This window comes from Actinomyces sp. 2119, from assembly GCF_003591215.1.
GTDB lineage: Bacteria > Actinomycetota > Actinomycetes > Actinomycetales > Actinomycetaceae > Actinomyces > Actinomyces lilanjuaniae.
In genome coordinates this window covers 228,122-284,337 of record NZ_QYRR01000004.1, presented here as the reverse complement: position 1 = coordinate 284,337, position 56,216 = coordinate 228,122, and the positions used below count along the sequence as shown (strand labels likewise).

Below are 56,216 nucleotides of genomic sequence, written 5' to 3'. Positions count from 1 at the left end.
GAGGACGCCCGGTGTCGAGGAGGCTCGCAGGCTTCGTGACAGCCTGGTCGGCCAGGTCCGTGACCAGGTCCTGCCTCGCCTGCAGGACGCTGACATCCCGTCGGTCGTCGTCGTGGGAGGCTCTACCGGGGCAGGCAAGTCCACGCTGGTCAACTCCGTCCTCGGCCGGGAGGTCTCTGACGCCGGCGTCCTGCGTCCCACCACCCGTGTCCCTGTCCTCGTGGTCAACCCGGAGGACCGTGAGCCGCTTGCGGACCATCCTCTGAGGGAAGCGTGCGAGGAGGTGGTCTCCGACGCCATACCTCCTGGGCTGGCCCTCATCGACGCCTCGGACCTGGACTCCGTGCACGAGGCCAACCGGGTGCTGGCAGGCCGTCTACTGGACGCCGCCGACTTGTGGCTCTTCGTCACGACTGCGGCGCGCTACGGCGATCAGACCCCCTGGGCCACCCTGGAGGAGGCCGCGTCCCGGGACACGCCCATTGCCGTCGTCCTCAACCGTGCCCCGGCGAAGATCCTGTCTGAGGTGCGTCGTGACCTCACAACACGTCTTGAGGACCTGGGCCTGTCTGAGGCGCCGTTCTTCGTGGTGCCTGACGCCGGGCCGCACGAGGGGATGCTGGAGGACTCTGCGGTGGCAGAGGTGCGCGACTGGCTGCGGCTGCTGGCTGGACGGCACCGTGCGGCCGGGCTGGTGCGTCGTACGGGCCGGGGCCTGTGGGCCGCTCTGCGCAACGACCTGTCCGACCTGGCTGAGGCCGTTGACGCCCAGGAGGCCGCTGCCCAGGAGCTGGAGGCGGTGGACACCTCGCTGCGGGAGGAGGCGATCGGTCGGATCCGCGCTGATATCGACCGGGGGGCGGCAGGGGAGGGTGCTACCGCTACCCGGTGGCTCACGCTGGCGTCCTCAGGGGCTCCACTGGCTTCACTGGCGCAGGGCAGGCGTCTGCGCCGGGGCTTTCTGGGCAGGGCAGAGAAGGCGCGGACGCGAGGGCTGGCGGTCCTGGCTGAGGACGCCAGGCAGGCGCTTGCCGCACAGCTGGAGGCTGCCGTGATCTCTTTGAGGAGCCAGGCGGAGCAGGCGTGGCGGGAGGCAGGTGCCGGGGACCGTGCCGCTCGTGCCCTGGGCCATGGGGATCCCGCTGAGGTGACGATCGAGTCGTGGAGCGGCTACCTGAGGGCGAATCTCACCGAGTCGCCTCGGGGGCTGGCTCCTCACGCCTTTGTCGACCTCCTGGTCGCGGCGGCCAGCGGTGTCGAGGGCGCTGCCCAGTCGGTTCGTCACCTCGGGGCTGGCGAGCAGGTGCAGACGACCAGGAGCCTCCTGGTCGAGGCGGTCGTCGAGGCGCTGACCGCTACACTTCCCCGAGGAGCTGCTGCCTCCCTGGCCCCGCCCTCCGGCTTCGCGGCCGCGCTGCGGCTGAGGTCCGGCGAGCTCAAGCCCTTTACCCGTCCCGGAGCCGCGACATGAGTCACCCAGTTCGTCACGCCGAGCCCGCTCCCGCCAAGCCGGTTCCTGCCCTGGACGCCGCCTACCTGGAGGACCGGCTCACCAGGATTCGTCAAGGGCTGGAAGCCTGCCCGACGGAGGTCCCCGCTGCTCTCGCCCTGTCGGCGCACGAGGGTCTGGACGCCGTGGCCGAGCGGCTCGACCTGGGTGTGGACCACACGGTCGTGGCTCTTTTCGGAGGTACCGGCTCTGGGAAGTCCTCCTTGTTCAACGCGCTGACCGAGCTGGACTTCGCCGACGTCGGTGCCCGCCGTCCCACGACCTCGCGTGCCGCGGCCTGCTCCTGGGGAGATGAGGCAGCCGCCCTCCTGGACTTTCTGGGTGTCTCCCCCGAGAGGCGTATCCGCCGTGACTCCATCCTGGACGCGGCTGACCAGGACAGGATGAGCGGGCTGGTGCTCCTTGATGTTCCTGACTACGACTCGGTGACCATTGAGCACTCTCTCCAGGTTGACCGTCTGGTGCCGCTCGCCGACATCCTGGTGTGGGTCGTGGATCCCCAGAAGTACGCTGATGCCGCCCTGCACGAGGGGTACCTGCGCGGGCTAGGTGCCCGTCAGGAGGACATGCTGGTCCTGGTCAACCAGGTGGACACTCTTCCGGAGGGCGGGCTGGAGACACTTCTGAAGGACGTCCGCTCCCTGCTGAGGCAGGACGGGCTGACCCAGGTGCAGGTCCTGCCCGTCTCTGCGGTGAGGGGGGACAACCTGGAGGCAGTTCGTGACCTGCTGCGTCACCGGGTTGCCCGGGAGTCCAACGCGGCCAGGACCGCCTCGGCCGAGCTTGACGCCATTGCTCAGAGGCTGCGGCCTACGGTGGCTGAGCACCGGATCGAGCTTGACCCGCAGGCCACGCGTGCTGTTGAGGCGGCTCTGCTACAGGCCTCCGGAGCACGTGCTGTCGAGGACTCGATACGTAGCGGCCTGGGCCGGGTGTTTCCGCGGGCGCTGGCCCGCCCGGAGCCGCCGGCCCTGAGCGCGGTGAGGGCAGCGCGGGCTACGTGGGTGCACCGTGCTTGCGAAGGGCTGCCCGGGGTCTGGGGACGTAGCCTGGACCGGGCTGTCGTTGCCCCTGAGACCCTGGCGGGGCGAGCGGCTGAGGCAGTCAGCTCGGTGTCCCTGCCAGGACACCGCAAGCCTGTGGTCGACCTGCTCTGGTGGGCGGGGGTGATTCTGGTGCTGGGTGCCGTGGTCTGGGCGGCCGCAGCGGTCTTGCGGGGCCGGGAGGACCTTCTTCCTGCGGCTGTGCTGCTGGTGGCGGGCCTCGTCGCAGCGCTGGTCGCTATGGTTTGTCGGCGCCGTCGTGCCCGCCAGGAGGCAGATCGCTACACCCGGCAGGTGCGCTCGCGCATCGGTGCTGTCGTGGAGCGTGACCTGACTCTGCCCGCCTCCAAGGTCCTGGACCTCCACGGGATGCTCCAGTCCGCGCTGGGGCTGTGAGACTGCTGGGGTTGTCAGCCCAGGAGCCCGAGACGGGGCGATGCGTCGGTCGGCGGTACGACCGGGGGAGGGCACCACAGGCGCCTGGCTACGGGGCTGGTCCACAGGCAGGGCACTCTACCCTGCCGCAGGTACCGCACATCGTTGCAGGGTAGGGGCACGGAAGGCGGCACGGGGCCGCCTGGCAGCCAAGGAGCACGCTATGACTCGTCAGCCTGACCTCACTGTCCAGGGTGTTCTCGGAACAAATCCTGTGCTGTCCCGCACTGAAGGGGGACGTGCCTATTGTCGCTTCCGGGTCGCGGTCACCCCGTCCTACCGGACGGAGCAGGGGTGGCAGGACGCCGGGACCATATGGTTCACAGCCAAGGCCTGGGGCCGTCTCGCGGAGAACCTCAGCCTCTCCCTGCGCAAGGGCGACCCGGTGCTGCTGACGGGCCGCCTGTCCGAGGAGACCTGGAGCACGTCGGAGGGTACTCACAGCTCCAACGTGATTATGCTCTGGTCGGTGGGGCACGACCTGACGCGTGGTGAGAGCCGGTTCGCCCGTGTCCGGGCTGCGGACGTGCCCTCGGCGCCAGGCATCCGCGGGGAGGGGCGCTCGCCAGGTGGCGGGACTGCTGGAGCCTCTGAGAGCTCTCCTGGGCACCTTGAGGAGGAGGCGGGCGAGGCGGACTGCTCCAGCCGCTCCACTTTCCCCGATAGCCGAGGTGTCGTCGCCACAGAGGTGGCTGGCCCTGTCCGCTCTGGCCACACCGTGCTGTCCTCCCCCGACTACGTGGTGGCCGACACCGCAGCGTCCTGGGATGCTGAGACAGCCCTGGGACTCTGAGGGAGAGACCTCTGCCGAGGTAGAGCCCGGGCGGCTCTGCTCAGGGCGCGCTGAGCACCTCTAGGTGGCAGCTGAGGTCTGCCGGGTGCGCGACGTGCAGGATCTCGATCAGGATGCGCGCGGTCATCTCCGCGGCCGCCGCACTGTCAGGCAGGAGCCGTGACGCTGCGGCTGAGTCCACGCGCCAGCCAAGAGCCCCCAGGCTCCGGCGCTCCTGGTGGCCCATCAGCGTACGACCTGAGGCGTCGAGAAGCAGCACGGTTACCTCGGTCCCCTCCCGGCAGGGTGTCAGCACTACTGTTGGCGGCTCTGGCGACGGTGATCGACGCCGCCGGTGGGGCAGCACCCGAGATACCCGCGACAAAGGACGGGAAAGCTGCTCCTCGGTGTCGTGCTGTGGTGGTGGGGCTGTCAGCACCAGCGCCTCCGGTGGCGGTGGCGCGGCTCGGCCCTGTGACGTGCTGCGGGACTCGTGGCTGCCGAGCGGGTGGCTGCTTGCTCGTGGGCTGTCCGGGCAGGCGCGCGGCAAGGTGTCCAGGAAGGCAGGGAGGGAGGAGATGAACCGGGCCCAGCTGCCTACGTCCACCTGGGTGGTAGGGATGCTGTCCCCTTGGCCCCTGACGCCGCGATCCTCCATGGGGCCAGGATAGCCCGGGCTAGGCCCGCCGGGGCCCGCGGGCCTGGCCCTGCTGCCGCCACAGCCCACATCTGCTGCTGGCGTGTCACAACAGTGAAAGACGACTCCGACGCATACGGTGGCTACGAGCCTGGGCGCAGTGCCCGAGTCGCAGCCACGGGAGCAGCCAACTGATGATCCGCTTTGACCACGTCTCCAAGGTCTACAAACGAGGTGCGCGTCCTGCGCTTGACGAGGTCGACATCGAGGTTGGGCGCGATGAGTTCGTGTTCCTTGTCGGCGCCTCGGGGTCGGGCAAGTCCACCTTCCTGCGCCTGGTGCTTCGTGAGGAGAGGCCGACCTCCGGCAGGATCCATGTTCTGGGGCGGGACCTCTCCCAGGTCTCTACCTGGAAGGTGCCCCAGCTGCGCCGGGAGATGGGGTTCGTCTTCCAGGACTTCCGGCTCCTGGAGAACAAGACCGTCCTGGAGAACGTCGCCCTGGCCTCCCAGGTCATCGGCAAGCCACGCCACTACATCCTGTCCGCAGTCCCTGAGGCCCTGGAGCTCGTCGGCCTGTCGGGCAAGGAGAAGAGGCTTCCTCACGAGCTCAGCGGCGGTGAGCAGCAGCGGGTGGCGGTGGCCCGTGCCATGGTCAACCGCCCCAAGCTGCTTCTTGCCGACGAGCCTACCGGTAACCTCGACCCGTCCACCTCGGTCGGTATCATGCGGCTCTTCGACCGGATCAACCGCCAGGGAACCACTGTCGTCATGGCGACCCACGACGACGAGATCGTGGACCAGATGCGTAAACGTGTTATTGAGCTCAAGGGTGGCCAGGTCGTGCGTGACCAGGCTCGTGGCGTCTACGGCTCGGACCGCTGAAGGAGACAGCGCATGCGACTTCGTTTCATCCTCTCTGAGACCGTCAAGGGACTGGCGCGTCACCTGGCCATGACTGTCTCGGTCATCCTGGTGGCCTTTGTGTCGCTGCTATTTGTCGGTGCCTCCGGGCTGCTCCAGGCCCAGATCTCCACCATGAGGGGGGAGTGGTACGACGAGGTCGAGGTCTCGGTCTACATGTGCCCCCAGGCCTCGGCCTTCCCCGGGTGCGTCAACGGTGAGGCCACCCAGGACCAGATTGACGCTGTCGAGGAACGTATCAACGGGACCCTGGACTCCTACGTGGACAACTACCACATCGAGAGCAAGGCTGAGGCCTACGAGAACTTCATGGACGCCTACGGGGACTCCGCGGTGGGGCGTAACGCTACCGAGGAGATGATGCCGGTCTCCTTCCGCATCAAGCTGGTGGACCCGGAGAACTACGAGGTCGTCGCCGAGCAGTTCACCGGCCAGGACGGCGTCGAGCGTGTTATCGACCAGGGTGCCACCCTGGAGCCCCTGTTCCTGGTCATGAACCGGGCCTCCTGGATCACCGGGGGACTGGCGGCCATTATGGCGGTGGCGGCTGTCCTGCTGATCTCCACCACGATTCGGCTGTCCGCCATGTCTCGCTCCCGTGAGACCGGCATCATGCGGCTGGTTGGCGCCTCCAACCTCTTTATCCAACTGCCCTTCATCCTTGAGGGAGTCATTGCCGCCCTGGTCGGCGCTCTGCTGGCAGTGGGTGCCTTGTGGGCGGGTGTGCACTACGTCGTCGAGGGATGGCTCGCTAGTTCGATGACCTTCACTAGCGCCTTTATCGGGACAGGTGCCGTCCTGACACTGGCGCCGTGGCTGGTCCTGGCGGCTGTCGTCCTAGCGGCGTTGTCCTCCGCATACTCCCTGTCCAAGTACACGAGGATCTGATCTGTCATGCTGTCCTTCCCTGTTCTGGCGACTGGTACGGGCGCACTGCCCCTGAGGAGACTGCTTGTCGCGGCCTGCGTGGCAGTCACCCTGGCTCTGGCCATGGTGGTGAGCGTCCCGGTCCTGGCGGACGAGCGTGATGACGCGGTCGCCAGCCAGGAGGAGGCCCAGCGCAAGCAGGACGAGCTCGTCGCCTCGCTGGAGGGAGTCAGCACTGAGCTCGGTCAGGCCTACCTGGACCTGCAGAACGCGCAGGCTGCCCTGAGCACGGCCGAGACCGAGCTGAGCGACGCGCAGACCACCCTGACGGAGAAGGAGCGCGAGCAGCAGATCGCGGCCGACCGCCTGGACACGGCGCAGACGAGCCTGGCCTCCATCCAGGAGGAGGCGGAGGCCTCCCAGGAGGTCGCCTCCGAAGCCTCGACCTCCGTGGCAGAGATCGTCGCTGCCACGTATGAGGGCGACAACTCCGTAACCGCGTGGACCTACGTGCTGGCCTCCCAGGACGTGGACCAGCTGTCCAGGCGTGCCGCGGCGATGGAGATCGGCTCCGGGGTGCAGGAGGCGGTGCTCGCGGCCGCCGAGGCCGAGCGTGCCCAGGACGCCAACCGGGAGACCCGCCAGAACGCGGCGACCGAGCGTGTCGCCACTCTCAAGGCCGATGCCGACGCCGCTGAGGCGGCTGCGCAGACAGCCAGGGACGCAGCCCAGACCAAGCGGGACGAGGTGGCCTCCCTGGAGGCCAGCGCCCGGGAGGCGACGACCACTCTTGAGGACCAGAAGGCTGACCTGGAGGACCAGCAGGCCCAGGCCCGGGCCGACGAGGAGGAGGCTGCCGCGACCATCGCCAGGATTGACGAGGAGAACCGAGGTACCTCCGCACCGGCACCGAGCTCGTCCAGCAGCACGGACCTCGGTAGCGGCACCATAGCCCATCCGATTTCCGGAAGTCTGGTGGTCGCCTCGCCCTACGGCTACCGGGTGCACCCGATCACGGGGACGAGCCGTCTCCACGCGGGCGTGGACCTGGTCGCCTCTCAAGGTACTCCACAGTACGCGGCGGTGTCAGGAACCGTGACCTACAACCAGAACAGCTCGTGCGGCAACGGGATGTTCGTCAACGGTGGCATGGTGGATGGTCAGTCAGTAGTGGTGGCCTACTGCCACCTGTCTGCCTACTCCGTCGGTAACGGGGCCACTGTCTCCAAGGGGGACACCATCGGTCTGACAGGGATGACCGGAGGGGCCACGGGCCCCCACGTGCACTTTGAGGTCTACCTCAATGGAGCCTCTGTAGACCCGATGACCCTGGCCGGCTTCTGAGAGACTCGCTGGCCGCCGACAGCGGTCTGTCCCTGTGCGGTCTCGCGGAGGCAGCGCGGAGCAGGCAGGCAGCGGGCGCTGCCGGGGCAGCTCCACGGAAGGCTCCGTGGGTTGACTCGGTGCGTAGAATCCTGCCTGCGTCTGCCGTAGCGGCCTGTCACGTCGTCCGGCCGGAGTCTGTCAGAGGAGGTCCCCATGACGCCCAGGACTGCTCGGTCCGCGCGGCCCGCCGTCGGACAGAAGGGGCGCAAGCCCACTGTGGCGCAGAAGGCCAAGGCTGCTGCTGACGCCCACCAGACCGTTGCCCGTAATAGGAGGGCAGCCCACGACTACTTCATTGAGGACCGCTATGAGGCGGGACTGGTGCTGACTGGGACCGAGGTCAAGGCTCTGCGCATGGGGCGGGCCTCCCTGGCGGAGGCCTGGATCGAGATCGACCGCCGTGGGGAGGCCTGGCTGCAGGGCGCGCACATCCCGGAGTACCTCCAGGGGACGTGGAACAACCACTCCCCGCGGCGTAAGCGCAAGCTCCTGCTGCACCGTGGCGAGCTGGAGCGCCTTGCCTCCAGGGTCCAGGCCAAGGGGTACACCGTGGTTCCGCTGGAGCTGTACTTTGTCCGTGGCCGGGCCAAGATCGAGATCGCTCTGGCCCGGGGCAAGCAGGACTGGGACAAGCGCCATGCCCTGCGTGAGGCCCAGGACCGACGTGAGGCTGCCCGGGCGGTGGCTGAGGTCCGGCGGCGCGGGGGCGGGTAGGCACAGGGTAGAAGGCAGCGGAGCGGCAGAAGCATTGGGTAGCAAGCATGGGTAGGAAGAGATGGTCCTGCTGCGCATGGACAAGCAGGACCAAGCCTTGGTATCCTTCCACTACCTGCCATGCTACGTCCAAGGGGTCTTGCTCATGGGTGCATGGCTTTGAGCAGGCACAACTACACAGGGGATGATCGGTTTCGACGACGGTCGTGGGTTCAGGGGAAGCGGGTCGAGGATGCACAGTCATCTCGTCAACGCTCTGTGCGAACCAATAGGTGCCGATAACACTCGCACCGACTTCACCCTCGCCGCCTGAGCGAGTCCTGAGGTCCGTCAGTCCGGGGAGCGCTCCCGCCCCGGTGCCTGGCGTCATTGTGGGAGCCACTGCTAGGAAGCCGTGCCGGTAGGCTTCCTGGGACTCTTGACCGGCTGAGCCCGTCGGCGTCCTTGTCCGTGTGAGACGCCGGGGCTGAGAAAGTCAGAAACGGACTGCACCCGGAGAAGTCCTGTTGCACGCCCGTCGGACCGGGGTTCGATTCCCCGCATCTCCACCCAGGGTAGGCCCTGGCCGAGTACCGCGGCCAGGGCCTACCTGTTGTCCTGTCCTCCCTGTGGTCCTGGCTGGTCTCGACAGGCCTCACGACTGGTGCCGACGGCTTACCGGCACCTGCTCCCTGTTGCTCTCCCTCCCGAGCTCCTTCCCGCCTTCTTCGGAGTGCCCTTGTGTCCTCTACCGGGGCGCTCACTCAGGGCGTGCAAGGCTGAGGGACTCTAGCAGCGGGGCGTAGTGCCGAGCTGTCGCCTCACGGTAGGCTGTCACGTCGCCGGTGCGGGCGGCTTCCAGCATCTGCGTGTGCGCCTGGGCCACGCTGACCACGTCGCTGGGGGAGGGGGCTCCCAGGAGGGAGGCGCTCAAGGTGTGTGCCGCCCACAGCGCCTCGCCCAGGTGGCGGAACAGCTGGTTAGCCAGTGGCTCCAGCAGCCTGACGTGGAAGTGACGGTCCTGCTCGGTGAAGGGCTGTCCCTGCTGTGCCAGGCTGCTGATCTGCCTGGCAGTCTCGTCAAGGTCCTCGTCCTCCCTGCCTCGCCAGGCCTCCACCACCAGCCCGGCAGCAGCCTGGTCTAGCGTCGAGCGCACCTGGACCAGGTCCAGCAGGGTCCTGTAGTCACCCTGCGAGATGAGTCGGCTGCGAAAGACCAGGGACTCGACCACAGGACGGGCGGAAGCACGTCCTACGAACATCCCGTGGCCGTGCCGCACCTCCACGATGTCCAGGGCGACCAGGGTGCGTACCGCCTCACGGACTGAGGACCGGGATACTCCTAGGTCTGCGCACAGGCGGGACTCGGTGGGCAGGGGGTCCCCCGGCCGAAGGCTCTCCCGCAGGATATACTCCTTGATTTCCGTCATGGCGGCTGAGGACTGGGTTGTCGGGCTCAGCGTCAGGTCGGTCGGTACTCCCAGTGGTGTCTGCATGGCATCCACGTCCTTTGCTGTCCTTCGCCTCGTGCGTCCCGAGCCTGTGACAGAGGTGTTACCAGAGCCCCGGGGCAAGCGCAACGCCAGGCGCTGTAGTACCGGGTTCGACAGGCGGGCGGGTCGGCAGAGAGGTGGTGGGCGCCTGGTGGAGGTGGCCAGCAGGGGCCTCAGAAGGACCTGGCAGTGCTGTCCTGGGTGCTGTCCTGGGCGCTGTCCAGGGTGCTGTCCCGGTGATGCTTGGTGTGCCCGTTCCGTGGTGTTCTCGTGGCCGGGTACTGAGTGGGCCACCCAGGTGGAGCTAAGAAGAAAACGGCGTTATTGCAAGGATTGGTCCATGTGGGGCGCGTGTGACAGTTGTGGTTGAAAGCGGTGAATTGTTACTCAGCGCCCGGTGCGACACTCGCTCTGTACCTGACAAAACTGAGGTTCTATGCGTAGCGTAGCCAGCAGCGGCACCACACACGGGTGCCCACCCACGATCGAGAGGGAAGACATGTCCGTAAACCGCACTGAGCTCATTGCCGCCATCGCTGAGAAGGCTGGTCTGACCAAGACTGACGCAGACGCGTTCCTGGCAGCGTTCCAGGACGTCCTGGTTGAGAACGTCGCCAGGGGCGAGTCCGTCAAGATCACGGGTCTCATGGGCGTGGAGCGTGTCGAGCGTGCTGCACGCACCGGTCGTAACCCCCGCACCGGCGAGGAGATCCAGATCCCCGCTGGCTATGGCGTCAAGGTTACTGTCGGCTCCTCCCTGAAGAAGGCAGTCTCCCAGTGACCTGCGGGGCACAGGCCCCGTGAGGATCCGTGAGGGCCCCGGGCAGGACTGCGGACCAGCATCCTGCCCGGGGCCTGCTGCTGCAGGGGTCGTCCTTGGGACGGAGGCGCATCGTCTTGACGGCGGAGGCGCAACCTGCCGCTGCGCCATAGCCTGACGGCATGACATCGCATACACGCCCACCGACGAGGTCCCGGTCCTCCTCGGACCCCCTCCCAGAGGCTGGGCCTGTCGGTCCTACGGGCTCCCTTGCCCTCTCTGCCCCCTCGCCAGCCGTCTCATCACTGCCGGAAGGGGACGGTCGTGAGCAGGGCACCGCCCAGGAGGACCAGGCGGCCGTAGCGACTACCGCTCGCAGCGGGCAAAGGAGCCAGCCCCAGGCCGCGCTGCAGACTGAGGGGCTGGTCAAGACCTTTGGCTCCAAGGTCGCGGTAGACCACCTTGACCTGGAGGTCCCGGTCGGCAGCTTCTACGGCATTGTCGGTCCCAACGGGGCGGGAAAGACCACCATGCTGTCCATGGCCACGGGGCTGCTGCGGCCTGACGCCGGGCGCGTACGCGTCCACGGCGTGGACGTGTGGGCGGACCTGCCCGCTGCCAAGGCCCGTCTTGGCGTCCTGCCAGACGGGCTGCGCACCTTCGACCGGCTCAACGGGCTGGAGTTGGTGACCTACTCAGGGCTGCTGCGCGGCCTGGACCGCGACATTGTCGTACCCCGCGCGACTGAGCTCATCCAGGTGCTGGGACTGTGGGAGGCAGGAACCACCATGGTGGCGGACTACTCCGCCGGCATGCGCAAGAAGGTCCACCTCGCCTGTGCCATGGTCCACTCGCCCTCGATCCTGGTTCTCGACGAGCCCTTCGAAGCGGTTGACCCGATCTCCGCCCAGACGATCCAGACCATCCTGCGCAACTTTGCCGAGGCAGGCGGGACCGTGGTGGTCTCCAGCCACGTCATGGCCACCGTCGAGCGCTTGTGTGACCACGTGGCCATCATCAACGCGGGGCGCGTGGCTGTGGCTGGTACCACCGAGGAGGTCGCGGCCGGGGGCACCTTGGAGGAGCGTTTCACCCAGCTTGTCGGTGGCGAGGTGCGCACGCAGGGACTGTCATGGTTGCAACCCTCGTCAAGATGAGGTGGGTCCTGACCCTGAACGCCCTGCGCGGAAGCACCTGGGCACTAGTCGGAACCGTGCTCGGGGGAGCCGCTGCCCTGGGCGGGCTGGGTGCCCTCACGGTCGGAGCGCTCGCTCTGGGGAGGCTCGGTGACCCCCAGACCGTGTCCGTCGTTCTCGGGTCTCTGGGAGCGCTCCTGGTCCTGTGCTGGATACTCTTGCCTCTCCTGGCCACAGGTCTTGACTCTTCACTCGACCCGCGTGCCGTCGCCGCGTGGACCGCACCGTCCCGAAGGCTGGCGCAGGGGTTGCTTGTCGCTGGCGCCTGCGGGGCCTCCGGTGCTGCCACGGCTGTGGTGTGCCTGCTGCCGACCCTGACCTGGCTGGTGTCCGGTCAGTTCTTGGCAGCGTTGCTGGCCCTGGCCTGCGCGCCAGCAGCCCTGGCCACCTGCGTGGTCGTCTCGCGGGTGGTGGTCGTGTGGACAGGGATCTCCGGCTCGCGGCGCGGTCAGGAGCGGGTAGCCCTGGTCGCTACGGTGGCGTACCTCGTGGCCTGTCTTGTCCCCACTGTCCTGGGCAGGTTCCTCAGCACCTCAGACGGAGTCCTGGTCGGCCTGCGCACGGCCGGGCAGGTTGTCTCCCTGTCACCGCTGGGCTGGGCCTTTGCCGCGCCGGGGCTCGCCGCCACGGGAGCACCGTTGGCTGGCGCGGCCCTGGCGCTGGGGGCGTGGCTGGTCCCGGTGCTGCTGCTGCGTCCCTGGGAGCGGGTCGTTACTCGAGTCATGACCACGCCCAGCCGTGGGTCGGGCAGGTCGCGTACCTACGCGGTGCCTACGCCAGAGGACCCCGGGTCGGCCGGGGCGAGCACTCCCGTGGTCCTGCCGTGGTCGCGCAGGCTGAGCCGCTTCCTGCCCGGGCCGGCCTGCGCTGTTGCTGCCCGCAGCATGCGCTACTGGAGGACAGACCCCCGCTACCTGGTCATGGCCGTCTCAGCCGTGATGCTGCCGGTGTTCTTTGTGGTCGGTGCGGCCATGGGGTGGGCTCAGGCCATCTCCGAGGCCGAAGGCCTCAGCGTCAGTCTTGCTGCTGGCCAGGCCCCCGGTCTGTTCCTCATGGCGGCTCCCGCGCTGGCGCTGATGATGGGGTGGACGGTCCACAACGACCTAGGTGGGGACTCCACGGCACTGTGGAGCCACCTCAGTGCGGGTCTGCCCGGTCGGCAGGACCTTCTGGGCAGGGCCGTCGGTGCCCTGTCCTGGCAGGCGCCGGTCGTCCTTGTCGCTGCGGTCGGGCTGTGCTGGTGGACCGGCCGCTGGGACGCGGCCGCCTCCCTGGTGGGAGCCTGCCTGGCGCTGCACGGGTGCTCCCTGGGCTGGTCCTGCCTGGCCAGCGTCCTCATGCCCTACGAGACGAACGCCCCGGGTGAGAGCCCTCTGGTGTCACGTACCTCGGGAACTATCGTCATCACAGCGCTAGCCCAGACGCTCGGGGTGCTTGTCATCCTCCTCGCTGCGGCCCCTGTGCTCGGGGTGGCCCTGGGGGCGGTCCTGTCCGGTGCCTCCCCGTGGTGGGGCTGGCTGGTCCTGGTGGTGGGGGCGCTGTGGGGCGCAGGCTCTGTCGCGGCAGGGACGACCCTGGGCGGGCGCCGACTCGACCGGCGCGGGTCTGAGATCCTGACGACGATCCGCTCCTGGCCCCGGCACTCCCAGGAGACGTGAGCGGTACGCCGACATCTGCCGGGGCTGCCTGACCTGAGGACCCTGCGGAGTACAGTGACGTGTCATGGACTGTCATGGCTGCCGTGAGTGTGCTGTCGTGGCTGTCGCGCCCGCAGGCGGGCGCGCCCGTCCCGGCCAGGTACCGTCGACAACCAGATGTCCCAGACCCTCAGAACAGACGCCCCAGATCAGAACAGAAGACACCTCAGAGAGGACACCACCGTGGAGCTTGTCATCCTGGACACCGCCGAGGCCATCGCCGAGCGAGCCGCGGACAAGATTGAGGCCCTGCTGACCACCAAGCCGGACGCCGTCCTGGGGACCGCGACGGGCTCCAGCCCGCTGCCGCTCTACGACGAGCTGACCCGCCGCTGCGCCGCAGGCCGCCTCAGCTTTGCGCAGGTCACCGGCTTCATGCTGGACGAGTACGTCGGGCTGCCAGCAGGCCACCCGGAGCGCTACGCCACCTTTATGGAGGTCAACCTGCGCTCCCGCGTGGACATGCGTCCGGGCTCGCTCCACGGCCCTGACGCCCTGGCTGAGGACCTCCAGGCGGCCTGTGCGCAGTACGAGGAGGATATGGCGGCGGCCGGCTACTGCGACCTGCAGATCCTGGGGATCGGTTCCGACGGCCACATCGGCTTCAACGAGCCGGGTGGTCCTCTGGACTCGCGCACCCACGTGGACGTGCTGACCGAGCAGACCCGCCGTGACAACGCCCGCTTCTTCGGCGGGGACATCGACGCCGTGCCTACCCACTGCATCACCCAGGGCCTGGCCACCATCATGGAGGCGCGCTCGCTGGTACTCATCGCCACCGGCGAGGGCAAAGCCAAGGCTGTCGCCCAGCTCGTGGAGGGGGAGGTCAGCACCGACTGGCCTGCCACGGTGATGCAGCGTCACGACGACGCCCTGGTCCTGGTGGACCCTGCTGCCGCTAGTCTCCTCACCAGCCGCTAGGATCCAGCCCTGTGCTACCGGGGCAGGAGGGCCAGGTGGGTACGGGGCAGGTGGGGCAGCGTGAGAGCCTGGGGAGAGTTGCAACACAACGGCGTCGTGCCCGGGGCGGTGCTGGGCCGGCCTAGACTGTGGCCCATGAGTGAGCTCCTGGTCAGCCCTTCTGCTGCTGCCCGCGCCAGTGCGGACCCTGCAGGTCCTGGTTCGCCGTCCGACCCTGCCGGTGAGCCCGTGCAGGGCGCAGGGACGGCGGTGCTGGAACGTGAGGAGCTCCAGTCCACTGATGACGGCGACGCGGACCGCTTTGCCCACTACGTCCGTAAGGACAAGGTCACTGCGGCTGCGGTCACGGGACGGCCGGTCGTGGCCCTGTGCGGCAAGGTGTGGACGCCTGGCCGTGACCCGTCAAACTATCCCGTGTGCCCGACGTGCAAGGCCATCTACGAGCAGATGCGTGATGGCGGTGACGCTGGTGGGGGCAAGGGGCCACGGCGGCCGAGGTTCCCCTTCGGGCGAGGTGGTCAGTGACCCCCGCCCCGCGCGGTCACGGCTCCCACCACGTCCCTGCACGGGCATCGACGTCTGCTGCCCAGAACCTGTCCCCGGCCTACCCTCGCCGTGCTGCGTGGGGGACCGCTGGCTCGCTGCGCGCGTGGCAGGCTGCGGCGCTGGACCGCTATATGAGCGCCATGCCTCAGGACTTCCTGGCTGTGGCCACTCCCGGCGCTGGCAAGACAACCTTCGCCCTGCGCGTCGCCACGGAGCTCCTCAGCACCGGGGACGTCCACAAGATCACGGTGGTCTGCCCCACCGAGCACCTCAAGTTCCAGTGGGCTGAGGCCGCTGCCCGGGTCGGGATTCGCATCGACCCCTCCTACTCCAACTCGCAGGCCGCGCTGGGTGCGCACTTTGACGGTGTCGCCCTGACCTACGCCCAGGTCGCGGCTAACTCCAACCTGCACCGTGCCCGGACCGACCGCTCCCGGACCCTGGTCGTTCTCGACGAGATCCACCACGGCGGTGACGCGCTGAGCTGGGGGGACGCGATTCGGGAGGCCTTCAGCCCGGCCAGACGCCGCCTGGCCCTGACGGGGACCCCGTTTCGCTCCGACACGGCCCCCATCCCCTTCGTGCGCTACGCGCAAGACGCTGAGGGCGCCATGCGCTCTGAGGCGGACTACTCCTACGGGTACGCCGAGGCACTGCGTGACGGGGTGGTACGCCCTGTGATGTTCATGTCCTACTCCGGGGAGATGAGGTGGCGGACCAAGGCCGGGGACGAGGTCGCGGCCCGCCTGGGGGAGCCGCTGACCAAGGACATGGAGGCCCAGGCCTGGCGTACTGCCCTGGACCCGACCGGTGAGTGGGTTCCCGCTGTCCTTGCTGCTGCCGACCAGCGGCTGAGCGAGGTGCGTCGCCAGGTGCCTGACGCGGGCGGGCTGGTCATTGCCTCGGACCAGGCCAGCGCGCGTGCCTACGCCAAGCAGTTGCGGGCTGTCACCGGGGAGGCACCCACCGTCGTGCTGTCTGACGACGACGGGGCGTCTAGCCGTATCGAGGCCTTCTCCGACTCCACCGACCGCTGGATGGTGGCAGTACGTATGGTCTCCGAGGGCGTGGACGTGCCGCGCCTGGCTGTGGGTGTCTACGCGACCTCCACCTCGACGCCCCTGTTCTTCGCCCAGGCGGTCGGGCGCTTTGTCCGCTCCCGGGCACGGGGGGAGACCGCCTCGGTGTTCCTCCCCTCGGTGACGCCCCTGCTGGCACTGGCAGCCGAGGTGGAGGTAGCCCGTGACCACGTCCTGAGCCGGCCGGAGGCGGACGCCGGGTCGCAGGACCCTGCCTTCAGTCCGGAGGACAGGCTCCTGGCCGAGGCCAACCGGGTGGAGAACGCCTCCGCCGACCTTCTGCCAGGTTTCGAGGCTATGGGGTCCCAGGCGGAGTTTGACAGGGTCCTTTTTGATGGCGGCGAGTTCGGGACCGGTGCCATGGTGGGCTCGGCTGAGGAGCAGGAGTACCTGGGGCTGCCCGGGCTGCTGGATCCTGAGCAGGTGACTGTGCTGCTGCGCCAGCGCCAGGACAGGCAGATTGCCGCGCAGAAACGCAAGGCTGCCGCAGACCGCGGCAGGGCGGGGGGCTCCGGGGTAGAGGACGCGCGTCGCCGGGCCGCAGCCCGCAAGGAGCTGTCACAGCTAGTCTCAGCCTGGGCGCGCCGCTCCGGACAGCCGCACGGCGTCGTCCACACCGAGCTCAGGCGGGTGTGCGGCGGCCCCGAGGTGGCTGCAGCCTCGACCGAGCAGGTCGAGCAGCGGGTGGAGACCTTGCGCCGGTGGTTCGTCGGACGGCGCTGACGTCCCCCGGCGGCCGACAGAGTGACGGTACCGGCCGCAGGACCGACCCGGCAGGGTCTCGGCGGGCACCCTGAGAGGACGGCTGCGGACTGCGTCCCGCGAGGCCGCCCCCACTCAGGGGCGTACGGGTGGCTCGCCCAGCGCGGCTGAGGCCGGTTGTGCGGGCAGGTCCTCCAGGCTGACCAGGCGTGTTGGCAGGGCCGGCTCTCCCTCGCTCAGGCGCCACGCGTCGTAGGGCAGCTCGGCACGCGAGGCCTGGTGCCTCTGGGCAGCGGCCTCCAGGGCGGCGGTGCCGCGGTGCTCCTCCACGATCATGCCGTCGCGCACCAGCGTGACCTGTAGCGGACGTGCCCCTGCCTGCCTCAGCGCGGCCTCGCCCTGCTCATGCGCGGTGCAGGAGACCACCAGCTCTTCCACCGCCGTACCGCTGTCGTCCAGCACCCGGCCGGCCCACTTACGTCCTCCCACGGTTGCCTTGCCTCCGGAGGAGCGCTTGGCGACCTCCTGCCTCCTGCCGTGGCGCCCCTCACGTTCGACGAGTTTGTAGACCAGGGCGGCAGTGGGGTGCCCTGACCCGGTGACCAGCTGTGTGCCCACACCGTAGAAGTCCACGGGGGCGGCTCCCAGACCCGCGATGGCGTACTCGTCCAGGTCGCTGGTCACAGTGATCCTGGTGCTGGTCGCACCTAGGGCGTCCAGCTGGGAGCGGACCTGGAAGGCGCCCGCCACCAGGTCGCCGGAGTCCAGTCGTACCGCTCCGAGCTCGCCGCCTGCGGCACGTGCTGCTGCCACGGCCCGCTCCACCCCCGCGGCCACGTCATAGGTGTCGACCAGGACGGTCGTCCCTGTGCCCAGGGAGGCGACCTGGGCGGCGAAGGCCTCCTGCTCGGTGTCGTGGACCAGCGTGAAGGAGTGCGCTGACGTCCCGAAGGTGGGGATGCCGTGGACCAGGCCGGCCTCCAGGTTTGACGTTCCCGCGAAGCCACCCACGACAGCCGCCCTGGCTGCGGCGACAGCCGCGTGCTCGTGGGTGCGTCGTGCCCCGAAGTCGATGCAGGGACGTCCGTGCGCCGCCATAGTCATGCGGGAGGCTGCCGAGGCGACTGCGCAGTCGTAGTTGTAGATCGACAGGGCCAGTGTCTCAATGATACAGGCCTCGGCGAAGCTGCCCTCCACGGTCAGCAGCGGTGAGCCCGCGAAGTAGCACTCGCCCTCGGCGTAGCCCCGGATCGTGCCTGAGAAGCGGTAGCCGCGGAGGTAGTCAAGGGTGTCATCGTCGACGATCCCAGTGCGGTGGAGGAAGCTGATCTGGTCGTCGGTGAAGGTAAACGCCTCAATAGCGTCGAGCAGACGGCCCGTACCTGCGACGACGCCGAAGCGACGGGACCCTGGCAGGCGTCGTCCGAAGAGCTCAAAGACGCTGGGACGGTCTGCCACACCTGAGCGCAGCGCGCCCTGGAGCATGGTCAGCTCGTACATGTCGGTCAGCAAGGAGGTGCTGTGAGCAGTGCTGGGAGCACTGCCGTGGGTGGTCCGCGATGCTGTCACGGCAGCAACCTATCCTGCTTTCGCGTTTCACGGCATCGACATCCTGGCGTGAGGAGGCTGGGGGGCGGTCGTCCTTCAGGGTGCGCACCCGCTGCGGGCGGTTGGTCTGGGGTGCGGGGTCGCAGGACCTGTCCGCCGAGCGGGCTCGTTGCGTGTCGGGCGCCCGGTAGCATGACGCCATGACCGCCTCGATGACCGCCTCGCTGCCGGTAGCCGAGCCGGAGACAGTGGGAGAGCCTCGTACCCGCTCACAGCGCCTGTGGTGCACCGTGGTCCATGACGACCCGGTCAACACCATGAGCTATGTCACCTGGGTCTTTCACTCCTACTTCGGCTTCCCCGTGTCGCTGGCGCACGCGAGGATGCTCGAGGTCCACACCGCCGGACGGGCGGTGGTCTCGCGTGGTGCGCGTGAGCGTATGGAGGTGGATGTCACTGCCATGCACGGTTACGGCCTGCGCGCCACCATCGAGCCCCTGGGCGGGGACGACGCGCTTGGCGAGGCGTCGGAGGAGGTGTGATGCGGGTCTTCAGAGCTGTTGAGGGCGGTTACGCCAGCAGGATGGCGGACTGGGAGCGTGAGTTGCTGGCCCGTCTCGCCCTGGAGACCGAGGCGCTTCTGGAGGCTGAGGACGGGGCGGGTGGGTCCGGCCAGGAGCCGACGACCGAGGTCGGGACCCGTCCCCGGGAGAGCGAGCGTGACCACGAGCTGCTGGCGGCGCTAGATCGTGAGCTTGGCGGGCCCGGTGTACCTGGGGGAGGCGCCGTGCCCGCCACCTCTGAACCCGCCACGACCTCACCGCAGCGCACGGGTGTCTCTCCTGAGGTCGTCGAGCTGCTGGAGGTCCTCCTGCCTGAGGCCTCTGAGGACCCCGGCACCGCGGTGGAGGTCCGGGCGCTGACCCGGGGCCGGCTTCGTCAGGACAAGGCTGGGCGTCTGGCCCGTGTGGCCCGGGAGCTTCGTGCCCCCTCCCGGCAAGGTGAGGTCGTCGTCGCGCTCGGGCAGGAGGCCGACTGGCTGGGTGCGATGAATGACATCCGCCTGGTCCTGTCGCACCGCCTGGGCATCGCCTCGGCGCAGGACGCCGAGGAGGTCCGTGCGAGGGCCTACGAGGAGCCTCCCCGGGAGGAGACCTTCCACCAGCGGTGGTACCGAGGCACCGCCCTCGTCTACGACATGCTGACCTGGTGGCAGGAATCACTGGTATCCGTGCTGCTTGAGGGGACGGTGCCCGAATAGTCTCACCACGTGAATGATGCTCCCATCGGCATGTTTGACTCAGGGGTTGGTGGTCTGACTGTCGCGCGAGCCGTCCTCGACCAGCTGCCCGGAGAACAGGTCCTCTACATCGGAGACACCGCGAACGGTCCTTACGGTCCCCGTGACATTGAGGAGGTCCGGGGCCTGGCGCTGCGGGTCATGGATGAGCTGGTGGACTCAGGGGTCAAGCTCCTTGTCATCGCCTGTAACACGGCATCTGCCGCCGTCCTGCACACGGCTCGCAAGCGCTACACCAAGGGCCGGGGGGTGCCTGTCATCGAGGTGATCCACCCCGCTGCCCGGGCTGCGGCGCACGTGACACGCAACGGCCGGGTCGGGCTGGTCGCCACGCAGGGCACTGTCGACTCCGGTGTCTACGGGGACGCCATGGGGGTGGTCCCGGGTGTCACCCTGACCAGTCAGGCGTGTCCACGGTTCGTGGAGCTTGTTGAGCGCGGCGTGACCGCGGGCTCGGAGGTCCTGGAGGTGGCTGAGGAGTACCTGTCGCCGGTTAAGGCTGCGGGCGTGGACACCCTTGTCCTGGGGTGTACCCACTATCCTTTGCTTATGGGGCCGATCTCCTACATCATGGGAGATGATGTGACCCTGGTTACCTCCTCGGACGAGACCGCCAAGGACGTCTACCGCGCCCTGGCCTCCCGTGACCTTCTGCGCAGCCCCCAGGCTGGTCCTGCCCGGCACACCTTCAGGGCTACAGGGGACCCGGAACGCTTTGCTGTCCTGGCACGGCGGTTCCTGGGACCTGAGGTCGGACACGTCCAGCAGGCCGGGGACGCGGCGACAGCCCTGTCGGCCGACCTGCCTGCTGTCGAGGCAGGTCGTGGTGATTCTGCTGCGGAGGACTGCGCATGCGCCTGACGGTCATCGGCTGCACGGGCTCCATGTCAGGGCCTGACTCGGCGGCCTCCTCCTACCTGGTTCAGGCACAGGGTCCTGGTCGTGACGGAGCCGTGCGCACCTTCTCCGTGGTCATGGACCTGGGCCCCGGCGCCATGGGACAGATGCTGCACCACGTTGACCCTGCCGACCTGGACGCGGTGGTCATCTCCCACTGCCACGCCGACCACATGGTGGACCTGGTAGGGATGCACGTCTACCGGCGCTGGAACCCCTCCGGCCCTCTCGGCCCTGTCCTGTGCCTGGGACCCTCCGACCTGCTGCCCCGCCTGCGAGGCGTTGACGGGACCGGGGAGGGGGAGGCCTACGGCACCGAGTTCGTCTTCCAGACGGCAGTGCCCGGCCTCCCGGTTCAGGTGGGCCCTCTCACGATCACTCCTTTCCCCGCCCTCCACCCGGTGGAGGCCTTCGGCTTCCGTGTGGAGGGACCCAGCGAGGCCTCCATGCAGCAGCGGGTGACCCTGGCCTACACCGGTGACACCGACCGGTGCCCCTCCGTGGACGCCATGGCTGAGGGCGTGGACCTCCTCCTGGCGGAGGCGGCGTTCGTGGAGCACCGGGACACGGCAACCGGGATGCACATGACCGGACGGCGGGCTGGTGAGCTGGCGGCGCACGCAGGGGCGGGGCGGCTTGTGCTCACCCACATCCAGCCCTGGACCGACCCCGCAGTGACGTTGCAGGAGGCGGCGGCCGTGTTCACGGGCCCCCTGGAGGCAGCCACCGCAGGGGCCTGGTGGCAGCTGTGAGCAACCAGGAGGTCGCTGGGGAGGCTGACGCGAGTGCGCGACGGCTGTCCTACACACCGGTCCTGCCTGACGGGGTGGACTGTCCGTGGATCCGGGGGCGGTCTACCCGCTGGTGGCTGGTTGTCCCGGCAGACCTCCTGGCGGTGTCGCTGGTGGCCCTGCTCGGTGCGGCATCGACCGACGCGCTCGGCTCCGTCCTCTCCCTTGCCGCGCCCCTGTGGCAGGCAGCCTGCGGGGCGGCGGTCGGCTGGGCCGTGTCCTGGCTCGCCTGTCACCGTCGTGGCGACCACCTGGAGATGGCTGCTCCCGAGGGGCTTGTCGTCGCAGGTGCGACCTGGGTCGTCTGGACGGTGCTGCACGTGGCTGGGCAGGGGGCCGCTCCCCTGGACAGGCACGTCTCCTGGGCGGTGATGACCGGTACCTTCCTCCTGGTCTTCCTGGGAGGGTGGCGCTGGCTCTACGGGTACGTGCGTGCCCACGACTCCCTGGTTCCCGCCCCCTTGGCCCGCAGGATCTCTGAGCAGGAGGCCGACCAGGGGGAGGACAGGGCGTAGCCCGGCATGGCGTCGTAGGCCGGTGCTACGCAGGACGTACGCGGTGCTACGCAGGACGCTCGTGCGGGAGGCGTGCCTGGGTGACGGCGAAGATCCGCACCTGGCCCTCAGGCCAGCAGCGTGGCCAGAACAGGGGCGAGGGCGCGGAAGGCCTGGCCCCGGTGGGACACGGCGTTCTTCTCAGCGGGCTCCATCTGTGCCGTCGTGCGGCCTGCGCCGCCGGGCGCGTCCTCGCTGGCGGGGACGAAGACCGGGTCGTAGCCGAAGCCGTTGTGGCCGTGAGGCTCGTGCGCCAGCCTGCCCTCCAGGTGGCGTTCCATGGTGACGACCCGCTCCTGGGCGGCTGCGCCCGCTGCTTCTTCGGGTACGACCAGCACCGCGGCGCAGGTGAAGCGAGCCGTGCGGTGTGGGTCGTCGATGTCGTGCAGCTGGTTGAGCAGGAGGGTGAGGTTGGCGGTGTCGTCGCCGTGGTGCCCGCACCAGCGGGCGGAGAAGACCCCAGGGGCGCCGCCGAGCACGTCCACGCACAGTCCGGAGTCGTCAGCCACGGCAGGAAGACGGCAGGCCGCTGCCAGGGCGCGCGCCTTGAGCAGGGCGTTGTCCGCGAAGGTGAGCCCGTTCTCGACGGGCTCGGGGGCCTTGAGGGCGGCTGCGGAGATGATCGCCCCAGGGGCCAGGCCGGGTACCAGGGGGGCCAGGATGTCGTGGAGCTCCGCCAGCTTGCTGGGATTGTGCGTGGCCAGGACCAGGCGTGCCTGGGCCGGAACGCGTTCGGTCCGGAGGGAGGCTTCCAGGTTCATGGCTCAGGTTCCGGGGACGGTCAGGATGTGGTGGTCTGACGCGGAGGAGGGGGTCGGGGAGGAGACGGTGCGGGGCGTGTCGGCAGGCCCTTCCAGCGCCTGGCTCTGGAGGCGGGCCAGTGTCCTGTTCCCCTCGGTCGCCAGGTCTAGCAGCGCGTCCAGCTCGTAGCGGTCGAAGGCTGCGTGCTCGGCAGTGCCCTGCACCTCGATGAAGCGTCCTGAGCCGGTTTGGACCACGTTCATATCAGTGTGGGCACGCACGTCCTCCTCGTAGGGGAGGTCCAGGCAGGGCACGCCGTCGATAATGCCGACCGAGACCGCGGACAGGGAGTCGGACAGCACCGGTCTGCCGGGGCGGGCACTGATGAGGCCTTTGGAGGTGGCCCAGGACACGGCGTCCGCCAGGGCTACGTAAGCGCCGGTGATGGCGGCGGTACGGGTACCGCCGTCCGCCTGGAGGACGTCGCAGTCTAGCGTGATCGTGTTCTCACCCAGGGCGGCGACATCGACGACGCCGCGCAGAGAGCGCCCGACCAGCCGGGAGATCTCGTGGGTGCGGCCCCCCACCTTTCCTCGTACCGACTCACGTCCCGAGCGCTCCGAACCGGCTCGTGGCAGCATCGCGTACTCGGCGGTGACCCAGCCCTCGCCGCTGCCCTTGCGCCAGCGTGGCACGCCCTCGGTGAAGGAGGCGGCACACAGGACCCGGGTACGACCAAAGGTGATGAGGACGGAGCCCTCGGCGTGGTCCAGCCAGTGGCGGGTGATGGTCACGGGGCGCAGCTGGTCGGTGGAACGACCGTCACGGCGGGTGAAGGAGCGGGAGGTGCTGGTGTTGGTCACGCGGAACAGGGTACCTGGGCACTCGGGCGCGGGGTCTGCGGCAGGGCGGCTGTCCCCAGCCTGGTGACAGCCCGACCTTGGTGTAGGCAGCATAGGATAGCCTCACACGGAGTCGTCGCGGTGGAGGCGCCGAGAGCACCGAGGCTCTGCCGCAGTGAGGAGAGAAGAGCCATGACCTATGTCAACATTACCGCCCTGACCTATCCTGAGGGTGCGGAGGCTGAGATCGAGCAGCGCTTTGCGGCGCGCAAGCGGGCCGTGGACACCTCGAAGGGGTTCCAGAGCTTTGAGCTGCTGCGTCCCGTCGTCGGGGAGGACCGCTACTTCGTGGTGACCAGGTGGGACTCCCGTGAGGACTACCAGGCCTGGCTGGCGGCGCGCTCTGGTGCCGATCACAGTGACGACGTGCGCCGCGGGATGAGCATTGAGGTCCTGGGCTTCGAGGTCGTCCAGCACGACGAGTAGACGCGCAGGGGCGGCGGATCAGGCGGGTGCGGCCCGGGCTGCCGACGCTGGTCGTTACAGGTGCGCCGGGCCGCCGCCTTCGGCCGCGTGTCAGCGCTGCGGGGCTGACAGGGGTGAGCGGATGCTGGCCGGATCGTAGGAGGCGATGTGTGCCAGGCGCGTCCGGGCGGCCTCCAGAGCAGCGGATCTGCTGTGTCCTTGAACACTGGCACCGACCAGGCGCACGGTACGGTGACCGTCCTGGAACCGCAGAGTGGCGACCCACCCCAGCCGCACCCTGCCTCCGTGTATCTCCGCCGCGCTGGCGGCCAGGTGCCCTCTGGCCTCCGTCCAGGACAGCACCTGTGTGCGGCTCCCGGAGTAGACGGTGATTCCGGAGGAGTCCACCACAGTACGGTGCGGGGCCTTGCCCCGCTGGTAGCGCGCCAGGCATGCGACGAGACTCAGCCCTCCGGCTGCGGCAAAGAGGGCGGCCATGACGGTGCCCAGGGCATCGGTACCTCCTTCAATGAGGAAGACGCTGCCCAGCACGAGGAACGTCCCTGAGGTGCACGCTCCGACGATGTTGACCGTAGCCCGTTTTTCCTGCAGGCTGTCCGGCTCCTCAAGGACGAGCCTCGGGGGGCGGGAGGCGTGGCTGCAGGCCGCCTGGGCGTCCTGAGCGCGGTTTTCCCCGCGTGCGACGTAGCCTGGACCAGGATCGCGAGCGAGGACCTCGTTGATGATGGTCTGGGCACGCTGGCTGGCAGCCTCCTGGCTGCTCCCGCTGACGGTGGTGCAGGGCAGCTCCACGGGTGCGCCGTCGACAAGGACGGCGACACCTACCGTTGTCCTGCCTAGGGAGCTGCCTGTGACGACGACGTGCAGGTTGCCGCGTACCTGGTCCCAGCCCAGGTAGCGGGTACTCCGGGGGGTTAGCAGGGTCAGTCCCCTTGCGTCGGCGGTCAGTCCTAGTCGTCTTCGCAGCCCGAGCACGCCCGCGCACAGCAGTATCACTCCGGGAAGGGCTACGACGCACAGGAGAGAGACAGGCATGCCGTCAGGGACCATCACGAGCAGGCACCACAGGTCGAAGAGGGCAGCAAGAGTCCCGACTGCGAGAAGTGCCCATGCTGCGTCACGTTCGCCCCTGTTGGTGAGGGAGAAGGGAGTGACCCCGCCTGGGTAGCTGTGGGGAGAGTACGCGTGTGTCATGTGCGGTCCTTTTCACGACAGACCTGGGTAGGAGGGCCGACGGGTCACTGCGAGCCCCTCAGCGGGCTGTTCTATGCCAGGGCGATGACGACCTCGTCCTGGGGGGTCAGTGCCTGGACGGCCGACACCCCCTCCGGGGAGTCGAAGGTACCGATGACGTGAGTATCGATGTACCGGTACGCCGCCCTCCAGTAGAGGGCAATCTGCTGCTTGTATGACCAGTAGACGATGTCACCGGCCACCGGGTCGTCGTTGGGCATCTGGTCGTGGTCGAGCGGCTCGTCCAGGTCCGCGACCTTCTTTGCCACATATGGGGAGTAGTCCCGGAAGGAGGCGGTGAGGGGGAGTCGGGCCACCAGCGCCTGTGCTGTCTGTGTCCCGTTGAGGTGCGCCGGGTAGGCGGTCCCGTTGACGCGGACGATGATCGGGGTGTGTTCCCCCTGCGAGGCCGTTGCCGCCGGGCTGGTGATGATCCTGGGGGAGGTGCCTGAGCCGGTCCGCGCTCCTGCCGCCTGGTCGCTGTCCGAGACCGGGGCACACCCGCACACGGAGAGGGGTAACGAGGCCAGCGACGCCAGAGTGCTGGCAAGGACGGTGCGCCGTGCGTGCTCTTTTACCATGCTGTCCTCTCCCAGGGGACCTCTGCGATCCGGGCAGCACCCTGCGCCTCCCTGCTGCCTGGTACCGCCCGGTCGGCATCGCCGCTGGGACGATCAGCGCTGGGACGCGGGGGGGGGGAGTGCCCTCACACCGTATCCACAGTACGCGAGAAGGGACTCGAACCCTCACGCCCGAAGGCACCAGGACCTAAACCTGGGGCGTCTACCAGTTCCGCCACTCGCGCTCGACCCGCACTCTACCTTCCTGTGGGCGGGGGTGCGCAAGGCCGTCTCAGTCCGACGCGCTGGGCTGGTCCAGACCCAGCTCGGCGCGCAGCCTCGCGACGTGGCCGGTGGCCCTGACGTTGTACCGCGCCAGGACGACACTGCCATCCGGTGCCACGACGACAGTCGAGCGGATCACGCCGGTGTAGGTCCTGCCGTAGTTCTTCTTCTCGCCCCAGGCCCCCCAGGCCTCCATGACCGAGTGGTCGACGTCGGAGAGCAGGGGGAAGGGGAGACTGTGGCGCTCAGAGAACCTGGCCTGGGTGGCAGGGGAGTCAGGAGAGATGCCGACCACCTGGTAGCCCGCACTTCCCAGGCTCTCTACTGAGTCGCGGAAGTCGCAGGCCTCCTTGGTACACCCTGGCGTACACGCCTTGGGGTAGAAGTAGACAACCAGCCCTGCATCGCTACGGGACAGCAGGTCGCTGAGGGTCACATTCTGTCCTGTGGCGTCGGGCAGGGTAAAACTCGGAGCAGCGTCTCCGGCTGACAGGTGGGGCATGAGTCCTCCTCTGGTCCTCCTTTGGCGCACACAATGTGGGCGATCTTCTCATCGGGAGCCGCCCTGAGTGGCTGCGTGCCACGCACGGACCTGCGGAGTTCGCTCTCAGGAGACGGCTGAGGATATGGTTGAGGATGTGGGAGGACCGCTCCCGGCGGGACTCAGGCGGCCAGGGCCGCCGGGCTCTTCTCGCGGTCGCCGTCGGTCTCGGGATACCTCAGGTTCTCCAGGGCTCCTCGGGCGGCTGTGAGGCGTTCCTGGGCGCGCTCCAGGCGGGAGGGGGAGGTTCCGACAGGCAGGGAGGCGACCTCAGCCTGCGCGGCGTCGAGCTCGCGCTCGGCCTGCTCACGTCGGACCCACAGAGGGGTCCCGAGGGCGCAGGCGCACGTCATGGCCGAGGCGGCGTCATGTCGTGGCTTGATCTGGCGGGCAGGTGCTCCCGACAAGCCTGCTGTACGGGCTGGTGCTGTGCTGCTGATTGTCTGCGTGCTCATCTGTGCTCCTTAACGTCCTGTAACGTCCTGTCATTGTCTTGAGTCGTCGCGGTGTCGCGCTGTGCGGGCGGGACTGTCGTTGTTGCCACTACTGGGCTATGACGTTCTCAGGGCGCCGCAGTGCTGCTGCCTGGCTGGCGCCCTGACGACGCGCCACGGCCGGAGCCTGTGGAGGGCGCTCGTCCCGGGCCGGGTTGACGGCCTCAGTGGCGGCAGCTCGGGCGCTACCGTCTGCACGCCGGGGCGGCTTGCCGTGCCAACGGGCAGGCTGGGTGCCTGCCGACAGACTCTGGCCGACGACCTGGTCCCTGCCCCTGCTGATAGCCCTGGGGCGTGGCGGCACCCGTCCCCAGAGGCGGGCGGGGCCTGCCCCTCGTGATGAGGGGCCTGGGAGTTCCCGGAGAGCGGGAAGTCCCTGTGGTCCGCCGTGGTACACCGCCAGGGACTCGAACCCTGAACCCACTGATTAAGAGTCAGTTGCTCTGCCAATTGAGCTAGCGGTGCGCAGCCAGGCACGGGCTGGCGTCCCGGCCGAGGCCGGGTCTGGTACACCGTCAGGGACTCGAACCCTGAACCCACTGATTAAGAGTCAGTTGCTCTGCCAATTGAGCTAACGGTGCCTGGTGCCAGAGGGAGACTCTACGAGGTGGGCCGGTGTCAGTCCAGCCAGAGAGGTCTGAAACCGCCCCACTGTGCCAGATATCTCAGGTGACGGGGCGCTTTTGGTGGTGCCGCTGCCCACGGATCCCCGCGTAGCGGCTTCCTGTTCGACCCCGGAGGGCGGGCGCTGGCAGATGCTGGCCGAGGGTGCTGGCCGAGACTGCCCCAGGCCGGTCTCGGGAGCGGGGAGCGTGGGGCGTTTCTGGACGCAGCGGTAGTGCTGGTGAGGTGGTGGTAGAGGTTCGGTGGGAGACAGGTGGAGGCTGGCAGGGACTGCGGGTTGCCCGGGGTGGTGCGCCGTCGTGAGCCTGGCTGCTGCGGTACCGTGGGCCACGTGACTGATCCCGTCGTGACCCTGGCTACCTCCAAGGACTACCCCGAGCTTGACGAGGACGACCGCGGCCTGCCCGACGCCTTGCGTCAGCGCGGGATCGAGCCGAGGGTCGCCGTGTGGGACGATCCGGAGGTGGACTGGGGGGACTCGGGCACGGTGGTGCTGCGTAGCGTGCGTGACTACGCGGTTACGCGCACCTACGCGGACTTCCTGGCCTGGACCCGCTCGGTGCCCCGGCTGCTCAACCAGCCTGACGTCGTCGCGTGGAACTCTGACAAGCACTACCTCGTCCGCCTGGCGGAGCTGGGGGTCCCCACGATCCCCACCACCTGGCTGGAGCCGGGTGCGGGCTACTTCAAGCACCAGGTCCACACCAGGTTTCCCGCCTACGGGGACTTTGTGGTCAAGCCCGCAATTTCCTCTGGAGGTCGCGGGACCGGCCGCTACACGGCCACTGACGCCGGCTCCCGGTCGGCGGCGATCAGCGACGCAGTGCACCACCTGGGCCGGGGGCGCTCGGTGATGGTCCAGCGCTACCTGGAGGAGGTGGACCGGCAGGGGGAGGTGTCCCTGGTCTACTTCAACGGGGTGCTCTCCCACGCGGTGGAGAAGGACCCGATGCTCCACCCGTCCTTCCGCGCCACCGACGAGGTGCACGGAGAGGAGGTCACCGCCCGTGACCCCAGCGAGCAGGAGTGGCTGTGGGGGGAGCGTGTCCGCAAGGCCATCCACACCCTCATCAAGGAGACCTCCGGGCGTGACGTCCAGCTGCTCTTCAACCGGGTGGACGTCGTCAGTGACGGCAGGGGCGGCTTCTACCTCATGGAGGTCTCGCTCATTGACGCCGCCCTCTACCTGGGGACCTCGTCGGAGGCGCTGGACGGCTTCGCGGACGCTATCGCCCAGCGGGTCTTCTGGTAAGGCTCGGGAGGCTGCCCTGGCCGTCCGCGTCAACGTGAGCCCCCTGGTCAAGGCACTCACCTTGATCTAGGTGTATCAAGGTGAGCGCCTTGACCAGTGCGGGGCGGGGTGCCACCCTTGACAGGTGCTTGTCGTCACCATGGACCAAAAGGCCTCCCGCTCTACCGGTGACGCTGTGCCTGCGCTGCTGCGCTCCGTCTCCGACGTGTGCGTCATCGCCCCCTTTGAGCGGACCGCAGGCGACGAGGTCCAGGGAGTCCCCGCTGACGCAGCGGCCCTGTACACGGTTGTACGCGCTGCTATACGTGCTGGCTGCTGGTACGTCGGAATCGGTGGAGGGGCCGGCCGCGTGGGTGCCGACGGAGGCGCGCGCTCAGGGAGCGGTGCGGCCTTCGTGGCGGCGCGTGAGGCCGTCGATGCTGCCAAGAGGTCCCGAGTACCGCTGGCGGTGCGTGGCGAGGACCCGGAGGCGGCTGCCCGGGCGCAGGCGGTCCTGCGGCTCCAGGCCCTCCTCCTGGCCCGACGCTCCCGCCTGCAGTGGGAGGCGGTGGACCTGGTCGAGAGCGGTGTGAGCGGGCAGCAGGCGGCACGAAGGCTGGCAGTGACGGAACAGGCGTTCTCGCAGCGGCGAATCGCCTCGGGCCTGGCGGAGGAGAAGGAGGCTCTCCCGGTTCTCCTGGCACTTCTTAACACCCTTGACCGGTCTGCCGACCCGCGTGTCAGCCCGGTGCCGGCGCACGTAGGAGGTACATGAGATGCCTGCTGTGGTCGTGCTCGTGACGTTGGTCATCTCGGTCCTAGGAGGGTGGGGTGCTGTCGTTGGCGTGCTGCGCGTGGCTCGCGTTCCGGAGCCTCCTGCGGGACGTGCCGCCTCACCGGACGGACACCATGTCCCCGTCCTGGACAGGGCGGGGGTGGACAGCACGGCTCCGCTGGTACTACGCGGTGGAACCTGGATCGGGATGCTGGAACGGCTGGCCACGACCGGGGCACTGCTGAGCGGTCACGCTGAGATGGTTGTTGTCGTCGTTGCCGTCAAGGGCCTGGGGCGCTGGGCGGACCTCCAAGAAAGCCCCGGGGCCGCGGAGCGGTTCATCATCGGGACCCTGGCCTCCCTGATCTGGGCGTGCGCCTGTGGCCTGGCCGGTCAGGCACTCATGGGAGGCTGACCGGTACCGCTGCGCCCACGGAGGCCCTGCGTCCGCAATCGTGCTAGACATGCGGGTGTGCGTACCGTCCTCAACGTTATCTGGGTCGCCTTCGGAGGCTTCTGGCTCTTTGTGGGCTACCTTTTCTTTGGGCTCCTCGCCTGCCTGCTGGTGGTCACCTTGCCGGCTGGGATCGCCTGCTTTCGGATTGCTGGCTACGTGCTGTGGCCCTTTGGGCGGGAGGTGGTCCCTGTCCCGGGAGCGGGTGCTATGAGTGGGCTGGCCAACTTGGTCTGGTTCCTGGTCGCAGGCCTGTGGCTGGCTGTGGGGCACGTGACCACAGCGGCAGCCCAGGCCGTCACCATCATCGGCCTCCCGCTGGCTGTCGGCAACATCAAGCTCATCCCGGTGACCTGCTTCCCCTTCGGCAAGCGGGTCGTGGACTCCCGTCGCCTACGCCTCGGGCTGTGAGCGCGTGCTCGTCCTCGGGCTGCGCTGAGGCCGTACGGGGGACCTGCCCGCACCACTGTGAGAGCCAGCCGCCTGCGACATAGCGTGTGCGCAGGGCCTACAGGCTGATCCTGCGTGAGACTGCCCAGTACCCGGCGTAGCAGACTGCCAGGAAGACGGCGGTAATCGCCAGCGCCGGACGCTGGAGGGGGTCAAAGACAATGAGCAGGCACGACGCCGCGGACAGCACCAGGGCACCCAGGGACACCCACGGGTAGCCCGGTGCCCTGTAGGCCAGATCCTCAGGGCTGTGACCCTCAGCCAGCCAGCGGCGGCGGAACTGGTAGTGCGAGGCCGCGATGGTCACCCACACCAGCACGACCGCCAGGCCCGAGACCGAGACCAGCACCAGGTACACGGTGGAGGCGGCGTAGACGGAGGTTAGCAGCGCGGCCAGGCCCCCGACCATGGACAGGGCCATAGCCAGGGCGGGAACCCCGTACCGGTTGGTCCGGGCCAGGAGCGCAGGCAGGGTTCCCTCGTTCGCCAGGGACCACAGCATGCGTGTCGAGGCGTAGAGGCCCGAGTTTGCCGCTGACAGGATGGCGGTGAGGATGACGACGTTCATAAGGTCGTCGGCGAAGGGGACGCCGATCCGGGACAGGACCGTGACGAAGGGGCTCTCCTCCACACCTGCCTGCCTCCAGGGGATGAGCGCCGCGATGACGAGCACGGAGCCGATGAAGAAGACGACCAGCCGCGCCAGGGTGGCCCGGATAGCTCGGGGGATCGTGGCTGCCGGGTCCTTGACCTCCCCGGCGGTGATCCCGATCAGCTCGGTGCCGGAGAAGGCGAAGTTGACGGCGAGGATTGTGGTGAACACCGCCGCGAAGCCGTTGGGGAAGAGCCCTCCTGAGGTCAGGTTGGACAGCAGTGGGGCCGAGGTGGCGCCCTCGTAGGGCAGCAGGCCTACGACGGCGGCCCCGCCAATGATGATGAACAGAATGATTGCGATGACCTTGACGCCTGACAGCAGGGTCTCCGCCTCGGCGAAGACCCTGACCGAGACCATATTGAGCACCAGCACCAGCGTGATGAAGGCCGCTGCCCACACCCACACGGGCACGGCCGGGAACCACCCGTTCATGATCATGGCCGCGCCGGTGAACTCGCTGCCCAGGGCGACTGTCCACGTCAGCCAGTACAGGACGGCGGTGACGAACCCGGTGGCCGGACCGATGTAGGTGCGCGAGTAGACGTGGAAGGCCCCGGTGAAGGGCATGGCCACGCTCAGCTCGCCCAGGCACATCATGACCAGGTAGACGATGAGGGCTCCGACGGCGTAGGCCAGGACGGTGCCGAAGGGGCCGGCCTGGTTGATTGTGTAGCCGGTGGACAGGAACAGGCCGGTCCCGATGACTCCGCCGAAGCTGATCATCATGAGATGTCGCCTGCTCATGCGGCGCTCTAGGGCCGTCACGTGGGCGGGGCCGGGTGCGGCCGTCGACGGGGCAGCGGTGTGGGGGCTCGTCACGACAGAATCGGTGGAGGCCATAGGCGGACGGTATTCCTGCTCGGAACGCGGCGCCCGGGCTTCTCACAGGGTGAACGGGCCGCGCTATGCTCGTGGTATGAGCAGCTTTCCCGGCGCGGGCAGGTTGGCTGGTCCGACGCCTCCCACGGGACCGGGGCCGCGCGTGCCCGTCGCCTCCTCGTTGGCAGGGGCGCTCGCCAGCGGGACCCTCGTCCTCGACGGTGCCATGGGTACCGAGCTCCAGGCCAGGGGCGTGGACACGAGCCGGACGCTGTGGTCGGCCCAGGCCCTGCTGGACGCCCCCGGTGCCGTCACTGAGGTCCACGCTGCTTACCTTGCTGCCGGAGCCGACGTCATTGAGACGAACTCCTACCAAGCGAGCGTCCCGGCGCTGACTGACGTGGGCTACGACGAGGCCGGTGCGCGTGACCTCATCGCCTCCTCGGCCCGCCTGGCCCTGGCTGCGGCGGGCCAGGCCGCGACAGCCCGTGGCGGGCCTGCGGGCACGTTCGGGTCAGCACCGGGGCGGTCCCAGGGAGGAGGAACGTCCCTGGAAGAGGGCGAAGGGGCGGGCCACCCAGCACCTGGAGAGCGACCGCGCCCGTTCGTGGCTGGTGCTCTGGGCCCCTACGGCGCGTTCCTGGCTGACGGGTCGGAGTACACCGGCGCCTACGAGGTGAGCCAGAGCCAGCTGGAGCGGGTCCACCGCCCGCGCATTGAGGCCCTTGCCGCCCAGGGGCTCACCGTCTTTGCCCTGGAGACCATGCCCCGTCTTGACGAGGCCCGGCTCGTGACCACGGTGTTGGCGCAGACCGCTCCCGGTGCCGAGTGCTGGGTCTCCTTCCAGGTCCGGCCTGACGGCGCCCACCTGGCTGACGGTACGCCTCTGGCCCAGGCTGCCGCATGGGCCGACACCCATCCGGCGGTGGTGGCCGTCGGCCTCAACTGCGTGGCGCCCGAGACCGTGGCCCGGGCGCTTCCCGTGCTGCGTCGCTCCACGGCCAAGCCGCTGGTGGCCTACCCCAACTCGGGCGACAGCTACGACCCGGTGACCAAGACGTGGACGCCTGTCCGGGGAACGGGACGCTTCACCGCCCTGGTCCCGGAGTGGGTCGAGGCAGGAGTGCGGCTGGTTGGCGGGTGCTGCCGTACGACGCCCGATGACACCGCGGTCCTGGCCGGAGCGATCGGGGCCGCCCGGGGCAGCACCGAGGACAGTGATGACTTCGGTGATGATCTTTTCCGGTGATGATCTTCCGGTGATGACCTGCCGGGGGCGCCCGTTGGGTCCGGGCGTGCCTGCTCAGCCCTGCGGACCCACGCGCAGCAGGTGGACGACGGCCCGCTCCTCGCGATCGCACTCGGCCAGGTCGACCAGGGCCGTCAGGCGCCAGTCGTGGTCCCCCTCGGGGTCGTCGACAACCTGCGTGGCCAGCCACACTTGTCGGCCCTGTACCTCCAGGGCCTCACGCAGCCTCTCGCTGACACCCGCAGCGGCCAGCGCAGCCTCGTCCGGATCCTCCTCCAGAGGAGCCAGGGCGGCCGCGCGGGCGGAGGTGTCGGTGCCGATCCAGTCGTACTCCTCCCAGTAGCGGCCCAGCACCTGGTCCCACCGGTCCTCACCCCACCCGGAGGAGGCGTCCAGGCGTCCCAGCGCCTCGACGTCGTCACGAGCCATTAGCTCCACGCGGCGGAACATCTCACGGCGGACCGCCACCCGGAAGGCGTGCAGGTTGCGGGTGAGGGCAACTTTGCCGTCAGCATCGGCGCCGAAGGGTCGCTCCACACCCGCCGAGGGTTCCCCGAGCCGCCAGCCCGGGCCCACGATGACCGTCTCCTGCGTCTGCGCCGCCGTCTCCAGCGCCCCTGCCTGGGCGGCCCCCAGCGCCTCCCACTCGTCCAGAAGGGAGGAGTCGACTGCCCGTACCAGCTCGCCCAGCCACTCGACGAGCTCGAGCACCTCCGGGGTGCGGTGCTCCTCGGGCACGACCTGGCGCAGCGCCCGGTAGGCGTCGGTGAGGTAACGCAGGATGACGCCCTCACTGCGCCCCAGGTCGTAGCGGGCCACCAGGTCGGAGAAGGTCATGGCGTTCTCCACCATCTCTCGCACCACGGACTTCGGGGAGAGCTCGTACTCGGCTACCCACGGGTTGGCGGTCCGGTACATCTCCAGGGCAGGGGTCAGCAAGTCAGCCAGGGGACGCGGCCAGGTGACCTTTTCCAGGGCCGCCATGCGCTCCTCGTAGTCCAGGCCCTCGGCCTTCATGGCTGCCACTGCCTCTGCCCGGGCGGCCTTCTGCTGGGCGTACAGGAGCGGACGGGGGTCCTCCAGCGTGGACTCCACCACTGAGACCACGTCCAGCGTGTGGCTGGGGGAGTCTACGCCCAGCAGGTCCATGGCGGCTAGGGCGAAGGGTGCCAGGGGCTGGTTGAGGGCGAACTCCCAGGGAAGATCCACCGCCAGGCGCAGGCGGGGCCGCCCGTCCGCGGCGGCCTGGGCGGAGGAGACGTGCTCCACCACCCCTGCGGTGCGCAGGGACCGGTAGATGTCCAGTGCTCGGCGCACGTGCACGCGCCGCTGCGCAGGTGTGACGTGGGCTCGCCCCAGCAGTGCGGCCATGTGGGTTACCGGGTCGCCGGGTCGCTCCATAAGGGCCAGCACCATGGTGGTGGTGACCTGGAACTGGCTGGTCAGCGTCTCCGGGGCAGCGTCGCGCAGCCGCTCGAAGGTCCCCTCCGTCCAGCTCACCCGGCCGGGAGGGGCCTTCCTGCGCACGACCTTGCGCCGTCTGCGCTCGTCGTCGCCCGCTTTGGCCAGCGCCCGGGCGTTGTCGATGGCGTGCTCCGGGGCCTGGACCTCCACGTAGCCGCGGGTGTCGAAGCCTGCTCGTCCGGCCCGTCCAGCAACCTGGTGGAACTCCCGTGCTGTGAGATGACGCTCTCGGGACCCGTCAAACTTCACCAGGGAGGTCAGGACCACGGTGCGGATAGGTACGTTGATGCCGACTCCCAGGGTGTCGGTCCCGCAGACGACGGCGAGCAGCCCCTCGCGGGCCAGGCGCTCGACGAGCCTGCGGTAGCGCGGAAGCATCCCGGCGTGGTGCACCCCGATCCCGCTGCGCAGCAGCCGAGACAGCGTGGTCCCGAATCCCTTGGCGAAGCGGACGTCGCCCAGCGCCCGGGCGGTCTCCTCCTTGCGGGACCTGGGCACCAGGTCCGTGCTCAGCAGCGAGGTCGCCCGCGCCACGGCCTCCTTCTGCGAGAAGTGGACGACGTAGGTCGGCGCCTTGTCCTGGCCCACGAGCCGCTGGAGGAGCTCGCCGACCGGCTCCACGACGTAGTCCATCTCCAGGGGCACGGGGCGCACGGCGTCGTCGACGACAGCGACCTGGCGGCCGGTGCGCGCCTCCAGGTCCCGCACGAAGAAGCTGACGTCCCCCAGGGTCGCTGACATGAGCACCATCTGGGCTCGGGGCAGCTCCAGGAGAGGGACCTGCCATGCCCATCCTCGCTGCGGGTCGGCGTAGTAGTGGAACTCGTCCATGATGACGCAGTCGACGTCCATGTCCTCGCCCTCGCGCAGCGCCTGGTTGGCCAGGATCTCCGCGGTGCAGCAGATGACAGGCGCGTCGGCGTTGATGGAGGTGTCTCCGGTGACCATGCCGACGTTGTCGGCACCGAACAGCCCTACGAGCTCGAAGAACTTCTCGGAGACCAGGGCCTTGAGCGGGGCGGTGTAGTAAGAGCGCCCGCCCCGGGCCAGGGAGGCGGTGTGGGCGGCTAGGGCGATGACGGACTTGCCTGAGCCCGTGGGGGTGGCAGCAATGACGTGGCGGTCCTCAAGAATCTGGGACAGCGCCTCATCCTGGTGCGGGTAGAGGGGGCGGCCTGTCGACTCGGCCCACTCGGCAAAGGCCAGGTAGACCTCCTCGGGCTCGGGCGCCTGCTGCGGGTCGTCGGCCGGGATGAGGGAGTCGAGCATGACGTTGAGGGCCGGGGCTGTCATGCCAGTATCGTCTCACGGGACCTGACTGGCCCTTGTGAGCAGCGGTGGTCCGTGACGGCCCTGGCCCGTCCAGGACGTGACCGTCGCGTTTCCTTAGGCCTGACCCGGTGTGAGAGCATGCGCCGGTACCCTGCCGCGACCCGGAAGGCCTACGTGTCTCATGGATGCTCTTGCTGCTGACCTCCAGGCTGTTGCCGACTGGGTGACCCTTCACGTCACCATGTGGGTCCTCATCGGTACCGGGCTGGTTCTCACCGTGCGTACCCGTGTGGTCCAGGTCCGCCACCTGGGCAGCATGCTGCGCCAGGTCCTCGGCTCTCGCTCAGGCGCGCACGGGGGAATCTCCTCCTTCCAGGCCTTCGCCATCTCCCTGGCCGCACGGGTCGGGGTAGGCAACATCTTCGGCGTCGCCGCCGCCCTGCTGCTGGGAGGGCCGGGCGCCGTGTTCTGGATGTGGGTGGTGGCCCTGGTCGGCATGGCCACCGCCTTCTTCGAGGCGACCCTGGCCCAGCTGTTCAAGGTGCGCGACCCCGACGGCTCCTTCCGCGGCGGGCCCGCCTTCTACATGGCCCGAGGGATGAGAAACCGGGTCCTGGCTGGCGTCTACGCGGTCATCACAGTGGTCACCTGTGGCTTTGTCATCACCTCGGTGCAGTCCAACGCCATCGCTGGCACGCTGCTGTCAGCGGTGGGGCCGGGCGGCTCGGCGCTTCCTGGCCTGGGCGGCCTCAGTGCCGCCCAGTTGGTCATCGCCGCCCTCGTCCTCGTCTTCACCGCCATGGTGGTGCTTGGCGGCGTTCGGGCCGTGGCTCGTGTCACCGAGTGGATGGCTCCGGTCATGGCGCTGGTCTACATCGTTATGGTGCTCATCATCTGTCTGGCCAACCTTGGCCAGTTCTTCACCGTCATCGGGGAGATCATCACCTCCGCCTTCTCGCCCCGCCCCCTGGTAGGCGGCCTGGGCGGCGGGATCCTGGCCGCAGTCATCAACGGCACCAGGCGGGGGCTGTTCTCCAACGAGGCAGGCCAGGGCACTGCTCCCAACGCCGCTGCCACGGCCACGGTCACTCACCCCGTCCACCAGGGCCTCATCCAGTCCCTGGGCGTGTTCATCGACACGATCGTGGTGTGCACCGCCACCGCCTTCGTCATCCTCATCGCGGGCCCGCAGGTGTGGGAGGCACCGGGAGCGGACCCCTCCTCCCTCACGACGATGGCGGTCGCCCACGAGCTGGGAGCCTGGACGGTACTGCCCATGGCTGTGCTGGTCTTCGTGCTCGCCTACTCCTCGATCATTGCCGCCTATGTCTACTCCGACACCAACATGTCCTTCCTGACCGGGGGCAGGAGATGGGCCACGTGGGCGGTGCGGCTGCTGTCGGTCCTGTCCGCCACGGTGGGCGCTTTGCTCTCCCTGGAGGTGGTGTGGAACGCCGTTGACATCGCCATGGCGGTCATGACAGTGACCAACCTCGTCGCCCTCCTCGCCCTGTCGGGCTGGGGCCTGGGAGCGCTGAGGGACTGGGAGGCGCAGAAGCGCGCGGGCGTAGCCGTCCCCGTTCTCGTCGCCAGGGACAACCCCTACCTGCCCGGCCCCCTCCCTGGGGACGTGTGGGACGAGGCATCAGCCGACGACGCTGCGCAGCACTCCCGGTAGGCGCCCCCTGCCACCGCAGCAGACACAGCAGACAGAAGAAAGGAGCCTCGACCGTGACACGAGCCCTTCCCAACGTCCTGGCCCCGGCCCTGGCGGCCCAGGCCGAGGAGCCGGTGAACCTGGAGGAGCAGGTTGCCACCGTCCTCGAGCTGGTCAGCGACACCTTCTACACCTACGTCCTGGCGGTCCTCCTGGTGGGGGCAGGTATCTACCTCACCGTGCGCACCCGCGGCGTCCAGGTGCGTCACTGGGGCACCATGCTGGCCTCCGTGGTGCGCTCGCGCACGGGTGCGCGCGGAGGGATCTCCTCCTTCCAGGCCTTCGCCGTCGGACTGGCGGCCCGGGTGGGCATCGGCAACATCGCCGGGGTGGCGATCGCCGTCGTCGCCGGAGGGCCGGGTGCCTTGTTCTGGATGTGGGTGGTGGCCGTCATCGGCATGGCCACGGGCTTCACCGAGTCCACGCTGGCCCAGGTCTTCAAGGAGAGGGGACGCGACTTCACCTTCCGGGGCGGGCCCGCCTACTACATGAAGAACGGCCTGGGCTCTCGGCTCCTAGGCAGCGTCTTCGCGGTCATGTGCATCGTCTCGGTGGGCGGCACCGTGGTCATGGTCCAGACCAACGCCCTGGCGGGGGTGGTCAGCGCGACCGTGCCCTCCGTCCAGCCGTGGATGGTCGGGGTCTGCCTGGTGCTGCTCACCGGTCCCGTGGTCCTGGGCGGGCTGAGGTCCGTGGCACGGGTGACCGAGTGGCTGTCCCCGGTCATGGCGCTGATCTACGTCGTCGTCGCCCTCGTGGTCATCGTGGCCAATATCGCTGAGGTCCCGGGGGTGCTCGTCTCTGTCGTGCGCGGCGCCTTCGGGGCCGACCAGGCACTGTTCGGGACCGCAGGTGGCATGGTCGCCGCGCTCGTCAACGGTGTGCGCCGCGGCCTGTTCTCTAACGAGGCCGGCCTGGGGACCGTGCCTAACGCCGCCGGCACGGCCACGGTCTCCCACCCGGTGCGGCAGGGGCTCATCCAGGGCTTCGGGGTCTTCGTGGACACGGTCGTGGTGTGTACGGCGACCGGGCTGCTGATCCTCCTGGCCACCGACACCTACCAGCCTGGCAACGACTCCCTCGTGGGGGCGGTCCTGACCCAGCAGGCCGTGGTGGAGCACCTGGGGTCGTGGACGACCTGGCCCATGGTGGTGCTCATCTTCGTCCTCGTCTTCTCTACCGTCCTGGGCTGCTACTCCTACTCCCAGGTCAATGTCAACTTCCTGGGCGGCCAGCACCGTGCCGAGCAGGCCTTTGGCGTGCTGCTGACTGCTGCGGCCTTTACCGGGTGCGTGCTGACACTGCCCGTGGTGTGGGCGCTGACTGACATCGCCCTGGGGCTGCTCGGCCTGCTCAACCTGGTGGTTATCGTGTGGCTGGCGCCCTGGGCACTGGGGGCGCTGCGCGACTTCGAGGCCCAGCGTCGGCAGGGCCGGGACCCGGTGTTCTCCGGGCACGCCAACCCTTACCTGCCCGGTGACGTCGTCGAGGGTGTCTGGGAGCCTGAGGAGCCGGGGGCCGAGGTCCCCCTCCGGTAGGCCCCGGTCCTCATGGCGCGCAGGGCCTGCCGACTGGACCGCAGGACCACCAGCCGCGCCACTGCTCCTGAGGCCTGGTAGCCACCGTTACGACCCGGGGACCGCTTCGGGAGAGCCCACTCGGAAGAACCAGGAGAATCATGTCTGCTCTTCAGTCGTTCCTGACCAGTACCTCCGACCTCCTCTTCTCCACGGTGCTCGTGTGGCTGCTGCTGGCCGTGGGCCTGTACTTCACCGTCCGTACCCGGGCGGTCCAGCTGCGGCACGCGGGCAGTATCGCCGGTGCTGTGGCGGGATCACGGTCAGGGGCGCAAGGCGGTATCTCCTCCTTCCAGGCCTTCGCCATAGGGCTGGCCTGCCGGGTGGGCACCGGCAACATCGTGGGGGTGGCACTGGCCCTGGCCTGGGGAGGTCCGGGCGCGGTTCTGTGGATGTGGCTGGTAGCTGTCCTCGGCACGGCCACCGCTTTTGCCGAGTCCACCCTGGCGCAGGTCTTCAAGGTGCGCCGTGGCGACGGGACGTTCCGTGGAGGCCCGGCCCACTACATGTCGCTGGGGCTGGGGCTGCCGGTCATGGGCGGGATCTTCGCGGTCGTGTTCATGGTCGCCAACGGTCTGGCCATGCCCATGGTGCAGGCCAACGCCATCACCGCCTCCCTGGGTGCTGCCAGCGGCCTGCCCGCCTGGGTCGGCGCGCTCCTGGTCACGGCCCTGACGGCACCCGTCCTGCTGGGAGGTCTGCGTGCCATGGCCCGGGTGGCTGAGTACCTGGCCCCGTTTATGGCTCTGTCCTACCTCCTGCTCGTCCTGGTGATCCTGCTGACGCACCCCGGTGAGGCCTGGGAGGCCCTGCGCTCGATCTTTGCCCACGCCCTGGGCCTGCGTCCCGGGCTGGCGGGAGTGGCCGGCGGGATCATGGCCGCCGTCCTCAACGGTGTGCGCCGAGGACTGTTCTCCAACGAGGCGGGCCTGGGAGGCTCCGCGTGTGCCGCAGGGTCGGCAACCGTCTCCCACCCGGTCCAGCAGGGTCTTATCCAGGCCTTCGGCGTCGTCGTGGACACGCTCGTGGTCTGCACGGCGACCGCCCTGGTCATCCTCGTGGCCGGGCGGCGCGTTGACATCGCGGGAGCGACCAGTGACGACGCCGCTGGGCACCTGACACAGGACGCCGTGGCCGGGCTGGTGGGGGAGTGGACTCGGTGGCCTATGGCGGTCCTGGTCATGGTCCTGGCCTACACCACGATCATCGGAGCCTTCTCCTACGCCCAGGTCTGCCTGGACTACCTCACACGCTCCCCCCTGGCCTCCTACTGCCTTCAGGTCGCCGCCGTGTGCTGTGGCGCCCTGGGAGCGGTCCAGCCTCTGACCACCGTGTGGACACTGGCGGACGTCCTTCTGGGGATCGGTGCCATCCTCAACCTGACCGCCCTGGCTCTGCTGGGGCGGTGGGTCGTCGGTGCGCTGCGGGACTGGGAGGCTCAGCGCGGCGCCCGGATTGTCGGGCCGTCCCCGGGGAGGAGCGAAGACGTGCCTGGTCCGGCGGTCCCGACGCAGCCCGAGTTCCATGCCGACTCCCCCTACTTGCCTGCACCTCTCACCACTGGTGCGTGGCCCCTGGCAGCACAGGGCCAGGGCAGTAGGAGCCCGGTGGTACCTCAGGCTGACTAGGGGCGCGGGCCAGCCTGGGGTACCGTCTTAGAGCCCTGGTGCTGGGGGCAGCCGACTGGGGGACGAGCTCCTGCCGTCTCTTCCCGAGACCGCCGCACGGAGACGTTACGAGGACGAAACAGGCACTCTTCTATCCTCCCGGGATCTTCGTCCACATCACGTTCCACCTGCTCCCGCCTCGCTGGTTCCGGGACGACCGGGGACTGTCCTGCCCGACCTCCCCGGTGCCAGGGCCTCTTCTCCTACGGGGATCGGCTGTCTCGGCTGCTAGGTGGGTCGGGTGCGCGTGCCGGCACCCCTGGAGGCACCATGCCCTGTGGCCAGTTCGTCGTCAGCGCCAGCGTCCTTGACGCGCCTACTGCCTTCCTGGCTGATGTCAGCGACCGGTTCTACACCCAGGTCCTGGCGTGGCTGCTCCTCGCTGCAGGTATCTACTTCACCGTGGGCACGCGTTGTGTCCAGCTGCGTCTCTTCGGGCGCATGATCGCGACCATCGCCAGATCCCGCAGCAACACCGCGGGTGGTATCTCCGCCTTCCAGGCCTTCACCGTCGGGCTGGCCTCCCGGGTGGGGACGGGCAACATCGTCGGTGTCGCCATCGCTATCACGCTGGGCGGTCCCGGTGCGGTGTTCTGGATGTGGGTCGTGGCCCTGGTGGGAATGGCGACAGGGTTCGTCGAGTCCACCCTGGCCCAGATGTACAAGGTCGCCAGCCCCGACGGAACCTTCCGGGGCGGTCCTGCCTACTACATCTCCCGGGGGCTGGGGTCGAGGTTCTGGGGGTCGGTCTTTGCCGTCATCATTACCTTCGTCTTTGGCTTCGCCTACGAGGCCACCCAGGCCAACGCCATCTCTGGCGCGCTGGAGGGGACCTTCGGGGTCAACAGGTGGCTGACCGCCGTGGTCCTGGTCGCGATCACCGGCCCGGTCGTCTTCCGGGGGATTCGACGCGTGGCCCGTATCACCGAGTGGGTGGCCCCGGTCATGGCGCTGCTGTACGCGGTGCTCGCCGTGGTGATCCTCCTTGTCAACATCCGGGCCATTCCAGGGGCGTTCAGCATGATCCTCCAGGGTGCCTTCGGCCTGCAGGAGGCCTTCTACGGCACGGCGGGTGGTATTACCGCAGCGGTGATCAACGGGGTGAAGCGGGGCCTGTTCTCCAACGAGGCGGGGGAGGGGTCGGTACCCAACGCCGCTGCTACCGCCTCGACTCCTCATCCGGTCAACCAGGGCTTCATCCAGTCCTTCGGGGTGTTCATGGACACCATGGTCGTGTGCACGGCTACTGCCCTCATCGTGCTGCTGTCAGGGGTCTACAGCCCTGACCCCGCGGTGGCAGACACACTCAACGCCAACACCCTGACAGCCCAGTCGGTCGCGGCCGTCCTGGGCCCGTGGGCCGAGGGGCTCATGGCGGTCGTCATCTTCGTGTTCGCCTACTCCTCCCTCCTGGGTAACTACACCTACGCCGAGATCAACGTCGACTTCCTACGTCGGGGCTCGCGCACCTCCGGTCACCTGTTCCTGAGGTCCATGATCGTGGTGGCCACGTTCAGTGGCTCTGTGGCCAGCCTGGAGCTTGTGTGGAACCTGTCGGACATCGCCATGGGGGTTATGGCCGTCATCAACATCGTCGCCATCATCCTCCTGGGACGGTGGGCCTTTGGGGCGCTGCGGGACTGGGAGGCCCAGAACGCGGCGGTACGTCAGGGGCAGGCCAGGCAGATCCGCTTCGTGTCCACAAGCAACCCCCATCTGCCCGGAGTCCTTCCGGGCCAGGTGTGGTCCACCCCGGACAACGTGCCGGAGTCGCTGGCGACGGCGCAGCCCGAGGACAAGGCCTGACCCACGTGACCGTAGCAGGTTGCCCGTGGCTCCGGCAGGGGCAGTCGGCACCTGCCGACAACACCACCAGGTGGGATGGGGCAGGCAGCCTCCTGGCAGGCCTTAGGCTCTCCCTATGAGGATTGCGCGCTTCTCTACCGGTGACGAGCCGCGTTACGGCATCGTCCAGGGAGTTCCGGACACTGAGACCACTCCCTCCGGGGACTGTGACGGCCACCTCCTGGTCCTCAGGGGGGACCCGTTGTTCTCCCTGCCGGAGGCTACGGGGGAGGTGGTGGAGCTGCGCGACGCCCGTCTTCTCTCCCCGGTCATCCCCCGTTCCAAGGTGGTTGGTGTCGGGAGCAACTACCGTGAGCACGCCCTGGAGATGGGGCAGCCCGGCCCGCCGGAGACTCCGGTCGTCTTCCTCAAGCCCAACACGAGCGTCATTGGTCCTGACGTACCGGTCGTCCTTCCGGGGTGGACCAGTGAGGTCAGCTATGAGGCAGAGCTGGCGGTCGTGGTGCGGACCCTGGCCAAGGACGTCTCCGTCCAGGACGTGCCCGACGTCGTCCTGGGGTACACGGTGGCCAACGACGTCACTGCGCGTGACTGCCAGCGCACCGAGCCCCAGTGGGTCCGGGCCAAGGGGTTTGACACCTCCTGCCCCCTGGGGCCGTGGATCGAGGTCCCGGAGCCGGGGCGTGAGCCTGCCTTCGACCCGGCGGACACGGTGGTGCGCGCCCGTGTGGACGGTGTGCTGGTCCAGGAGGGACGGACCAGGGACATGGTCCGCAGCATCGCCGAGCTCGTCTCCTACGTGTCCACTGTCTTCACGCTGCTGCCCGGCGACGTGGTGCTCACCGGCACGCCCGCCGGGGTTGGTGAGATCCGTGCAGGGCAGAGGGTGGAGGTGGAGGTCGAGGGGATCGGCTCGTTCTCCAACCCGGTCGTCAGGCGCTGACCGGGCGCTGCCGGGCCGCCGTGACGATCCTGCGGACGGTCTCCGCCTCAATGGCCCGGCCGGTGGCCAGGTTGAGGCGGCAGAAGCCGTCCCAGGCGTCCCCGAAGGTCACGCCCTCGTTCATGGCGACTCCCGCCCGGCGGCGGAAGAAGCGCGCCGGATTGTCCGTCCCCAGGCCGCGGCAGTCCAGCCACGCCAGGTAGGTCCCCTCCGGAAGGGTGACCTCCAGGCCGTCTGCGGTGTCCAGCCCCTGGCGCACCAGCTCGGCGTTGGTACGGATGTAGCGGCGTACCTGTGCTAGCCAGTCCTGGCCGTCACGAAGCGCGGCGAGGACTGCCTGCGCCCCCAGGAGCGACGCGCTGTGCGACAGTCCCGCGCTGCGGGGGTCCGCCTCCCACCGTGCCCGGGCCTGCCCTGAGGCGATCAGCTGGGCGCACTTAAGCGCCGGGATGTTCCAGCCCTTGGACACGGCGGTGGCCGTGTACGTGAGGGCCGGGTCCGTGTCTGGTAGGGAGCCGTAGGGGATGTGGGTCAGGGAGGGGTCTAGGACCAGGGGAGCGTGGACCTCGTCGGCGAACACGGGTACGCCATAGCGTGAGGACAGGAAGGCGACGGCGCTGAGCTCCTCGGCGGACAGGACCCGCCCCACAGGGTTCCAGGGGTTGCACAGTACCAGAAGCCCGGCTCCCTGCCGCATGGCGGCCTCGATCCCGTCCAGGTCCAGTTCCCAGCGAGGGGAGCCGTCATGGTTGCGCCGCTCCAGCGCCGGGACCTGTAGGCAGTCGCGGCCGTGGTGGCCCGGGATGCTGAGGAAGGGCATGTAGGCCGGGGTCGGGACGATGACGGGAGACCCCTCCCGGGTGTGGAAGGCGATGACCGCATTGAGAGCTGACAGCACGTCCGGCAGAAGGCTGACCTCCTCTGCGGGCACGTCCCACCCGAAGGCCTCGCGGTGGTAGCGAGCCACCTCCTGGCAGGCAGCCTGCGCGGTCTCTGGAGGCAGGTAGCCGATAGTCCCCTCCTGCGCGCAACGCTGGATTACTGCTGCCACCGCCGGGGCCGTGCCCAGGTCCATCTCCGCCACCCAGGCGCCGATGATGTCACCAGGGTAGTAGGTCCACTTCAGGGAGCCGCGTTCACGCATGACCTCCGGGGTCAGGGCGTCGAAGGAGCGCGTCAGCGACGTGGCTGAGCCCGGGGCAGGGACGGATGCTGGCTCGGACATACCGGACATGCTCCGACTCTACCGCCTCTACCGCTGTCTACCGGCCCGGAGAGGATTCCTGAGGTACAGGTGCACTAGGGTGGCCGGTGCGCCGCTAGGCTAGGCTCCCGTGACCGAGACGACCAGCGTGACGACCGACGCGCCAGAGGTGACTGACATGACTGACACGGAAGCCGCTACCGCCATGGCTGGTTCCGTCAACCCCACCTCCGGGGACGATGCCCCTGTCCGTGTCCGCTTCTGCCCCTCGCCCACAGGGGTCCCGCACGTGGGTCTGGTGCGTACCTGTCTGTTCAACTGGGCCTACGCCCGTCACACGGGCGGCACCTTCGTGCTGCGCATTGAGGACACTGACGCCGCACGCGACTCCGAGGAGTCCTTCCAGGCGATTCTGGACTCCCTGACCTGGCTGGGCCTGGACTGGGACGAGGGGGTGGGGCGGGGCGGCCCGCACGGGCCCTACCGGCAGTCCCAGCGTATGGGCCTCTACCGCCAGGTTGCCGCTGAGCTCCTGGAGGCGGGCTACCTCTACGAGTCCTTCTCCACCCCGGAGGAGATCGAGGCCCGCCACCGCGAGCGGGGGGAGGACCCCAAGCTCGGCTACGACGGCTACGACCGGGACCTCACGCCGGAGCAGAAGGCCGAGCTGCGTGCCCAGGGGCGTCGCCCCGTGCTGCGTCTGCGCATGCCTGAGGAGGACATCACCTTCACCGACCTGGTACGAGGTCCCATCACCTTCAGGGCTGGAAGCGTGCCTGACTACGTCGTGGTCCGTGCTGGAGGGGAGCCGCTGTACCCGCTGGTCAACCCTGTGGACGACGCCGCCATGGGGATCACCCACGTCCTGCGCGGGGAGGACCTGCTGTCCTCCACACCGCGCCAGATCGCTCTCTACCGTGCCCTTGTGGCCATCGGCCGGGCCCCGGGTGTGCCCGAGTTCGGCCACCTGCCCTACGTCATGGGGGAGGGCAGCAGGAAGCTGTCCAAGCGTGACCCTGAGTCTAACCTGCTTATCCACCGCTACAGGGGCATGGTGCCCGAGGGGTTGCTCAACTACCTTGCCCTGCTGGGATGGTCGCTCAGCGCCGACCGCGACGTCTTCTCCTCCCGTGAGCTGGTCGAGGCCTTCGACGTGCGTGACGTCAACCCCAACCCGGCGCGCTTTGACCTCAAGAAGTGTGAGGCGATCAACGCTGAGCAGATCAGGCTGCTTCCGCCGCAGGAGTTCCGTGACCGGCTGGTGCCCTACCTCGCTGACGTCTATCCAGACCCTGCTGGCGAGGTGGCGCAGGCCCCGCTGGTCAGCGCGCCGGTGTACGCCGACCTGACCGCGCGGGAACAAGCCGTGCTAGATCAGGCGGCGCCGCTGATCCAGACTCGCATCCAACTGCTGCGCGAGAGCCGGGAGATGCTTGGTTTCCTGCTTGTTAGTGATGAGGAGCTGACCGCCAGGCTGACCGATGACAGGGCCGTGGCCAGGCTCAGGGACTCCGCGCCTGCCGTCCTGGACGCAGGGATCGCCGCCCTGGCGAGCCTGGAGCCCGGGCAGTGGACGGCAGCACGGATCGAAGAGCTGCTGCGTGAGGCGATCGTGGAAGGCACGGGCATGCCGGGGGGAGAAGGCATCAAGCCTCGTCTTGCCTTTGGCCCCCTGCGTGTGGCCGTCACCGGGCGTCAGGTCTCTCCGCCGTTGTTCGAGTCGATGGAGATCCTGGGGGCCGCCCCCTGCCTGAGCCGTCTGCGCTCCCTGAGGGAGCGTCTGGGCTGAACCTGGGCGCATCCGGGGCTAATTTCCGGGGCTAATTAAGGCGCAGGGCTTAGGACGCCTGACTGAGCCGGGAGGCTCACATCGGTGTGGCGTCGATGCCCTCCAGTCGCAGCCCCGACAGGATGGTGTGCCACTGCTCGGTGGTCAGGCCGGCCCCGGAGTCGCAGATCACCATGGCGGAGAACATGAAGCCCTGCTGGCTCACGGTCCTGGCGAAGCGGTGGCCCTCGACCGGGTCGGACCCGTAGGTCGCGGTGAAGGTGGCCTCGTAGCCCTCCATCGTGGCCTCGTCGTCCCTGACCAGGTCCACGACGACGGGGTCGTCGGCGGAGTAGTCCTCCAGCGCGCCCTCCTTGGTCTCGATCTGCCTCTTGCTGAGGGAGTTGTCGTTGCCGTCAGGAGAGAAGAGCTCCTCGCCCGACTCCCGGGCGACGTAGCCGATGCAGGCGTGGTTGTTGGTGCGGTACCCCTCGATGTTGTCCTCGTCCCCGACGGACTCAGAGTTGGCTACGCTGTCGTCCTGATACCAGATCGACTCGTCCTCGTTGTAGAATTTGACGTCAGGGTTGGGCCACTGCGTGGGGGCGGCGGGGGCCTGCGTGGTGGCAGCAGGTGTCGGTGTGGAGGTGCTGGGCTGCCGGGTCACGACCGCTCCGGAGCGGGTCGGGGACTCCTCGGCCGCTGGGGTCTCCTCTGAGGAGCGCGGGGAGGCGGAGGTAGCGGAGCCGGCCCGGGTGCTGCTGTCGGAGCCGCCCAGGGAGCCACAGGCGCCCAGGACCAGCGTGGTCGCCAGGAGCATCGACGCCGCGGCGGTACGAGCTTGGCGGGACCGTCGCAGGCCTGAGGGGGGAGTGGGTGTGTTCACGGGAACCTCTGGAGTGGGACTAGTGGGTGTGACGGAGGTGATTCTAGGTGACACCTGGAAGTCGGGAGGAGCCCAGGGGCCGCACTCCCGCTGTGGCTGCACTCACGCCGAGACGAGTTGGCCGCTGGGTTACCAGACGTGTACATTACTACCCGCTGCACGGGAGCAACCGGCTTTCGGGAGGTTCCCCTGTGGGGTATGGTGTAATTGGCAACACGACTGATTCTGGTTCAGTTATTCTAGGTTCGAGTCCTGGTACCCCAGCGGAGCCTCCTCGGCTCCTGACCACAGTTTCATACTGACTTGCCCCCATCGTTTAGTGGCCTAGGACACCGCCCTCTCACGGCGGCGGCGCCGGTTCGAATCCGGCTGGGGGTACGGAGGCAGAGCACATGCTCGACTACGGTCAACTGCCGTAGTCAGAGGTACTGCGGTCATGCGCCGTGGTGCTGGGCGCGGACTCGTTGTGTCTTCCGACCACAGTTTCATACTGACTTGCCCCCATCGTTTAGTGGCCTAGGACACCGCCCTCTCACGGCGGCGGCGCCGGTTCGAATCCGGCTGGGGGTACCCAGGAGGCTCAAACTGCCTCATAGCCCGGCACAGGTACGGCACGTACCTGTGCCGGGCTCTTCTGCTCGGTGGACCTTCCCGGCTGGCTTACACTTCCGAGGTGACGAACTTTCCTGCACTGAAGGCTCCCGACCCGGTTCCCGAGGGGGCGCTGCGTGTCACCGCCCTGGGGGGACTCGGGGAGGTCGGGCGCAACATGACTGTCTTCGAGGTCGAGGACAGGCTGCTCGTGGTTGACTGCGGTGTGCTCTTCCCCGAGGAGGACCAGCCCGGTGTCGATCTCATCCTGCCGGACTTCTCCTCCATTGAGGACCGGCTCGACGACATTGTCGCCCTGGTCCTCACCCACGGTCACGAGGACCACATCGGCGGGGTGCCCTACCTGCTGAGGCTGCGTGAGGACATCCCCCTGGTGGGCTCCGAGCTCACGCTGGCCTTCGTGGAGGCCAAGCTGGCTGAGCACCGCATCCGTCCGGTCCTGCACCAGGTCCGTGAGCACGAGCGCACCGACTACGGCCCCTTTGACCTGGAGTTCGTGGCCGTCAACCACTCCATCCCCGACGCCATGGCCGTCATGATCCGTACCAGCGCAGGCAACGCCCTGGTCACCGGTGACTTCAAGATGGACTCCCTGCCTATCGACGGGCGTGTCACCGACCTGCGCTCCTTCGCCCGCTTCGGGGAGGAGGGCGTAGACCTGTTCTGCGTGGACTCCACCAACGCGGAGGTCCCCGGCATGATCGGCCACGAGGGGGAGATCGGGCCGGTGCTCGACGGGGTGTTCGCCGACTCCCAGGGGCAGATCGTCGTTGCTTCCTTTGCTAGTCACGTCCATCGCGTCCAGCAGGTCCTTGACGCCGCCGCGCTCCACGGCCGCCGGGTGGCACTGGTGGGACGCTCCATGGTGCGCAACATGGGAATCGCCTCTGCCCGCGGCTATCTCAAGGTGCCCGACGGGGTGCTGATCGACCCCCGTGACGTCACTACGCTGCCTCCTGACGAGCGTGTCCTCATGGTGACAGGCTCCCAGGGCGAGCCCATGGCGGCCTTGTCGCGCATGGCTCACTCCGAGCATCGCTCGGTGACGATCGAGCCGGGTGACACCGTGGTCTTCGCCTCCTCCCTCATCCCCGGCAACGAGAACTCGGTGTTCCGTGTCATCAACCAGCTGATGCGTCTGGGTGCCCGGGTCGTCCACCAGGGTAACGCTAAGGTCCATGTCTCCGGCCACGCCTCCTCCGAGGAGCTGCTCCACGTCTACAACATCGTCGGCCCCGGCAACGTCATGCCGATCCACGGCGAGATCCGGCACCTGGTGGCCAACGGCGCGCTGGCGGTCAAGACGGGAATCGACCCGGAGCGAGTGGTCCTGTGCGAGGACGGTGTCGTCGTCGACCTCGTTGACGGCAGGGCCGCCATCGCGGGACAGGTCCCGTGCGGCTACGTCTACGTTGACGGCGCCTCGGTGGGGGAGATTGATGAGACCGAGCTCAAGGACCGCCGGATCCTGGCGGAGGAGGGGTTCGTGTCGGTCTACGCGGTCGTGGAGACCAAGACTGGGACGATCCTCGCGGGCCCCCACATCCAGGCTCGGGGGATGGCTGAGGACGACGCCGTCTTCGACGACGTCCTTCCCGACGTCACCGAGGCCCTGGCCCAGGCCCTGGAAGGCGGTCGTGCTGACGCCTACTCGCTCCAGCAGGTTATGCGGCGCACGCTGGGCCGGTGGGTAGGGCGGCGGCTGAGGCGGCGGCCCATGATCGTCCCCGTGGTCATCGAGGCGTGACGTCCACCATGACTCGGCTCCGTCCAGCCTGCTTCATCTCCACCGGCTCGGTCCTGATCGACCTGCCTCTGCACGTGGGGCGCTTCCCTGCTCCGGGAGGTGCGGTCACCGGTGTCTCCTCGGGGCCAATGGTGGGCGGTGGCTACACGGTCGTGTCTGCCGTGGCCCGCCAGGGGACGTTTGCCGCCCTGGCCGCTACCTTGGGGACCGGACCCAACTCCGCCCAAGTGCGCGAGTCCATGAGGGTCGACGGTATCGAGCTCCTTGTCGAGGAGCTCGTCGGGGACATCGGCACCTGCACCACGCTGATCGAGCCCTCGGGGCGGCGTACCTATGTCACCACTGAGGGGGTCGAGGCCGAGCCGCAGCGGGAGGACCTGGAGCGCCTCGACCTGATGCGTGGGGACTGGGTCCATGCCACGGGCTACGACCTGGTGCACCCCAGCAGCCGCGCGGTCCTGGTGGACTGGCTCCTGGCTCTGCCCCCTGGGGTGAGCCTGGTTGTCGACCTCGGGCCGGTCCAGCCGGACATCCCTGACGAGGTGCTTCTTCCCCTGCTGCGCCGTACCTCCCTGCTGACCGGCAACCACCTGGAGATGACGCGGCTGGCTGCCCGGATGGGTGCCATCGAGGAGATCCGGGAAGCCTGTCCTGATGCCCTCCTGGTGTGGCGCACCGGGGGGAGCGGCTGCGTGCTGTGGCCGGTGGGGCAGGATCGTGCCGAGGTCCCCGGCTTCGCGCGTGACGTCGTGGACACGACAGGAGCGGGCGACACTCACACGGGGGTTCTTGTCGTGGGTCTTATGGACGGGCTGGACCCGGTGGCTGCTGCCTACCGGGCGAACGCGGCGGCGGCGCTGGCGGTGGCACGCGTCGGCCCGGCACGAGCGCCGCGACGTGAGGAGATCGACGCCCTGCTGCGTCAGGGCTGACCCGCCGGAGGCTGCCGGTCAGGACGTGAGTGGTCGCACCGGTGGCTGGCGGCGTGGCAGGCCGATACCCGACCAGTTTTCGATAGTTTCTGAGCACCATGGCCACTCGTCGAACCGTGAGCAGCTCCCGTTCCGCAGCGTCCTCCTCCGCGTCCCAGGGCCGGGGGGCAGGCCGGGGTGCCTCCGCTCCTGGTCCCGCCGGGAACGAGCCTGGTGGTCCTGCGGGCGGCCGCTACTGGAGCACAGCCTGGGGCTTCGCGATTATCGGCCTGGCGGTGCTGCTGGGCCTGCGCGAGTGGTTTGGCGTGTCAGGGACCGCCGGCGGCGTGCTTCACCACGTTGCCGCCGGTCCCGTAGGGGTCCTGAGCCTGGTGGTGCCGCTGCTGCTAGCGGCCCTGGGTACGGCTATGCTGCGTTCCTACCGGCTTGGAGCGGTCCACGCCAGGGTAGCGGTGGGCTGCCTGGGGCTCCTTGTGGCCGTCACCGGCATGATCCAGGTAGGAACAGGAAACCCCCGTCTTGTCGACGGTATCGCCGGGCTGGAGGACGCTGGCGGGCTGCTGGGCTGGGTGGTGGGCTACCCCCTGGTGGTGCTGTTCTCCTCCGTGGGTGCCTTCCTGCTGTTTGTCCTCCTGGCTGCCTTCTCCGCCCTCGTCCTGTCCGGGACGACGGTGGCCGAGCTGCGTGAGCGTGCAGCCGCCTACCGTGAGCAGCGCCGTGAGCAGGACACCGCGGACGGCGGCCTCGGGACGGGGGCGGACTCGCTGGCCCGGCGCGCCCTAGGACGCGTGCGTAACGGTGCAGGACGTGGTCGTGGTGCCAGGACAGGTGCCCGGGCGGCCGAGACGACGGTCCTGGACTCCTACGACGGTGATGAGGCCTTCCGCTCCGCCCTAGAGACGGAAGAGGAGAAGGAGCCGGGGGAGACGCCGGGGGAGACTAGGCAGCGCCCGCGCGGAAGCGGTCGCCGTCGGCGCTCGGTGGAGCATGATCTCCAGCCGGGCAGCGGCCGTGGGGGAGGGCAGCAGGCAAGAGGGTCCACCTCGGTACTGCCTGGACCCGGCTCCCCGGGAGGCTCCCTCGCCCCTGATGACGGTCCTGACGATGACGGTCCTGCCGGGACCCAGGTCATCGCCAGGGCTGACGACGCGCTGGCGGGGTCGCAAACTTCGGCGACGACGCTCGTGGGTACCTCACCACAGGCGGCTTCCCGGACAGGTGCAGGCCGGGGTGGCCGTGGGGGCCGCGCCTCCGTGCGCTCCGCGAGCCAGCTGGCCGCCCCGGACCCGGGCCCGACCGACCTTGACGCCGTCACGGTCGAGACCCCCGAGGTCACGGGAGCCGGGGGAGAGCCCCCGGAGGATCTGGCCGACCAGATAGCCCTAGGCTCTATGGCGCTGCCTGACGGCTCCACCTACAGCCTGCCCGAGGAGGGCCTCCTGTCGGCCGGGCCGGGACACGCCACCCGTACGGAGGCCAATGACCGCATTGTCGAGGCCCTGAGCGCCGTCTTCGCCGAGTTCAACGTTGACGCCACCGTGACCGGCTACACCCGGGGCCCCCAGGTCACTCGCTACGAGGTCCAGCGCGGTCGCGGGGTCAATGTCTCGCGTATCACCGGCCTGGAGAAGAACATCGCCTACGCGGTGGCCTCTGACGAGATCCGCCTGCTCACCCCGATCCCGGGCAAGAGTGCCATCGGTATCGAGATCCCCAACTCTGACCGTGAGATGGTCAACCTCGGTGACGTCCTGCGATCCTCGGCGGCCAGGAGGCAGGCCCACCCCCTGGTGGTGGGCCTGGGCAAGAACGTCGAGGGCGACTACGTGGTGACCAACCTCGCCAAGACCCCTCACCTGCTGGTCGCCGGCCAGACGGGGTCAGGAAAGTCCTCCTTCGTCAACTCCATGATCACCTCGATCATGATGCGTGCCACTCCTGAGGAGGTGCGCATGGTGCTGGTGGACCCCAAGCGGGTGGAGCTGACAATCTATGAGGGTATCCCGCATCTCATCACCCCGATCATCACCTCCCCGAAGAAGGCGGCAGAGGCCCTGGAGTGGGTGGTGCGGGAGATGGACGCCCGCTACGACGACCTCGCCTCCTTCGGCTACAAGCACATCGACGACTTCAACAAGGCGGTGAGGGCCGGGGAGATACAGCCGCTGCCCGGCTCCCAGCGGGAGATCAGCGCCTACCCCTACCTGTTGGTCGTCGTTGACGAGCTGGCTGACCTCATGATGACCGCGCCCAAGGACGTGGAGGCCTCCATCCAGCGCATCACCCAGCTGGCCCGGGCTGCGGGCATCCATCTCATCCTGGCCACCCAGCGTCCTGTGGCCCAGGTGGTCACCGGCCTCATCAAGTCCAACGTGCCCTCTCGACTGGCTTTTGCCACGGCCTCCCAGCTGGACTCGCGCGTCATCCTGGACCAGAACGGTGCTGAGACCCTGACCGGGCAGGGTGACGCCCTCTACCTGGGTCCCGGGGCCTCGGCACCGGTGCGTATCCAGGGCTCCTGGGTCACTGAGTCTGAGATCCGTCAGGTCGTGGACCACGTCAAGGCCCAGCTCACGCCCGACTACCGCGAGGACGTCGTCGTCCCAGAGGCCCGCAAGCAGATCGACGAGGAGATCGGTGACGATATGGACCTGCTGCTGCAGGCCACCGAGCTCATCGTCTCCAGCCAGTTCGGCTCGACGTCGATGCTGCAGCGCAAGCTGCGGGTGGGCTTTGCCAAGGCTGGACGGCTCATGGACCTGTTGGAGTCGCGTGAGGTCGTCGGCCCCTCCGAGGGCTCTAAGGCCCGTGAGGTCCTGGTGGCCCCGGAGCAGCTGGAGGAGACCCTGGCGTGGATCAAGGGCGACGCCGCCGCTCCCGGGAGTGGTACCCAGTCAGCGGGCAGTGCCGCGGAGGCCGTGGGGGCCGAGGATTCCGGGCAGGACGCCTCCCGGGACGTGCAGGAGGCGGGACGTGGGGCCACGTCCTCCTCTCCTCGGCGCTACAGTACGGATCCCCTGGAGGCCGGTTCGGGTGCTCCTGAGGCGGAGCCGTGGGACGACTCTGTCGAGGAGGACTCTGAGGACGCCTGGTCTCTGACCGGTCGTGGTCCCTCGTGGTAGGTGCCCTGGCCCGGAGCTCCTGGAGCTACTGACGGGGTACCGGCGGGTGCCGTAGCAGGCGCGCTGGCGGGTGTGGTGCTGGACGCCTTGTCGCCTTCTGCCTCATCTGCCCGGGCCGGGGCGTTCGGCCCCGTTGCGAAGTGAGGGAGGCTACGCTGTCCCCGATGAGCGCTACCCCGGCCACGGGCCCCGACCCGCAGTCTGAGCAGGTCCCCCTGCTTAACATCGCCAACGTCCTGACCATCCTGCGACTGCTTCTTGTCCCAGTCTTCGTCTGGCTCATGCTGCTTCCAGGAGGTGCCGCGCGGGTGGCTGCCCTCCTGGTCTTCTGCGTCGCGGCCGGCACCGACCGTCTTGACGGGCAGCTGGCCCGGTCCCGGAACTTGGTAACCAGCTTCGGGAAGCTGGCTGACCCGGTGGCGGACAAGGCCCTGACGCTGTCGGCCTTCGTCCTTCTCAGTGCTGACGGAACTCTGTGGTGGTGGGTGACCGCGCTGATCGTGCTGCGGGAGCTGGGGATCACAGTGATGCGCTTCCTTATGCTGCGTCGTGCTGTCATGGCGGCATCACGTGGCGGCAAGGTCAAGACGACCCTTCAGATGGCCGGGGTGATCGGGCTGCTTGCTCCCTGGGATCTGTTCCTGCCCGCCTTCGTGGCTGGGCTCCTTGTTCAGGTCTTCTACGGGGTTATTGCCGCCGCCCTGGTGGTCACGGTGGTGACCGGTCTGGACTACGTGCGTCAGGCGGTGGCCCTGTCCCGTGCGCAGGTGGAACAGGGGTGAGCGGAGCCATGACGACAGACATGACTAAGGACGTGACTAAGGAGATGACTGAGGAGCTGCGACAGGCTGCGGAGCGTCTGCTGGACGAGGCTGGCCGACGGCGACTGACCCTGGCGGTGGCGGAGTCCCTGACCGGAGGCATGGTGGCCTCTGCTCTTGCTGACGTGCCTGGCGCCTCTCGTGTGCTCGTCGGTGCCGTCGTAGCCTACGCCATGAGGGTCAAGAGCCAGGTCCTCGGCGTTGACCCGGTGCGCCTGGCCGAGGTCGGCCCGGTGGACAGTGTTGTTGCCGAGCAGATGGCGGCGGGGGTGTCGCGCCTTATGGGTGCCGACCTCGGTGTGGCCACAACCGGTGTCGCAGGACCGGGCGGTGCCGACGGTCACGAGGCGGGTACGGTCCACCTTGCGGTGGTCTCCGGCTGGGGTACGCGGCTCCAGGAGCTGCACCTTCCGGGTGGGCGGACCCAGGTGCGGTGCACGACGACGCTCAGGGCACTGGAGATGGTGACGCAGCTCCTGACCTCTGGTGTGCCGGGTGAGGGCGGTCGGCAGGCCAAGGAGGGCTGACCTTCCGGGAGCGTGCGCACGGAGGGGCTGGGCCGCCCGCGCGGCTCGTCCCCGATCAGCGCTGCCCTCCTGTGCGCAGGTGCACGGTCTAGGTCCGGGCTGACAGGGGCCAGTTGCCGGGGGTGTCCCGCACACAGGTGCACAACTGTACGACAAGGGTGCGGCTAAGAGGTTTTTAAGACTTCTTTCAGGAAGGGCAGTGAGGATCGTTGTGACGTCTTCGGAGGCTGTGTTGACGAAGACGGGAATGAATCCACGACGCGAATGGTTGTGCCAGATGATGAACAACGTGACTCGCACCCGCACCACCCGTCCGCTCAGCAAGATGCCGATGCAGGGCGTGTCCGCAACGGGCTATGCTGCTGCCGTGGACACGACCAAGCAAGACAATGTTCTCCTGCGCCGGGAGATCGGCGAGGTGCTCCGTTCTGTGCGTCAGCACCAGGGTCGCACTCTTCGTGAGGTCTCCAGCCAGGCGCGTGTGTCCCTGGGCTACCTGTCCGAGGTGGAGAGGGGGCAGAAGGAGGCTTCATCTGAGCTGCTGGCCTCGATCTGCCAGGCACTGGGGGCGCCGCTGTCCACGGTGCTGCGTGAGGTCTCTGACAGGATCGCCCTGACTGAGGGCGTCGTCATCCCTGACACTGTCCCTGATGAGCTGATCCGTCAGCAGAGTGCCTCCCTGCGCTGACCTCGTCCTGGGTCCTTCCTCCCCGCCGCTGCGCGCTGGTGCGTTCTCAGGTCCCCGAGCCGCTGAGCGCGGTCCGGGGACCTGCCGCTGTCTTCCGGGAGGGTCTGCGCGGTCCGGGGGCTCGCGGACGTGCTGGTGGCGGGAGGCCTAGGTGAGGCACTCGGAGTTCTGGGAGGCGGTGGAGACGGTCTTCGGCTCCAGTTACGGTCGTTCCCTGGCGCAGGACCTGGTCCTGCCCGGTCTGGGGGCGACCTGTGTGGAGGCGCTGGCTGACG

The 56,216-nt window shown here is 68.6% G+C and carries 50 protein-coding genes, 6 tRNA genes and 1 other RNA gene (2 of these 57 running past the window's edge); 41 read left to right on the top strand and 16 right to left on the bottom strand.

Features of this window, described 5'->3' with window-relative positions:
- The 3 genes from D4740_RS06735 to D4740_RS06725 form a co-directional block, all read left to right on the top strand.
- A protein-coding gene (locus tag D4740_RS06735) for a GTPase domain-containing protein (RefSeq protein WP_119836152.1) crosses the window boundary here: on the top strand, window positions 1-1,471 show its 3' portion. Its footprint begins 125 nt before the window's first position; 1,471 of the gene's 1,596 nt are visible here — the last part of the coding sequence; the start codon falls outside the window, past its left edge; it ends in the stop codon at window positions 1,469-1,471.
- Complete coding sequence (locus tag D4740_RS06730) at window positions 1,468-2,949, top strand: GTPase (protein ID WP_119836151.1); 1,482 nt, start codon at window positions 1,468-1,470, stop codon at window positions 2,947-2,949. The genes D4740_RS06735 and D4740_RS06730 overlap by 4 nt, the downstream gene beginning before the upstream one ends.
- 202 nt (window positions 2,950-3,151) lie before the next feature.
- Entirely contained in the window at window positions 3,152-3,781 is a 630-nt protein-coding gene (locus D4740_RS06725; RefSeq protein ID WP_119836150.1) for a single-stranded DNA-binding protein, read from the top strand.
- Between the two features lie 40 nt (window positions 3,782-3,821).
- Here D4740_RS06725 and D4740_RS12710 read toward each other — a convergent pair whose 3' ends face one another.
- A complete protein-coding gene (locus tag D4740_RS12710; RefSeq protein ID WP_147392860.1) occupies window positions 3,822-4,418 on the bottom strand; it encodes a hypothetical protein in 597 nt (198 codons plus the stop codon).
- A 173-nt stretch (window positions 4,419-4,591) separates the two neighbouring features.
- Between D4740_RS12710 and ftsE the strand changes: the two genes are divergently transcribed.
- The 5 genes from ftsE to ssrA all read left to right on the top strand — a co-directional run bounded on the left by ftsE (window position 4,592) and on the right by ssrA (window position 8,838).
- Window positions 4,592-5,281, top strand: coding sequence for a cell division ATP-binding protein FtsE (gene ftsE / locus D4740_RS06715; protein ID WP_119836148.1), 690 nt, complete (start codon window positions 4,592-4,594; stop codon window positions 5,279-5,281).
- A 12-nt stretch (window positions 5,282-5,293) separates the two neighbouring features.
- Window positions 5,294-6,208, top strand: coding sequence for a permease-like cell division protein FtsX (gene ftsX, locus D4740_RS06710; protein WP_119836147.1), 915 nt, complete (start codon window positions 5,294-5,296; stop codon window positions 6,206-6,208).
- Between the two features lie 6 nt (window positions 6,209-6,214).
- Window positions 6,215-7,531 (top strand): M23 family metallopeptidase, encoded by a 1,317-nt coding sequence (locus tag D4740_RS06705; protein WP_243106684.1) that lies wholly within the window; start codon window positions 6,215-6,217, stop codon window positions 7,529-7,531.
- A 195-nt stretch (window positions 7,532-7,726) separates the two neighbouring features.
- Window positions 7,727-8,287 (top strand): SsrA-binding protein SmpB, encoded by a 561-nt coding sequence (gene smpB, locus D4740_RS06700; protein WP_119836146.1) that lies wholly within the window; start codon window positions 7,727-7,729, stop codon window positions 8,285-8,287.
- A gap of 180 nt (window positions 8,288-8,467) precedes the next feature.
- Window positions 8,468-8,838: a transfer-messenger RNA gene (gene ssrA, locus D4740_RS06695) on the top strand.
- Between the two features lie 188 nt (window positions 8,839-9,026).
- Here the strand turns inward: ssrA and D4740_RS06690 are convergent.
- Complete coding sequence (locus D4740_RS06690) at window positions 9,027-9,761, bottom strand: FadR/GntR family transcriptional regulator (protein WP_119836145.1); 735 nt, start codon at window positions 9,759-9,761, stop codon at window positions 9,027-9,029.
- A gap of 496 nt (window positions 9,762-10,257) precedes the next feature.
- Between D4740_RS06690 and D4740_RS06685 the strand changes: the two genes are divergently transcribed.
- From D4740_RS06685 to D4740_RS06660, 6 genes are all read left to right on the top strand, one after another.
- Window positions 10,258-10,539, top strand: a complete 282-nt coding sequence (locus tag D4740_RS06685; RefSeq protein WP_119836144.1) for an HU family DNA-binding protein — start codon at window positions 10,258-10,260, stop codon at window positions 10,537-10,539.
- A gap of 284 nt (window positions 10,540-10,823) precedes the next feature.
- Complete coding sequence (locus D4740_RS06680) at window positions 10,824-11,675, top strand: ABC transporter ATP-binding protein (protein WP_119836215.1); 852 nt, start codon at window positions 10,824-10,826, stop codon at window positions 11,673-11,675.
- A complete protein-coding gene (locus D4740_RS06675; protein ID WP_119836143.1) occupies window positions 11,651-13,372 on the top strand; it encodes a transporter in 1,722 nt (573 codons plus the stop codon). The genes D4740_RS06680 and D4740_RS06675 overlap by 25 nt, the downstream gene beginning before the upstream one ends.
- A gap of 222 nt (window positions 13,373-13,594) precedes the next feature.
- Window positions 13,595-14,332 (top strand): glucosamine-6-phosphate deaminase, encoded by a 738-nt coding sequence (nagB, locus tag D4740_RS06670; protein WP_119836142.1) that lies wholly within the window; start codon window positions 13,595-13,597, stop codon window positions 14,330-14,332.
- Between the two features lie 135 nt (window positions 14,333-14,467).
- The gene (locus D4740_RS06665; protein ID WP_182911361.1) at window positions 14,468-14,857 is read left to right on the top strand and encodes a DUF3039 domain-containing protein; all 390 of its coding nucleotides are present in this window, start codon (window positions 14,468-14,470) and stop codon (window positions 14,855-14,857) included.
- Entirely contained in the window at window positions 14,854-16,680 is a 1,827-nt protein-coding gene (locus D4740_RS06660; RefSeq protein WP_119836141.1) for a DEAD/DEAH box helicase, read from the top strand. Before D4740_RS06665 ends, D4740_RS06660 begins: the two co-directional genes overlap by 4 nt.
- A 114-nt stretch (window positions 16,681-16,794) precedes the next feature.
- On the opposite strand, the gene D4740_RS06655 is transcribed toward D4740_RS06660, so the two are convergent.
- Entirely contained in the window at window positions 16,795-18,228 is a 1,434-nt protein-coding gene (locus D4740_RS06655) for a nicotinate phosphoribosyltransferase (RefSeq protein WP_259390701.1), read from the bottom strand.
- Window positions 18,229-18,419: 191 nt separating this feature from the next.
- On the opposite strand from D4740_RS06655, the gene clpS reads away from it, so the two are divergent.
- Genes clpS through D4740_RS06630 form a run of 5 tightly spaced genes read left to right on the top strand, consistent with a single transcriptional unit; the run spans window position 18,420 to window position 21,710 of the window.
- Entirely contained in the window at window positions 18,420-18,749 is a 330-nt protein-coding gene (gene clpS / locus D4740_RS06650) for an ATP-dependent Clp protease adapter ClpS (RefSeq protein ID WP_119836212.1), read from the top strand.
- Window positions 18,749-19,468, top strand: coding sequence for a DUF2017 family protein (locus D4740_RS06645; RefSeq protein WP_119836140.1), 720 nt, complete (start codon window positions 18,749-18,751; stop codon window positions 19,466-19,468). The genes clpS and D4740_RS06645 overlap by 1 nt, the downstream gene beginning before the upstream one ends.
- A gap of 30 nt (window positions 19,469-19,498) precedes the next feature.
- The gene (gene murI / locus D4740_RS06640; RefSeq protein WP_119836139.1) at window positions 19,499-20,368 is read left to right on the top strand and encodes a glutamate racemase; all 870 of its coding nucleotides are present in this window, start codon (window positions 19,499-19,501) and stop codon (window positions 20,366-20,368) included.
- Complete coding sequence (locus D4740_RS06635; RefSeq protein ID WP_119836138.1) at window positions 20,359-21,156, top strand: MBL fold metallo-hydrolase; 798 nt, start codon at window positions 20,359-20,361, stop codon at window positions 21,154-21,156. Before murI ends, D4740_RS06635 begins: the two co-directional genes overlap by 10 nt.
- Window positions 21,153-21,710: a DUF3054 family protein gene (locus D4740_RS06630; RefSeq protein WP_310732073.1), complete on the top strand. Its 558-nt coding sequence runs from the start codon at window positions 21,153-21,155 to the stop codon at window positions 21,708-21,710. The genes D4740_RS06635 and D4740_RS06630 overlap by 4 nt, the downstream gene beginning before the upstream one ends.
- A gap of 107 nt (window positions 21,711-21,817) precedes the next feature.
- On the opposite strand, the gene rdgB is transcribed toward D4740_RS06630, so the two are convergent.
- The gene (gene rdgB, locus D4740_RS06625; protein ID WP_119836137.1) at window positions 21,818-22,510 is read right to left on the bottom strand and encodes an RdgB/HAM1 family non-canonical purine NTP pyrophosphatase; all 693 of its coding nucleotides are present in this window, start codon (window positions 22,508-22,510) and stop codon (window positions 21,818-21,820) included.
- 3 nt (window positions 22,511-22,513) lie between these two features.
- Entirely contained in the window at window positions 22,514-23,353 is an 840-nt protein-coding gene (gene rph / locus D4740_RS06620; protein WP_259390700.1) for a ribonuclease PH, read from the bottom strand.
- Window positions 23,354-23,524: 171 nt separating this feature from the next.
- Here rph and D4740_RS06615 point away from each other — a divergent pair, with 171 nt between their 5' ends.
- On the top strand, window positions 23,525-23,818 hold the full coding sequence (locus D4740_RS06615) for an antibiotic biosynthesis monooxygenase (protein ID WP_119836135.1): 294 nt from the start codon (window positions 23,525-23,527) through the stop codon (window positions 23,816-23,818).
- Window positions 23,819-23,908: 90 nt separating this feature from the next.
- On the opposite strand, the gene D4740_RS06610 is transcribed toward D4740_RS06615, so the two are convergent.
- The 7 genes from D4740_RS06610 to D4740_RS06580 all read right to left on the bottom strand — a co-directional run bounded on the left by D4740_RS06610 (window position 23,909) and on the right by D4740_RS06580 (window position 27,512).
- The gene (locus D4740_RS06610) at window positions 23,909-25,012 is read right to left on the bottom strand and encodes a hypothetical protein (RefSeq protein ID WP_119836134.1); all 1,104 of its coding nucleotides are present in this window, start codon (window positions 25,010-25,012) and stop codon (window positions 23,909-23,911) included.
- Window positions 25,013-25,083: 71 nt separating this feature from the next.
- The gene (locus D4740_RS06605; RefSeq protein ID WP_119836133.1) at window positions 25,084-25,632 is read right to left on the bottom strand and encodes a cyclophilin-like fold protein; all 549 of its coding nucleotides are present in this window, start codon (window positions 25,630-25,632) and stop codon (window positions 25,084-25,086) included.
- 142 nt (window positions 25,633-25,774) lie between these two features.
- Window positions 25,775-25,856 (bottom strand) — tRNA-Leu (locus D4740_RS06600).
- 47 nt (window positions 25,857-25,903) lie between these two features.
- A complete protein-coding gene (gene bcp / locus D4740_RS06595; protein ID WP_119836132.1) occupies window positions 25,904-26,398 on the bottom strand; it encodes a thioredoxin-dependent thiol peroxidase in 495 nt (164 codons plus the stop codon).
- 161 nt (window positions 26,399-26,559) lie between these two features.
- A complete protein-coding gene (locus D4740_RS06590) occupies window positions 26,560-26,892 on the bottom strand; it encodes a hypothetical protein (RefSeq protein ID WP_119836131.1) in 333 nt (110 codons plus the stop codon).
- Between the two features lie 428 nt (window positions 26,893-27,320).
- Window positions 27,321-27,396: transfer RNA gene (locus tag D4740_RS06585), tRNA-Lys, on the bottom strand.
- A gap of 40 nt (window positions 27,397-27,436) precedes the next feature.
- Window positions 27,437-27,512 (bottom strand) — tRNA-Lys (locus D4740_RS06580).
- A 374-nt stretch (window positions 27,513-27,886) separates the two neighbouring features.
- Here D4740_RS06580 and D4740_RS06575 point away from each other — a divergent pair.
- The 4 genes from D4740_RS06575 to D4740_RS06560 all read left to right on the top strand — a co-directional run bounded on the left by D4740_RS06575 (window position 27,887) and on the right by D4740_RS06560 (window position 30,426).
- Window positions 27,887-28,807, top strand: coding sequence for a RimK family alpha-L-glutamate ligase (locus tag D4740_RS06575; protein WP_119836210.1), 921 nt, complete (start codon window positions 27,887-27,889; stop codon window positions 28,805-28,807).
- 124 nt (window positions 28,808-28,931) lie between these two features.
- Entirely contained in the window at window positions 28,932-29,561 is a 630-nt protein-coding gene (locus tag D4740_RS12860; protein ID WP_182911359.1) for a hypothetical protein, read from the top strand.
- A 1-nt stretch (window position 29,562) separates the two neighbouring features.
- Entirely contained in the window at window positions 29,563-29,976 is a 414-nt protein-coding gene (locus D4740_RS06565; protein WP_119836130.1) for a hypothetical protein, read from the top strand.
- A 57-nt stretch (window positions 29,977-30,033) separates the two neighbouring features.
- A complete protein-coding gene (locus tag D4740_RS06560) occupies window positions 30,034-30,426 on the top strand; it encodes a YccF domain-containing protein (RefSeq protein ID WP_119836129.1) in 393 nt (130 codons plus the stop codon).
- A 97-nt stretch (window positions 30,427-30,523) separates the two neighbouring features.
- Here D4740_RS06560 and D4740_RS06555 read toward each other — a convergent pair whose 3' ends face one another.
- Window positions 30,524-31,864: an amino acid permease gene (locus D4740_RS06555; protein WP_119836209.1), complete on the bottom strand. Its 1,341-nt coding sequence runs from the start codon at window positions 31,862-31,864 to the stop codon at window positions 30,524-30,526.
- Between the two features lie 172 nt (window positions 31,865-32,036).
- Between D4740_RS06555 and mmuM the strand changes: the two genes are divergently transcribed.
- Window positions 32,037-33,188 (top strand): homocysteine S-methyltransferase, encoded by a 1,152-nt coding sequence (mmuM, locus tag D4740_RS06550; RefSeq protein WP_119836128.1) that lies wholly within the window; start codon window positions 32,037-32,039, stop codon window positions 33,186-33,188.
- A gap of 54 nt (window positions 33,189-33,242) precedes the next feature.
- Here the strand turns inward: mmuM and D4740_RS06545 are convergent, their stop codons facing one another.
- Window positions 33,243-35,945, bottom strand: a complete 2,703-nt coding sequence (locus D4740_RS06545; RefSeq protein ID WP_182911358.1) for an RNA helicase — start codon at window positions 35,943-35,945, stop codon at window positions 33,243-33,245.
- Window positions 35,946-36,105: 160 nt separating this feature from the next.
- On the opposite strand from D4740_RS06545, the gene D4740_RS06540 reads away from it, so the two are divergent.
- From D4740_RS06540 to D4740_RS06520, 5 genes are all read left to right on the top strand, one after another.
- Window positions 36,106-37,602 (top strand): sodium:alanine symporter family protein, encoded by a 1,497-nt coding sequence (locus D4740_RS06540; protein ID WP_119836127.1) that lies wholly within the window; start codon window positions 36,106-36,108, stop codon window positions 37,600-37,602.
- A gap of 113 nt (window positions 37,603-37,715) precedes the next feature.
- The gene (locus D4740_RS06535; RefSeq protein ID WP_243107069.1) at window positions 37,716-39,179 is read left to right on the top strand and encodes a sodium:alanine symporter family protein; all 1,464 of its coding nucleotides are present in this window, start codon (window positions 37,716-37,718) and stop codon (window positions 39,177-39,179) included.
- 140 nt (window positions 39,180-39,319) lie between these two features.
- Window positions 39,320-40,846 (top strand): sodium:alanine symporter family protein, encoded by a 1,527-nt coding sequence (locus D4740_RS06530; RefSeq protein WP_119836126.1) that lies wholly within the window; start codon window positions 39,320-39,322, stop codon window positions 40,844-40,846.
- 309 nt (window positions 40,847-41,155) lie between these two features.
- Window positions 41,156-42,691, top strand: coding sequence for a sodium:alanine symporter family protein (locus tag D4740_RS06525; RefSeq protein ID WP_119836125.1), 1,536 nt, complete (start codon window positions 41,156-41,158; stop codon window positions 42,689-42,691).
- Between the two features lie 115 nt (window positions 42,692-42,806).
- Window positions 42,807-43,634: a fumarylacetoacetate hydrolase family protein gene (locus tag D4740_RS06520; RefSeq protein ID WP_119836124.1), complete on the top strand. Its 828-nt coding sequence runs from the start codon at window positions 42,807-42,809 to the stop codon at window positions 43,632-43,634.
- Here the strand turns inward: D4740_RS06520 and D4740_RS06515 are convergent.
- Entirely contained in the window at window positions 43,624-44,868 is a 1,245-nt protein-coding gene (locus D4740_RS06515) for an aminotransferase class I/II-fold pyridoxal phosphate-dependent enzyme (protein WP_310732072.1), read from the bottom strand. The genes D4740_RS06520 and D4740_RS06515 overlap by 11 nt on opposite strands.
- Window positions 44,869-45,043: 175 nt before the next feature.
- Here D4740_RS06515 and gltX point away from each other — a divergent pair, with 175 nt between their 5' ends.
- Window positions 45,044-46,627 (top strand): glutamate--tRNA ligase, encoded by a 1,584-nt coding sequence (gltX, locus tag D4740_RS06510; RefSeq protein WP_119836206.1) that lies wholly within the window; start codon window positions 45,044-45,046, stop codon window positions 46,625-46,627.
- Window positions 46,628-46,703: 76 nt separating this feature from the next.
- On the opposite strand, the gene D4740_RS06505 is transcribed toward gltX, so the two are convergent.
- On the bottom strand, window positions 46,704-47,492 hold the full coding sequence (locus tag D4740_RS06505; protein ID WP_147392859.1) for a hypothetical protein: 789 nt from the start codon (window positions 47,490-47,492) through the stop codon (window positions 46,704-46,706).
- 192 nt (window positions 47,493-47,684) lie between these two features.
- On the opposite strand from D4740_RS06505, the gene D4740_RS06500 reads away from it, so the two are divergent.
- The 10 genes from D4740_RS06500 to D4740_RS06455 form a co-directional block, all read left to right on the top strand.
- Window positions 47,685-47,756: transfer RNA gene (locus D4740_RS06500), tRNA-Gln, on the top strand.
- Window positions 47,757-47,797: 41 nt separating this feature from the next.
- Window positions 47,798-47,870 (top strand) — tRNA-Glu (locus tag D4740_RS06495).
- Between the two features lie 119 nt (window positions 47,871-47,989).
- Window positions 47,990-48,062 (top strand) — tRNA-Glu (locus D4740_RS06490).
- A gap of 103 nt (window positions 48,063-48,165) precedes the next feature.
- Window positions 48,166-49,851, top strand: a complete 1,686-nt coding sequence (locus D4740_RS06485; RefSeq protein WP_259390699.1) for a ribonuclease J — start codon at window positions 48,166-48,168, stop codon at window positions 49,849-49,851.
- An 8-nt stretch (window positions 49,852-49,859) separates the two neighbouring features.
- The gene (locus D4740_RS06480; protein WP_119836204.1) at window positions 49,860-50,783 is read left to right on the top strand and encodes a PfkB family carbohydrate kinase; all 924 of its coding nucleotides are present in this window, start codon (window positions 49,860-49,862) and stop codon (window positions 50,781-50,783) included.
- 98 nt (window positions 50,784-50,881) lie between these two features.
- Entirely contained in the window at window positions 50,882-53,905 is a 3,024-nt protein-coding gene (locus tag D4740_RS06475; protein ID WP_119836121.1) for a DNA translocase FtsK, read from the top strand.
- A gap of 164 nt (window positions 53,906-54,069) precedes the next feature.
- Entirely contained in the window at window positions 54,070-54,687 is a 618-nt protein-coding gene (gene pgsA, locus D4740_RS06470; RefSeq protein WP_119836120.1) for a CDP-diacylglycerol--glycerol-3-phosphate 3-phosphatidyltransferase, read from the top strand.
- Window positions 54,688-54,695: 8 nt separating this feature from the next.
- On the top strand, window positions 54,696-55,253 hold the full coding sequence (locus D4740_RS06465) for a CinA family protein (RefSeq protein ID WP_396027232.1): 558 nt from the start codon (window positions 54,696-54,698) through the stop codon (window positions 55,251-55,253).
- Window positions 55,254-55,533: 280 nt separating this feature from the next.
- Entirely contained in the window at window positions 55,534-55,941 is a 408-nt protein-coding gene (locus D4740_RS06460; protein WP_279221425.1) for a helix-turn-helix domain-containing protein, read from the top strand.
- A 151-nt stretch (window positions 55,942-56,092) separates the two neighbouring features.
- Window positions 56,093-56,216 carry the 5' portion of a DUF3046 domain-containing protein gene (locus D4740_RS06455; RefSeq protein WP_119836119.1) on the top strand. It continues 122 nt past the right edge of the window, so 124 of the gene's 246 nt are visible here — the first part of the coding sequence; its start codon is at window positions 56,093-56,095; its stop codon lies beyond the right edge, outside the window.

Coding starts and splice junctions, on each gene's coding strand:
- D4740_RS06675 (WP_119836143.1), top strand. CDS start 11,651: ATGGTTGCAACCCTCGTCAAGATGAGGTGGGTCCTGACCCTGAACGCC.
- D4740_RS06545 (WP_182911358.1), bottom strand. CDS start 35,945: ATGACAGCCCCGGCCCTCAACGTCATGCTCGACTCCCTCATCCCGGCC.
- D4740_RS06520 (WP_119836124.1), top strand. CDS start 42,807: ATGAGGATTGCGCGCTTCTCTACCGGTGACGAGCCGCGTTACGGCATC.
- D4740_RS06480 (WP_119836204.1), top strand. CDS start 49,860: ATGACTCGGCTCCGTCCAGCCTGCTTCATCTCCACCGGCTCGGTCCTG.
- D4740_RS06725 (WP_119836150.1), top strand. CDS start 3,152: ATGACTCGTCAGCCTGACCTCACTGTCCAGGGTGTTCTCGGAACAAAT.
- ftsX (WP_119836147.1), top strand. CDS start 5,294: ATGCGACTTCGTTTCATCCTCTCTGAGACCGTCAAGGGACTGGCGCGT.
- smpB (WP_119836146.1), top strand. CDS start 7,727: ATGACGCCCAGGACTGCTCGGTCCGCGCGGCCCGCCGTCGGACAGAAG.
- pgsA (WP_119836120.1), top strand. CDS start 54,070: ATGAGCGCTACCCCGGCCACGGGCCCCGACCCGCAGTCTGAGCAGGTC.
- D4740_RS06610 (WP_119836134.1), bottom strand. CDS start 25,012: ATGACACACGCGTACTCTCCCCACAGCTACCCAGGCGGGGTCACTCCC.
- D4740_RS06635 (WP_119836138.1), top strand. CDS start 20,359: ATGCGCCTGACGGTCATCGGCTGCACGGGCTCCATGTCAGGGCCTGAC.
- D4740_RS06705 (WP_243106684.1), top strand. CDS start 6,215: ATGCTGTCCTTCCCTGTTCTGGCGACTGGTACGGGCGCACTGCCCCTG.
- D4740_RS06565 (WP_119836130.1), top strand. CDS start 29,563: ATGCCTGCTGTGGTCGTGCTCGTGACGTTGGTCATCTCGGTCCTAGGA.
- D4740_RS06685 (WP_119836144.1), top strand. CDS start 10,258: ATGTCCGTAAACCGCACTGAGCTCATTGCCGCCATCGCTGAGAAGGCT.
- D4740_RS12710 (WP_147392860.1), bottom strand. CDS start 4,418: ATGGAGGATCGCGGCGTCAGGGGCCAAGGGGACAGCATCCCTACCACC.
- D4740_RS06460 (WP_279221425.1), top strand. CDS start 55,534: ATGAACAACGTGACTCGCACCCGCACCACCCGTCCGCTCAGCAAGATG.
- D4740_RS06590 (WP_119836131.1), bottom strand. CDS start 26,892: ATGAGCACGCAGACAATCAGCAGCACAGCACCAGCCCGTACAGCAGGC.
- gltX (WP_119836206.1), top strand. CDS start 45,044: ATGGCTGGTTCCGTCAACCCCACCTCCGGGGACGATGCCCCTGTCCGT.
- D4740_RS06730 (WP_119836151.1), top strand. CDS start 1,468: ATGAGTCACCCAGTTCGTCACGCCGAGCCCGCTCCCGCCAAGCCGGTT.
- D4740_RS06540 (WP_119836127.1), top strand. CDS start 36,106: ATGGATGCTCTTGCTGCTGACCTCCAGGCTGTTGCCGACTGGGTGACC.
- ftsE (WP_119836148.1), top strand. CDS start 4,592: ATGATCCGCTTTGACCACGTCTCCAAGGTCTACAAACGAGGTGCGCGT.
- D4740_RS06690 (WP_119836145.1), bottom strand. CDS start 9,761: ATGCAGACACCACTGGGAGTACCGACCGACCTGACGCTGAGCCCGACA.
- rdgB (WP_119836137.1), bottom strand. CDS start 22,510: ATGAACCTGGAAGCCTCCCTCCGGACCGAACGCGTTCCGGCCCAGGCA.
- D4740_RS06530 (WP_119836126.1), top strand. CDS start 39,320: ATGTCTGCTCTTCAGTCGTTCCTGACCAGTACCTCCGACCTCCTCTTC.
- D4740_RS06645 (WP_119836140.1), top strand. CDS start 18,749: ATGCGGGTCTTCAGAGCTGTTGAGGGCGGTTACGCCAGCAGGATGGCG.
- D4740_RS06615 (WP_119836135.1), top strand. CDS start 23,525: ATGACCTATGTCAACATTACCGCCCTGACCTATCCTGAGGGTGCGGAG.
- mmuM (WP_119836128.1), top strand. CDS start 32,037: ATGAGCAGCTTTCCCGGCGCGGGCAGGTTGGCTGGTCCGACGCCTCCC.
- clpS (WP_119836212.1), top strand. CDS start 18,420: ATGACCGCCTCGCTGCCGGTAGCCGAGCCGGAGACAGTGGGAGAGCCT.
- D4740_RS06665 (WP_182911361.1), top strand. CDS start 14,468: ATGAGTGAGCTCCTGGTCAGCCCTTCTGCTGCTGCCCGCGCCAGTGCG.
- D4740_RS06555 (WP_119836209.1), bottom strand. CDS start 31,864: ATGAGCAGGCGACATCTCATGATGATCAGCTTCGGCGGAGTCATCGGG.
- D4740_RS06475 (WP_119836121.1), top strand. CDS start 50,882: ATGGCCACTCGTCGAACCGTGAGCAGCTCCCGTTCCGCAGCGTCCTCC.
- D4740_RS06525 (WP_119836125.1), top strand. CDS start 41,156: ATGCCCTGTGGCCAGTTCGTCGTCAGCGCCAGCGTCCTTGACGCGCCT.
- D4740_RS06605 (WP_119836133.1), bottom strand. CDS start 25,632: ATGGTAAAAGAGCACGCACGGCGCACCGTCCTTGCCAGCACTCTGGCG.
- murI (WP_119836139.1), top strand. CDS start 19,499: ATGTTTGACTCAGGGGTTGGTGGTCTGACTGTCGCGCGAGCCGTCCTC.
- D4740_RS06515 (WP_310732072.1), bottom strand. CDS start 44,868: ATGTCCGGTATGTCCGAGCCAGCATCCGTCCCTGCCCCGGGCTCAGCC.
- D4740_RS06465 (WP_396027232.1), top strand. CDS start 54,696: ATGACGACAGACATGACTAAGGACGTGACTAAGGAGATGACTGAGGAG.
- bcp (WP_119836132.1), bottom strand. CDS start 26,398: ATGCCCCACCTGTCAGCCGGAGACGCTGCTCCGAGTTTTACCCTGCCC.